Origin of the sequence: Streptomyces sp. NRRL WC-3618 (assembly GCF_001280005.1) — a bacterium.
Classification (GTDB): Bacteria; Actinomycetota; Actinomycetes; order Streptomycetales; family Streptomycetaceae; genus Streptomyces.
The window spans coordinates 1-53,116 of the sequence record NZ_LGDW01000446.1 but is presented as its reverse complement, the minus strand read 5'-3'; the positions used below and the strand labels follow the sequence as shown (position 1 = coordinate 53,116).

The 53,116-nt window shown below is 71.4% G+C and carries 46 protein-coding genes and 2 pseudogenes; 22 read left to right on the top strand and 26 right to left on the bottom strand.

The features are described from left to right. The 4 genes and pseudogenes from ADL01_RS29965 to ADL01_RS29950 form a co-directional block, all read right to left on the bottom strand. Positions 1-886, bottom strand: a pseudogene (locus ADL01_RS29965) (hydrolase); the annotation flags it as partial. Positions 887-1,170: 284 nt separating this feature from the next. Then, positions 1,171-1,548: a toxin Doc gene (locus ADL01_RS29960; RefSeq protein ID WP_053745133.1), complete on the bottom strand. Its 378-nt coding sequence runs from the start codon at positions 1,546-1,548 to the stop codon at positions 1,171-1,173. Positions 1,549-1,551: 3 nt separating this feature from the next. Next, positions 1,552-1,800: a hypothetical protein gene (locus tag ADL01_RS29955; RefSeq protein WP_053745132.1), complete on the bottom strand. Its 249-nt coding sequence runs from the start codon at positions 1,798-1,800 to the stop codon at positions 1,552-1,554. Between the two features lie 99 nt (positions 1,801-1,899). Beyond that, the gene (locus tag ADL01_RS29950; RefSeq protein ID WP_053745131.1) at positions 1,900-4,143 is read right to left on the bottom strand and encodes a glycoside hydrolase family 9 protein; all 2,244 of its coding nucleotides are present in this window, start codon (positions 4,141-4,143) and stop codon (positions 1,900-1,902) included. A gap of 435 nt (positions 4,144-4,578) precedes the next feature. On the opposite strand from ADL01_RS29950, the gene ADL01_RS29945 reads away from it, so the two are divergent. The 3 genes from ADL01_RS29945 to ADL01_RS29935 all read left to right on the top strand — a co-directional run bounded on the left by ADL01_RS29945 (position 4,579) and on the right by ADL01_RS29935 (position 8,973). Next, the gene (locus ADL01_RS29945; protein WP_053745130.1) at positions 4,579-6,963 is read left to right on the top strand and encodes a SpoIIE family protein phosphatase; all 2,385 of its coding nucleotides are present in this window, start codon (positions 4,579-4,581) and stop codon (positions 6,961-6,963) included. A gap of 90 nt (positions 6,964-7,053) precedes the next feature. Beyond that, positions 7,054-7,623, top strand: coding sequence for a DUF4232 domain-containing protein (locus tag ADL01_RS29940; RefSeq protein ID WP_053745129.1), 570 nt, complete (start codon positions 7,054-7,056; stop codon positions 7,621-7,623). Between the two features lie 75 nt (positions 7,624-7,698). Next, a complete protein-coding gene (locus ADL01_RS29935; protein WP_107091026.1) occupies positions 7,699-8,973 on the top strand; it encodes an arsenic transporter in 1,275 nt (424 codons plus the stop codon). A 21-nt stretch (positions 8,974-8,994) separates the two neighbouring features. On the opposite strand, the gene ADL01_RS29930 is transcribed toward ADL01_RS29935, so the two are convergent. Beyond that, positions 8,995-10,938: a ricin-type beta-trefoil lectin domain protein gene (locus tag ADL01_RS29930; RefSeq protein ID WP_053745127.1), complete on the bottom strand. Its 1,944-nt coding sequence runs from the start codon at positions 10,936-10,938 to the stop codon at positions 8,995-8,997. Between the two features lie 495 nt (positions 10,939-11,433). After that, positions 11,434-12,453: a helix-turn-helix domain-containing protein gene (locus tag ADL01_RS29925; RefSeq protein WP_053745126.1), complete on the bottom strand. Its 1,020-nt coding sequence runs from the start codon at positions 12,451-12,453 to the stop codon at positions 11,434-11,436. 62 nt (positions 12,454-12,515) lie between these two features. On the opposite strand from ADL01_RS29925, the gene ADL01_RS29920 reads away from it, so the two are divergent. Then, positions 12,516-13,355 (top strand): phytanoyl-CoA dioxygenase family protein, encoded by an 840-nt coding sequence (locus tag ADL01_RS29920; protein ID WP_053745125.1) that lies wholly within the window; start codon positions 12,516-12,518, stop codon positions 13,353-13,355. A gap of 29 nt (positions 13,356-13,384) precedes the next feature. On the opposite strand, the pseudogene ADL01_RS47935 reads toward ADL01_RS29920, so the two are convergent. The 3 genes and pseudogenes from ADL01_RS47935 to ADL01_RS29910 form a co-directional block, all read right to left on the bottom strand. Next, positions 13,385-13,717, bottom strand: a pseudogene (locus ADL01_RS47935) (helix-turn-helix domain-containing protein); the annotation flags it as partial. Further along, positions 13,605-14,522 carry a hypothetical protein gene (locus ADL01_RS46770; protein WP_053745124.1) on the bottom strand — a complete coding sequence of 306 codons (918 nt, stop codon included), beginning with the start codon at positions 14,520-14,522 and terminating at the stop codon, positions 13,605-13,607. The pseudogene ADL01_RS47935 and the gene ADL01_RS46770, both read right to left, overlap by 113 nt. A gap of 202 nt (positions 14,523-14,724) precedes the next feature. Beyond that, the gene (locus ADL01_RS29910) at positions 14,725-15,336 is read right to left on the bottom strand and encodes an NADPH-dependent F420 reductase (protein WP_053745123.1); all 612 of its coding nucleotides are present in this window, start codon (positions 15,334-15,336) and stop codon (positions 14,725-14,727) included. A gap of 236 nt (positions 15,337-15,572) precedes the next feature. Between ADL01_RS29910 and ADL01_RS29905 the strand changes: the two genes are divergently transcribed. Then, complete coding sequence (locus ADL01_RS29905) at positions 15,573-16,448, top strand: endo alpha-1,4 polygalactosaminidase (RefSeq protein ID WP_053745122.1); 876 nt, start codon at positions 15,573-15,575, stop codon at positions 16,446-16,448. Between the two features lie 44 nt (positions 16,449-16,492). Here the strand turns inward: ADL01_RS29905 and ADL01_RS29900 are convergent, their stop codons facing one another. Further along, positions 16,493-17,032 carry a flavoprotein gene (locus ADL01_RS29900; protein ID WP_053745121.1) on the bottom strand — a complete coding sequence of 180 codons (540 nt, stop codon included), beginning with the start codon at positions 17,030-17,032 and terminating at the stop codon, positions 16,493-16,495. A gap of 158 nt (positions 17,033-17,190) precedes the next feature. On the opposite strand from ADL01_RS29900, the gene ADL01_RS29895 reads away from it, so the two are divergent. Next, positions 17,191-17,823 carry a LysE family transporter gene (locus ADL01_RS29895; protein WP_053745120.1) on the top strand — a complete coding sequence of 211 codons (633 nt, stop codon included), beginning with the start codon at positions 17,191-17,193 and terminating at the stop codon, positions 17,821-17,823. A gap of 95 nt (positions 17,824-17,918) precedes the next feature. Further along, positions 17,919-18,368, top strand: a complete 450-nt coding sequence (locus tag ADL01_RS29890) for a nitroreductase family deazaflavin-dependent oxidoreductase (RefSeq protein WP_053745119.1) — start codon at positions 17,919-17,921, stop codon at positions 18,366-18,368. 67 nt (positions 18,369-18,435) lie between these two features. Here ADL01_RS29890 and ADL01_RS29885 read toward each other — a convergent pair whose 3' ends face one another. The 3 genes from ADL01_RS29885 to ADL01_RS29875 form a co-directional block, all read right to left on the bottom strand. After that, positions 18,436-19,458, bottom strand: coding sequence for a cation diffusion facilitator family transporter (locus ADL01_RS29885; protein ID WP_078960822.1), 1,023 nt, complete (start codon positions 19,456-19,458; stop codon positions 18,436-18,438). Beyond that, positions 19,455-19,847, bottom strand: a complete 393-nt coding sequence (locus tag ADL01_RS29880; protein WP_053745118.1) for a VOC family protein — start codon at positions 19,845-19,847, stop codon at positions 19,455-19,457. The genes ADL01_RS29885 and ADL01_RS29880 overlap by 4 nt, the downstream gene beginning before the upstream one ends. Before the next feature lie 76 nt (positions 19,848-19,923). Next, positions 19,924-20,652 (bottom strand): TetR/AcrR family transcriptional regulator, encoded by a 729-nt coding sequence (locus tag ADL01_RS29875; protein ID WP_053745117.1) that lies wholly within the window; start codon positions 20,650-20,652, stop codon positions 19,924-19,926. Between the two features lie 129 nt (positions 20,653-20,781). On the opposite strand from ADL01_RS29875, the gene ADL01_RS29870 reads away from it, so the two are divergent. Together ADL01_RS29870 and ADL01_RS29865 are read left to right on the top strand one after the other, a co-directional pair. Then, the gene (locus ADL01_RS29870; RefSeq protein WP_053745116.1) at positions 20,782-21,252 is read left to right on the top strand and encodes a hypothetical protein; all 471 of its coding nucleotides are present in this window, start codon (positions 20,782-20,784) and stop codon (positions 21,250-21,252) included. Between the two features lie 34 nt (positions 21,253-21,286). Then, positions 21,287-22,918, top strand: a complete 1,632-nt coding sequence (locus tag ADL01_RS29865; RefSeq protein ID WP_053745115.1) for an amidohydrolase — start codon at positions 21,287-21,289, stop codon at positions 22,916-22,918. A gap of 16 nt (positions 22,919-22,934) precedes the next feature. On the opposite strand, the gene ADL01_RS29860 is transcribed toward ADL01_RS29865, so the two are convergent. Then, the gene (locus tag ADL01_RS29860) at positions 22,935-23,435 is read right to left on the bottom strand and encodes a GNAT family N-acetyltransferase (RefSeq protein WP_053745114.1); all 501 of its coding nucleotides are present in this window, start codon (positions 23,433-23,435) and stop codon (positions 22,935-22,937) included. A 138-nt stretch (positions 23,436-23,573) separates the two neighbouring features. On the opposite strand from ADL01_RS29860, the gene ADL01_RS29855 reads away from it, so the two are divergent. Both ADL01_RS29855 and ADL01_RS29850 read left to right on the top strand, forming a co-directional pair. After that, the gene (locus ADL01_RS29855; RefSeq protein WP_053745113.1) at positions 23,574-23,936 is read left to right on the top strand and encodes a DUF1304 domain-containing protein; all 363 of its coding nucleotides are present in this window, start codon (positions 23,574-23,576) and stop codon (positions 23,934-23,936) included. After that, positions 23,933-24,496, top strand: coding sequence for a TetR/AcrR family transcriptional regulator (locus tag ADL01_RS29850; protein WP_053745112.1), 564 nt, complete (start codon positions 23,933-23,935; stop codon positions 24,494-24,496). Before ADL01_RS29855 ends, ADL01_RS29850 begins: the two co-directional genes overlap by 4 nt. Positions 24,497-24,719: 223 nt before the next feature. On the opposite strand, the gene ADL01_RS29845 is transcribed toward ADL01_RS29850, so the two are convergent. Both ADL01_RS29845 and ADL01_RS29840 read right to left on the bottom strand, forming a co-directional pair. After that, entirely contained in the window at positions 24,720-25,832 is a 1,113-nt protein-coding gene (locus ADL01_RS29845; protein ID WP_053745111.1) for an NAD(P)-dependent alcohol dehydrogenase, read from the bottom strand. A gap of 65 nt (positions 25,833-25,897) precedes the next feature. Further along, the gene (locus tag ADL01_RS29840) at positions 25,898-27,352 is read right to left on the bottom strand and encodes an aldehyde dehydrogenase family protein (RefSeq protein WP_053745110.1); all 1,455 of its coding nucleotides are present in this window, start codon (positions 27,350-27,352) and stop codon (positions 25,898-25,900) included. A 103-nt stretch (positions 27,353-27,455) separates the two neighbouring features. Here ADL01_RS29840 and ADL01_RS29835 point away from each other — a divergent pair, with 103 nt between their 5' ends. From ADL01_RS29835 to ADL01_RS29815, 5 genes are all read left to right on the top strand, one after another. Continuing rightward, the gene (locus tag ADL01_RS29835) at positions 27,456-27,884 is read left to right on the top strand and encodes a MarR family winged helix-turn-helix transcriptional regulator (protein WP_053745109.1); all 429 of its coding nucleotides are present in this window, start codon (positions 27,456-27,458) and stop codon (positions 27,882-27,884) included. Positions 27,885-28,059: 175 nt separating this feature from the next. Next, positions 28,060-28,440 (top strand): anti-sigma factor antagonist, encoded by a 381-nt coding sequence (locus ADL01_RS29830; protein ID WP_053745108.1) that lies wholly within the window; start codon positions 28,060-28,062, stop codon positions 28,438-28,440. Between the two features lie 189 nt (positions 28,441-28,629). Further along, positions 28,630-30,507, top strand: coding sequence for a tetracycline resistance ribosomal protection protein Otr(A) (gene otr(A), locus ADL01_RS29825; RefSeq protein WP_053745107.1), 1,878 nt, complete (start codon positions 28,630-28,632; stop codon positions 30,505-30,507). 112 nt (positions 30,508-30,619) lie between these two features. After that, complete coding sequence (locus ADL01_RS29820) at positions 30,620-31,279, top strand: DUF4230 domain-containing protein (protein ID WP_053745106.1); 660 nt, start codon at positions 30,620-30,622, stop codon at positions 31,277-31,279. Positions 31,280-31,673: 394 nt separating this feature from the next. Next, positions 31,674-32,108, top strand: a complete 435-nt coding sequence (locus ADL01_RS29815; protein ID WP_405777726.1) for a VanZ family protein — start codon at positions 31,674-31,676, stop codon at positions 32,106-32,108. Here the strand turns inward: ADL01_RS29815 and ADL01_RS29810 are convergent. Then, entirely contained in the window at positions 32,092-32,325 is a 234-nt protein-coding gene (locus tag ADL01_RS29810) for a hypothetical protein (RefSeq protein WP_053745104.1), read from the bottom strand. The two genes, ADL01_RS29815 and ADL01_RS29810, sit on opposite strands and share 17 nt — an antisense overlap. A 130-nt stretch (positions 32,326-32,455) precedes the next feature. Between ADL01_RS29810 and ADL01_RS29805 the strand changes: the two genes are divergently transcribed. Together ADL01_RS29805 and ADL01_RS29800 are read left to right on the top strand one after the other, a co-directional pair. Next, entirely contained in the window at positions 32,456-33,556 is a 1,101-nt protein-coding gene (locus tag ADL01_RS29805) for a PHP domain-containing protein (protein ID WP_053745136.1), read from the top strand. Between the two features lie 34 nt (positions 33,557-33,590). After that, positions 33,591-34,553, top strand: coding sequence for an SDR family NAD(P)-dependent oxidoreductase (locus ADL01_RS29800; RefSeq protein WP_053745103.1), 963 nt, complete (start codon positions 33,591-33,593; stop codon positions 34,551-34,553). Between the two features lie 25 nt (positions 34,554-34,578). Here the strand turns inward: ADL01_RS29800 and ADL01_RS29795 are convergent, their stop codons facing one another. Further along, positions 34,579-35,481, bottom strand: a complete 903-nt coding sequence (locus ADL01_RS29795) for a DUF3626 domain-containing protein (RefSeq protein WP_420719748.1) — start codon at positions 35,479-35,481, stop codon at positions 34,579-34,581. Positions 35,482-35,662: 181 nt separating this feature from the next. Between ADL01_RS29795 and ADL01_RS29790 the strand changes: the two genes are divergently transcribed. The 3 genes from ADL01_RS29790 (at position 35,663) to ADL01_RS29780 (ending at position 39,351) form a co-directional block, all read left to right on the top strand. Then, positions 35,663-36,928, top strand: coding sequence for an FUSC family protein (locus tag ADL01_RS29790; RefSeq protein WP_053745102.1), 1,266 nt, complete (start codon positions 35,663-35,665; stop codon positions 36,926-36,928). A 61-nt stretch (positions 36,929-36,989) separates the two neighbouring features. Continuing rightward, positions 36,990-38,024 (top strand): hypothetical protein, encoded by a 1,035-nt coding sequence (locus ADL01_RS29785; RefSeq protein WP_053745101.1) that lies wholly within the window; start codon positions 36,990-36,992, stop codon positions 38,022-38,024. 145 nt (positions 38,025-38,169) lie between these two features. Then, positions 38,170-39,351, top strand: coding sequence for a lactonase family protein (locus tag ADL01_RS29780; protein ID WP_053745100.1), 1,182 nt, complete (start codon positions 38,170-38,172; stop codon positions 39,349-39,351). Here the strand turns inward: ADL01_RS29780 and ADL01_RS29775 are convergent. Continuing rightward, the gene (locus ADL01_RS29775; protein ID WP_053745099.1) at positions 39,319-40,053 is read right to left on the bottom strand and encodes a DUF2470 domain-containing protein; all 735 of its coding nucleotides are present in this window, start codon (positions 40,051-40,053) and stop codon (positions 39,319-39,321) included. The genes ADL01_RS29780 and ADL01_RS29775 overlap by 33 nt on opposite strands. 108 nt (positions 40,054-40,161) lie before the next feature. Beyond that, complete coding sequence (locus ADL01_RS29770) at positions 40,162-40,770, bottom strand: TetR/AcrR family transcriptional regulator (RefSeq protein ID WP_053745098.1); 609 nt, start codon at positions 40,768-40,770, stop codon at positions 40,162-40,164. Between the two features lie 107 nt (positions 40,771-40,877). On the opposite strand from ADL01_RS29770, the gene ADL01_RS29765 reads away from it, so the two are divergent. Further along, on the top strand, positions 40,878-42,347 hold the full coding sequence (locus tag ADL01_RS29765; RefSeq protein ID WP_053745097.1) for a cytochrome P450: 1,470 nt from the start codon (positions 40,878-40,880) through the stop codon (positions 42,345-42,347). 174 nt (positions 42,348-42,521) lie between these two features. Here ADL01_RS29765 and ADL01_RS29760 read toward each other — a convergent pair whose 3' ends face one another. The 6 genes from ADL01_RS29760 to ADL01_RS29735 all read right to left on the bottom strand — a co-directional run bounded on the left by ADL01_RS29760 (position 42,522) and on the right by ADL01_RS29735 (position 53,066). After that, positions 42,522-43,862: a ricin-type beta-trefoil lectin domain protein gene (locus tag ADL01_RS29760; protein WP_053745096.1), complete on the bottom strand. Its 1,341-nt coding sequence runs from the start codon at positions 43,860-43,862 to the stop codon at positions 42,522-42,524. A gap of 77 nt (positions 43,863-43,939) precedes the next feature. Next, positions 43,940-45,922 carry an alpha-L-fucosidase gene (locus ADL01_RS29755; protein WP_053745095.1) on the bottom strand — a complete coding sequence of 661 codons (1,983 nt, stop codon included), beginning with the start codon at positions 45,920-45,922 and terminating at the stop codon, positions 43,940-43,942. 51 nt (positions 45,923-45,973) lie between these two features. Next, the gene (locus ADL01_RS29750) at positions 45,974-48,379 is read right to left on the bottom strand and encodes a ricin-type beta-trefoil lectin domain protein (protein WP_053745094.1); all 2,406 of its coding nucleotides are present in this window, start codon (positions 48,377-48,379) and stop codon (positions 45,974-45,976) included. 46 nt (positions 48,380-48,425) lie between these two features. After that, positions 48,426-50,267 (bottom strand): RICIN domain-containing protein, encoded by a 1,842-nt coding sequence (locus ADL01_RS29745; RefSeq protein ID WP_053745093.1) that lies wholly within the window; start codon positions 50,265-50,267, stop codon positions 48,426-48,428. A 199-nt stretch (positions 50,268-50,466) separates the two neighbouring features. Next, positions 50,467-51,897 carry an arabinofuranosidase catalytic domain-containing protein gene (locus ADL01_RS29740; protein WP_199834965.1) on the bottom strand — a complete coding sequence of 477 codons (1,431 nt, stop codon included), beginning with the start codon at positions 51,895-51,897 and terminating at the stop codon, positions 50,467-50,469. Positions 51,898-52,283: 386 nt separating this feature from the next. Further along, a complete protein-coding gene (locus ADL01_RS29735; RefSeq protein WP_324614644.1) occupies positions 52,284-53,066 on the bottom strand; it encodes an SGNH/GDSL hydrolase family protein in 783 nt (260 codons plus the stop codon). Positions 53,067-53,116 lie beyond the last annotated feature (50 nt).

Genomic DNA, 53,116 nt, shown 5'->3' with positions numbered 1-53,116 from the left:
CGCCCCCGCCGTGCCGGGCATGGCCCCGCGCCCGCGTGGCGCCCTGGGCGCGCCCCCGGCGGGAGTCGACGTAGCGACCGGCGCCCCATCCGAGCACCGCCTCCGCGAGCATCGTGCCCAGGCCGCCGCCCTCGACATGGCTCAACTGCTCGGCGGCGTCACGGCAGTAGCGGCACTCCACCAGATGCTGCTGCACATCGGGCAGCAGAGTCCCGCCGCGCCGGATCGGGACGTCGAGGAGACGGTTGTTGAACCGGCATTCCTTGGACGGCGCGAGTTCCCGGTGGGCGCGTACACAGCCCTGGCGGAATTGGTCGCGGGCCTGTTCCAGCGACGCCGACGCCGTAACCGTGTCCATGCCAAGAAGCTCGGCGGGAACACTTATCGGCTCGGCTTCCACCTCGGTGTGCCAGAGCAGGCACTGGGCGAGTCCCGGAAGGGCCTGGAACGAACGCTCCGCGAGTTTTCGGTTGTCCGGCGTCATGGACTGCGCCGCGCGCATTCCGCGGCCGCCGACCGGTTTCATCAGTTCCGGCAGCACATCGGACACACGGTCGTCGGCGGCCCAGTCCCTGACCGTGTCCCGTACGGCGACAAGGAACCGGGGACGCAGCGCGACGGCCGACTCGGCCCGCATCACCCGCTCCAGGACCTGGTGGAAGGCGGCGGCGGTGACCATGGAGGCGGTCTGGGCCGAAGTGGCGAGGCAGATGACCGCGTACTCGTGGGTCGCCTGCCAGTGCCGCGCCGTCAGCAGAGCCACGGCGGGGCCGGTCTCGCCCTCCGGTCTGCCTCTGAGCTGCACGGCGAGACTCTCGTCCGACTCCCCCGGGACCCCACCGGAGTACGGCGGGGAGTACGGACGAGGGGGGTGGGGGTGGGGCACTGAGCGGTTTCCTTCCCACGCACGGGTAACTCACAGAGGTTCCCGGCTGTGTTCCCCGCCCCGACAGTGGCGCTGGTTCCTCACCGAATCACCAGAATCACCACCGGCGAGTCGAACCCGGCCATTCCCCCCTGCACAAGTAGTTCACCCTTGCACAAGTTGCTCCTGACCAACAAGGCGGTTGGGGTACACCATTCACTGGAGAAAAGTCAGCAACAGGAGAAACTCTCGACACTCGCACCAGCATTCGGATTCCTGGCCGCGCCCCGCGTGAACCGCGCCGCTCAGATCTGCCAGGAGCGCAGCCGGTCGGCCGCGCCGTAGACGTCCGTCTTGCCGGAGATCAGGTCACGGGCGAGGTCGACGAGGGCGCCGTAGGGCGGGTCTATGCCGACGTCGCTCACGAACATGTACGCCACAGCGGTGGCACAGGCGAAGCGGGCGTTGGCCGACGGCAGCGGCTTGAGCAGCGCGAGGGTGTGCAGCAGCGCGGCGGCCCGCCAGGCGGGGTCGGAGTCCACGCCCAGGCGCGGCGGGTCGACCCGGTGGCGGGCAACGGCGGCCACCAGGGCGGAGAAGTCGTTGACCGTGGGCTGGTCCGGCAGGACCTCTTCGTGGCGCTGGAGCAGCCACGGCACGTCGATATGGATGACGGGAGCCATCGGTCAGGCGACCTGTCCCTGACGGCCCGGGGCGACCGGTTCGTCCTCGGGGAACGCGGCGGCGAATTCGTCGGCGTGGGCCGCGAAGAACCGCCGGAATTCCTCCGCGCCCTCCTGCAGGGCGCGGTGCCGGGCGATGTCGGCCGCCGCCGCCTCGCGCACGAGTGCCTTCATCGACGTACCGCGTTCCTTGGCGATCTGTCGCAGGTCCTCTAGTTCGCGGTCACTGAACTCCACATTCAGAGCAGGCATGCCCCCACGGTACCTCGCCGGTACTTACCCGTAAATACCACCAGGTCAGGCCGGTAAGGAAGAGGTACCGAGGGGGCGAGGGAGCGAGAGGCGACTCGGTTATCCCTGGTCGGCCACGAAGGACGCCATCCGGGCGAGGGCCGCGTTCCAGTTGATCGCGTGCTCGTTCGTCGACCAGGACTGGATGTCGTCGATGTAGCAGAACTGGCCGACGCAGCCCTGGAGTTTGCTCTGTGCGTAGGGGTCCTGGATGCTCGAGTTGGCGCCGCCGGCCAGCGTGCCCGGCGGCGGGCTCGGCATGTTCGGGTCGAGCTGGTGGGCGTACCAACGGCTGTGCTGCTGATGGGAGTTGACCTCGCCGTAGCCCGTCACGTACGACATGTTCAGCGCGTTGCGGCCGAGGAGGTAGTCCATGCTCTGGAGCGCGCCGTCCCGGTACTTCGAGGCGCCGCTGACGTCGTACGCGGTGGCGATGACGACGGCGTTGTTGAGGACCTGGGCGTTGGAGCCCCAGTCGTACACGTTGGCGTCGGGGGCGTAGGGCATGCCGTACGGCTGCGCCGCCAGTGTGGCCAGATAGCGGTCGGCGCCCTTGAGGACGGACTGGCGGATCCTGTCCCGGCCGGGGAGTTTGCTCGGCACGGTCGCGAGGTCGAGGCGGGCGGCCGCGGCGGTCCGGGCCCAGTCGAAGCCGAGCGGGAGGAAGATGTCGGCCGTGTTGACCGGCGAGTTCAGGATGTGCTGCTCGAACGCCTTCTCACCGGTGCTGAGGTACAGCTCGGTGGCTGCCCAGTAGAACTCGTCCTGTGCGTCGGTGTCGTTGTAGGCACCGCCACCGGTCGCGTCGTTCGGGTCGGCGTGGAGGGCCGGGTGAGCCAGGGCCGCCGTCCACGCCTTGCGCGCCACCGCGAGGGCGCGCGCGGCGAACGGGCGGTCGTAGGGCCGGTACAGCCGGGCCGCCTGCGCCGCCGTGGCCGCCAGGTTCAGGGTGGCCTCGGTGGTCGGCGGGTGCAGTTCGCGCTTCTGCGGGTCGTCGCTCGGCAGCAGCGGCAGCCCGGTCCACTTCTCGTCGTGGATCTTGTGGTGGGCCATGCCGGCCAGCGGCTGCCCGGCGGGCACCTGCATCTTCAGCATGAACTCCAGTTCCCAGCGGGCTTCGTCCAGGATGTCCGGCACCTTGTTGCCGCTCTCCGGGATGGCGAGCGTGCCGTCACCGAGCTGGTCCCGCTGCCCGGTACGGGCGTGCAGGGCGCGCTCGTACGTGCTCAGCAGCTCCCAGGTGGAGATGCCCCCGTTGACGACGTACTTGCCGTGGTCGCCGGCGTCGTACCAGCCGCCGGTGACGTCGAGGGTGTAGTCGCACACGCCCGGCTGGCACGGCACTTTGGAGTCGCCCTGGTTGGGCGCCACGTCGACGTGGCCGGCGGGGCGGGCGTAGCCCGGGCGCAGGTCGCCGCGGATCGCGATGCCGCTGCGCTGCGTGTAGTAGTACTTCAGCGAGTCCCGCCGCAGCCGGTCGTAGGCGCTCGCGCCGATGTCGAACGGGCGACTCGTCTCCCCGTCGGCGACCAGTGTGAGGCCGGTGCCGCCCTTGCGGTAGGAGCCGAAGTCGATCGAGTGGACGTTCTGCCCGGAGGAGACGTCCGTGCCGCGCGGCACGGTCCTGCCGTGGGCGACCGTCTTTCCGCCGGCGTTCTTCAGCTGCCAGGGCAGCGGCTGCGTGGAGTCGGTGACCAGCGTGGCGTTCTTCGGGCCCGCGGGCAGATAGGCGACCTGGTTGACCCGTACCCGGGGTCCGGTGTCGGGTTCGTACACCTCGGGCGGTACCCCGCCCACCAGCGACACGTCGTCCATGCAGAACCGGAAGGGGTCGGCGCTGCCGCCGAGCTGGAAGCCGACCTGGGCCTGGGTGGTGTCGGCGTTGGCGGTGAAGGTGTACGTGTAGGCGTCGCCGGACACGCTCAGCTGCGGGCTCACCTCGAAGTAGGTGTCGTACGGGGACACCGACAGGCCGACGATCGCCCGGACGACATGTCCCGCGGGCGTGCCGGTGGCCTTGAAGGAGAACCGGTACGACTCGCCCTTGACGAGGGTGATGTCGTTCTGGCCGACGGCGGCGTCCCAGCGGTTGGTGGTGCCGCCGGGTACGTCGGCGCAGAGGCCGCCGCCGGAGAGGCCTGCGGTGACGTTGGTGGTCGTCCACCAGGGGGCGGTGACAGTGTCGAAGGTGCCGTTCTTGACCTGCTCGACCTCGTCTGCGCCGGCCGGGCCGGCGGGGAGTGCGGTGAGGGCTGCGGTGAGGAGGGCGATCACGGAGAGCAGGGTGGTTCTGCGTCGTTTCACGTCTCTGGGCTCCTCGGGGGGAGGGTGGGGGCGCGGTGGCGAGAAGAGCGGCGCGTGCGTGGGAGCGCTCCCAGATGCGGACGTGGCCCATGCTGTGCGAGGCGCCGCGTCTCGTCAACGGTCCGGACGCGAATGGGCTCACGGAGGTGTTTTCGCCCCCGCCGCCCTTACCCGTCCCATCCCTGGGGGCGGCGCCCCCAGATCCCCGCTTTCGGCCCTGAACGGGCCTCGTCCTCAAACGCCGGACGGGCTGAGGGTGCGGGCCTGGGCTGGACAGAAGCGGCAAATGGGTGGGCGGGCGCGAAACACGACCTGGGCTGTGGAAGCGGGCCCGGGGACCGCGGTGTTCCTCACCGTGTGGGAGCGTGACGCACTAGTGTGGAGCACCAGTGATGTCCCCTGCTCACTGTGAGTGTTCGCGATGGAGTGGCGCCGATGAGTCCGGTGTACCCGTTCGACGATTCCGCCACGGCGCGGGCCGTCGTCGACGCCCGGGGCATACTGACCGGCTGGAACGAGGGCGCCCGTCGGCTGCTGGGCTGGTCGGCGGCCGAAACGCTGGGCCGTCCCGCCACCTCACTGCTGGCCGACGAGAGTGCGGACGCGCTCGGACGGCCGCAGGGGGACGTCTGGCACGGCACGGTCGCGCTGCGTCACCGCGAGGGCCGTACGGTGTCCAGCTGGCTGCTCGCCCATCATCGGCCGTCTCCTGATGGCGACGGGGGCGACTGGCTCGTCGTCACCCCCTTGGAGAACCGTGCCCGGCCCGCCGAGGACCCGCTGATGCGAGCCGCGTTGGCTCAGGCGCCCTGCGCGACGGCCGTCTACGACGACCGGCTCCGGCTGCACGGTGTCAACGACGCCATGGCCGCTGTGATCGGGCTGCCGGTGGAGCGCATCCGTGGGCTGCGCATCGCCGAGATAGGGGGTAGGGAGCGCAGCGCGGAGCTGGAACAGAACATGCTCGACGTACTGAAGAGCGGCGTGGCGAAGGACGTGCAGACCTATCTGCGCACCGGCGGCGAGGACCACGCGCACGCCTGGCTGGCCCGGCTGGCACCGCTCAGGGACGCCGAGGGGCAGGTGCGGGGGGTCTGTTTCGCGGCCCACGACTTCACCGAGCAGTACCTCGCCAGGGAGCGGCTCCAGCTGGTCAACGAGGCGAGCGTACGCATCGGCACGACTCTCGACGTCACCCGGACGGCGCAGGAGCTGGCGGACGTCTGTGTCCCGGCGCTCGCCGATTTCGTCAGCGTCGATCTGCTGGACCCGCCGCAGCACGGCGGCGACCACCATCCGGCCGAGCTGACGGCGCCGCTCGGCCTGCGCCGGGCCGCCCACCGGTCGATCGTCCCGGGCAGCCCCGAAGCCGTGGCCAAGGCGGGACAGCTGGACCAGTACCCGGCCTCCTCGCCCCACGCCGAGTCCCTCCTGACGGGGCGCACCATTGTGGCCTCGGTGCCCTCCGGCGACCTCGAACAGTGGCTGGCCTGGGACAAGCCACGCTTCAGCCGGGTCCAGGAGTTCGGGATCCACGCCATGATGTCCGTGCCGATCACGGCGCGCGGTACGACCCTCGGCGTCGCGTTCCTGACCCGGTACCGCCGCCCCGACCCGTTCACGGCCGACGACGCGCTGCTCGCCGAGGAGGTGACCGCCCGGGCCGCCGTCTGCATCGACAACGCCCGCCGGTTCTCCCGCGAACGCGAGACCGCCCTCGCCCTGCAACGCAGCCTGCTCCCCCGTACCCTGCCGCCCACGGCCGCCCTCGAAGCCGCTTCCCGCTATCTGCCCGCGGCGCGGGCCGGGGTGGGCGGTGACTGGTTCGATGTGATCCCGTTGTCCGGGATGCGGGTCGCGATGGTCGTCGGAGACGTCGTCGGCCATGGCGTCCAGGCCTCCGCCACCATGGGCCGGCTGCGCACCGCCGTGCGCACGCTCGCCGACATCGACCTCGCCCCGGACGAGCTGCTCACCCACCTCGACGACCTCGTCGTACGGCTGTCGGCCGAGGCCGGCAGCGAGGGTGGCCCGGGTGAGGTCGGCGCCACGTGTCTGTACGCGGTGTACGACCCGGTGTCGCGGCGCTGCACCATGGCCCGCGCCGGGCATCCACCGCCGGTCATGCTCACGCCGGGCGGGACGCCCCGGCAGGTGCGGCTGCCCGCGGGTCCGCCGCTGGGCCTGGGGGGGCTGCCGTTCGAGTCCATGGAACTGGAGCTGCCGGAGGGCACGGTCCTCGCCTTCTACACCGACGGGCTGATCGAGAGCCGCGAGCGGGACATCGACGCCGGTCACCGCATGCTGTGTGACGCGCTGGCGGCGTACGCGGACTCGCTCGACGAGACGTGCGACCGCATCCTGCAGACCCTCCTCCCACCGGGCGGCGCGGCCGACGACGTGGCCCTGCTGCTGGCCCGCACCCAGGGTCTGCCCGCCTCCCGGGTCACGACGTGGGACATCCCGGCCGACCCGGCGCTCGTCGGGCCGATCCGCAAGCAGGTCGGGGAGCAGCTCGACGTCTGGGAGCTGAGCGAGGCCACGTTCACCACCGAGCTGGTGGTGAGCGAGCTGGTCACCAACGCCATCCGCTACGGCTCGCATCCCATCCGGCTGCGCCTCGTCCATGACGCGTCGACCCTGATCTGCGAGGTTTCCGACGCCAGCCACACCGCCCCGCATCTGCGGCGCGCCAGGACCTTCGACGAGGGTGGCCGCGGTCTGCTGCTGGTCGCGCAGCTCACCGAGCGGTGGGGCAGCCGGCACACGCCCGACGGGAAGACCATCTGGGCGGAGCTGTCGCTGACGGGCGACGGGTGAATCCCGGAGACTCCCACGGTGCCTGAGAGTGCATGAGACGCGCCGCTCGGACCACTCGGTCTGTTCGGAGCGACTTCCAGGAGGTGGGACATGCCGATCTTCCGTACGCCCAGGCCGGGTCGCCGGGCCGCGCTGCTCACGAGCGCGATCGCGTTACCGCTGGTGCTCGGGGCCTGCGACGACGGCGGCCGGACCGTCTCGTCGAGGACCCTCCCGTCGGCGACCAGCCCGACGACGGGCGACACCCGCTGCCGCGCCACCGAGCTGCGTGCCTCGGTCGGCCGGCTCGATCCGGGCGCCGGACAGAAGAACTTCCCCGTCGTCCTGACCAACCACTCGGACCGTACCTGCACCCTGCGCGGCTACCCGGGTACCGCCTTCGTGGACGCGTCCGGCGAGCGCCTGGGCCCCGCCCCGAAGCGCTCCGAGGCATCGCCGACGAGGGTCGAGCTGGCGCCGGGTGACAGTGCCTGGGCGGGCCTGAGCTTCGCGAACCCGGAGCTCAGCGACGCCCGGACGGCGACTCCGGCCGAGCTGCTGGTGACCCCGCCCGACGAGCGGGACCAGCTCCAGGTGGCGTGGAAGGCGGGGGCGGTGCCCGTCGGGGGGAACAAGTCGTCGGTGTTCCTGACGGTCTTCGCTCCGGGCGCCGGACCCTGACCCGGTATCCGGGGCAATGAGCGGTACCTGCTTTCATGGAGCGGCACCCGTGTTCCTGTCCCGGAGGACCGAACTCTGAACGCCGCGTCCGCCGAGGCCCTGTCCATCGTCCTGCTCATCGCCGTCCTGGCCTGCGCCGTCGTACGCCCGTTCGGACTGCCGGAGGCGGTGGTGGCGGTGCCCGCAGCCGTACTCGTGGTCGCCACCGGCGCCATCTCGCCGGAGCACGCGTGGGAGGAGGCCGAGCGGCTCGGGCCGGTGATCGGTTTCCTCGCCGCCGTGCTGGTGCTGGCCCACTTCTGCGATGTCGAAGGGCTCTTCAGGGCCTGCGGGGCGTGGATGGCCCGGTGGGCCGCGAACCGGCCCGGGCGGCTGCTGACCTCGGTCTTCGTGCTCGCCTCGGCGATCACGGCCGTACTGAGCCTGGACGCGACCATCGTGCTGCTCACGCCGGTGGTGTTCGCCACGGCCGCCCGGACGGGGGTCCGGCCCAAGCCGCACACCTATGCCTGCGCGCATCTGTCGAACACGGCGTCGTTGCTGCTGCCGGTCTCCAACCTCACCAACCTGCTGGCGTTCAGCGCGAGCGGGCTGAGTTTCACCCGGTTCGCCGCGCTGATGACGCTGCCCTGGCTGGTCGCGATCGGCGCCGAGTACCTGGTGTTCCGGCGGTTCTTCGCCGACGACCTGGCCGCACCGGCGTCGCCCGAGGCGGCCGGCAAGGACGCGCCCGACACGGACGCGCCCGAGTTTCCCCTGTTCGCCCTCGTCACCGTGGCCTGCACGCTCGCCGGGTTCGTCGTGGCCTCCGCGCTGGGCGTCGATCCCGCGTGGGCCGCGCTCGCGGGGGCGCTCGTCCTCGCCGGACGCGCGCTGGTGCGCCGGCACGCGACCCCGGTGGTGGTGTGGCGGGCCACGGCGCCCGGGTTCCTCGCGTTCGTGCTGGCGCTGGGCATCGTCGTCCGCGCGGTCGTCGACAACGGGCTCGCCGACGCGCTCGGCCTGGTGCTGCCCGACGGGACCGGACTGGTCGCGCTGCTCGGGATCGCCGCGCTGGCCGCCGTACTCGCCAATCTGATCAACAACCTGCCCGCGGTGCTCGTGCTGCTCCCGCTCACCGCCACGGCCGGTCCGGGTGCGGTGCTCGCCGTGCTGCTCGGGGTGAACATCGGTCCGAACCTGACGTACGCGGGATCACTGGCGACCCTGCTGTGGCGGCGCATCGTGCACCGGTACGAACACGAGGTCGGGATCGGGGAGTTCACCCGGCTCGGGATGATCTCCGTGCCGGCCGCGCTGATCCCGGCGGTGGTGGCGCTGTGGGGCTCGCTGGCCGTCCTCGGAGGCTGAGGAGCGGGCGGGCCCGGGCGGTCAGCCGCCTCCCCAGCCGCCGTACGGGCCGGAGCCATACCCATAGCCGTAGCCGTAGCCGTAGCCGTAGGGGGATCCGTAACCGCCGCCGTAGCCGCTGCCGTTGTTGCCCTGCTGGCCGTTCCCTGCGCAGTAGGGGGAACCGAAAGAGCAGGGGCCGGTCGTCGGGTGCGAGGCGGAGGGGGTCGGCCTGGCCGTCGTCGGGGTCGGGGTGGGCCTGGGCGGTGTGGGTGTCGGGGTGGCCGAAGGCTTGGGGCTCTTCTTGACGACCGGGGGTCTCGACTCGGTGACCGCGTTCCAGTTGACGGCCTCCATCTGGAGGTCGGGCGCCGAGGAGTCGAAGACCCAGTGCTGGCCGGCTTGCTCCTCGCGCTCCTTCAGGACGAGCGGTGTCCTGCCCTGGGAGTCGGCGGGGGTCAGCGCCAGGTTCTGGTCCCAGCGCGGGACCAGGGTGCCTTGGAGCGTGAAGTCGTAGCGCACGTTCTTGGTGCCGGGCTGGGACGTGCCCGTGCACGGGGCGAGCTGGACCGAGTAGCCGAGGTGGGAGTCGAGGCAGAGGTCCGGGGCGGCGACGTCGCGCAGCAGGCCGTCGGTCTCGTACGACCACTCCTGGGCGCCCGCCGACGAGCAGCTGGTCAGCTCGACCTCCGCGCCCTTGACGGGCTTTCCGCCGACGGCGCCGAGGCACAGTCCGGACTCGACGTTGTGCAGCCGGCCGCGCAGGGCGCCCTTGGTGGTCTCCCCCGAGCCGACCCAGGAGGGGTCGGTGTCGGCTCTGGCGGAGCCGTTGGTGGCGGTGTCCGAGGGGCTGGTCTCGGCGGTCGGGCCGTCGTCGTCGCCCTGGTGCAGGGCGGACCACAGGACCAGCGGCACGAGGACCAGCGCGCTCACGGTGGCGACAGCCAGGGTGCGGTTGCGTCGGCGGACCGCGCGTCGGGCGGCCTTGTGCGCCGAGCGGGGGGATCCCGGGCGGACGGCGAGGCCGGTGGAGGGTGCGGTCGTGGGCATGGGCGGGGCCTGGGCCAGTAGACGCGGGACCGGGAGCACGCTCTCGGCCGTGGCGATCTCGATGACCGGGGCCTGTTCGACCTCCACGATGGCGCTCTCGGCGGCGCGTCCCGGGCGGGACTCCAGATAGGCGCGGGCGCCCCAGCCGAGCACGCCCTCGGCCAGCGCGAGGGCGAGGTCTCCGTTGAACTGGTTCAGCTGGTCGGCGGCGTACCGGCAGGACTTGCAGTCGGCGAGGTGCTTGGCGAGATCGGGGTCGAGGTCGAAGCTGCGACGCCGGCAGGTGACGTCGATCAGCCGGATGTAGCGGCGGCACTCCTCCTGAGGCACGACCTCACGGTGGACGTGCAGGCATTCCTCGCGCAGACGGCCGCGGGCCCGGCCGAGTTCCACGGCGGCGTCGGCCACATTGAGGCCCAGCAGGCCGGCGGGTATCTCCAGCGGTTCGGCCTCGACCTCGGCGTGCCACAGCAGGCAGCGCGCGGACTGCGGGAGGTTCTGGAACGCCCTGGAGAGCAGCCGCCGGTCGGGCGCGGGCAGCAGCCGGGCGGCGACGCGGCTTTCGCCACCGGGCCTGGTCCGCAGTTCGGGGTGGAGCATCTCGTGCCGGTGGTCGCCCTCCCACTCCGCCGCCAGCCGGCGCACGGTGACCAGGAGATGGGGCCGCCAGGCGGAGGTGGGGCCGCTCTGTCGCAGGGATTCCCCGAAGATACGCGTGAACGCTGCCGTGGTGAGCATTCCGGCCGGGCGGGCGCCGCTGGTGCACAGACGCGCATAGGCGAAGGCTGCTTCCCAGTGCCGGTCGAGCAGTTCACCGACAGGATGAAGCGCGGGCGTCGTCCCCGTCCAGTTCTTCAACTCCGCGCTGAGTTCGACATCTGAGGCGTCGTACGCGGAAGTCGGGGTTGGGGAATTCGACAGGCCTGCGTCTTTCACGTCTGTATTCCTCCACGGACAACGCGGGTTCTAGTCCATACCTGCTGGTATGCGACCCTGCCGACGAAACGACAGGATCCGACCAAACGGGGAATCGGCTCGCCAACGCCCGCAGCGGACAGCTCTTTTGGAGCGGGGGATCCAGCGGGGACGTCGCGTACGTGCAGGGGAAAAAGATTGTCCGCACGCCGACGTGCACACCTTTGCACAGCTCAGCGAGCCGTAACAAGAGATCACGCCGTTTTCCGCATTCCAGCGGGGCTGAATGCGGTTGACGAAGTGTCAATGGGGTACGCCTTTGGGGATTGCCACTGTATCAACATCCTCATTGCAAACGGTATTCACTTCGCTCGGGCGGCCATTCCCAACCATTGACGGGCAACCTCTCCCGGTGGCGCGAAACCGCCCGTCCGCCGTGTCCTGTCACTGCCCCTTGCGCGTTTCCGCAGCTCACGTTCACGGGCACGCGGTCCGGCGCCGCAACACACGAGGCCGTCACAGGAGTTGACCGGTTCCTTCACTTCCGTGTCCGAAACCCGCCGTGCAACCAATAGCGGGCGCTGTTTCCGCGGCCGGGCCACGCCTGCACAGCGCCCGGTACGCGCCCGGCGGCATCCCGTGGCGCTCGCGGAAGACCCGGTTGAAGTGGAACGGGCTGGCGAAGCCGGAGGCGACGGCCACGCGTTCCACCGGCAGGTCGGTGGCCTCCAGCAGCCTGGCCGCATGCCGCAGTCGGGCCTCGCGCAGCGCCCGCATCGGGGACTGGCCGAGCTGCTCGGTGAACAGGTGCGCGAACCGCGAGGGCGAGAGCGCGACCCCCTCGGCGAGCGACCGCACGGTGTGCGCGGCGGCGGGGTCGGCGGCGATGAGGGCTTCCGCCCGGCTCACCCGGGCGTCCACTCCCGGCCGTTGCGGAAGGGGTCGGGCGGCCGCCGAGGCGAGCAGGACGATTTCCTCCAGAGAACAGAGGGCGAGCTCCTGGGCGGCGGCACCGTGCGCCACGGCGATCGGGCCGTCGGGCGCAGGCGGGGGCGGGGGCGGGGAAACGGAATCGGGAGAGGAATCGGGCGGCCGCGCGCCGCTGCCCGGCCAGCGGGCGTCCGACAGCATGCGGGCGAACGCCGTGGCCATCCGGTCGTGCAGCACGGCCGGGACCGGGGCGACGACGTACATGCCGTCGCCGACGGCGTAGGGGCTCAGCCAGGCCGTCCAGGAGGGGCGGGCCTGGCAGTGCGCCCACCAGAACCGCCAGTGCCGGGCGCCCGGCCGGACCTGATAGCGGTGGGGCACCCCGGGGCCGAGGACCACCAGGTCCCCGGCGCCGGGGTGCGCCCCGGCCGCGCCCTGGGTCAGCGAGCCGTGGCCGTCCGTCGTCCAGGTGAACAGCCAGCTGTCCGCGCCCCTCGGCCGGCTGACGGCGTATCCGGGTCCCTCGTCGTAGCGTCCGACGGTCACCAGTCCGGGCGGCGGTGCGGGAGTGGCGGTCTCGGGCAATCCGTCAGCGTTCACGGGCATCGTCTCCCAGGTGCGTCCGCCCTAGTGTGGCAGCCGAGGACAGCGGACCGAGGGAGTGGACGATGACAGTCACGGACATCGGCGCCGACGGCGCTTCCAGCCTGCCGGAGGAGGAGCGCCGACGGTTCGAGGAGGACGGATTCACCGTCGTACGGGGACTTTTCGGGGACGAGGAGATCGCCGCGCTGCGCGCCGAGTTCACGGCGCTGCACGCGGCCGGTCCCGTGCCGGGGCATTTCGAGCCGCGCCCGTCGGGGCAGGACGGGCGCCCGGCGGACCCGCTGGACGCGTATCCGCGTGTGATGCAGCCGCACGAGTTCCACGAGCCGTCGCTCGGCTGGCTCCTCGACCCCCGGCTGCGCGCCGTCCTGGAGACGCTGCTCGGTGAGGAGGTCCTGGCCGCGCAGAGCATGTTCTATTTCAAGCCGCCGGGCGCCCGGGGGCAGGCGCTGCACCAGGACAACTTCTATCTGCGGGTCGAACCGGGCACCTGTGTGGCCGCGTGGATCGCCTGCGAGGCGATCGACCGGGACAACGGCGGTCTGGAGGTCGTACCGGGCACCCACCGGATGGACCTGTTCTGCCCCGAGGAGGCGGACGCCGGTGTGTCCTTCGCCCGGGAGTACGTGGCCCCGCCGCCCGGTCTGACCACGGTGCCGGTCGACATGGCCCCGGGTGACGTCCTGTTCTTCAACGGCAGCCTGGTGCACGGTTCGCAGCCCAACCGCAGCGCCGACCGGTTCCGCCGCTCCTTCATCGGGCACTACGTGGGCCGCTCGACCGAGCGCATCGGCCGCTTCTACCGCACGATCTCCATGAGCGGCGACCGGGTCCCGCTGCGCGCGAGCGAGGGCGGGGGGCCGTGCGGTACGGAGTTCGGGCGGGACTCCGCACCGCACTGACGCCCTCCCGCTCGCCGGTCCTCACGTGATCACGGGGCCGGGGTGCCGTCCAGTGACTGAGGCGACCCCGGCAGCGCGTCGCGCAGTTGGGCGCGGCCGGTGATGCCGAGTTTGGGGAAGACGCGGTAGAGGTGGAAGCCGACCGTGCGGGGCGACAGGAAGATGCGTTCGCCGATTTCGCGGTTGGTGAGGCCCGCCGCGGCCAGGCGGGCTATCTGGAGCTGCTGCGGGGTGAGTTCGGCGAGGACGTCACGCTGTGCGGCGCTGGCGGGCGTGACGCCGCTGGCCCGCAGTTCGGCGCGGGCGCGTTCGGTCCAGGGGCGGGCTCCGACCCGCTCGAAGGCGTCGAGCGCGGCGTTGAGACGTACGTACGTGCAGACTGCGCGAGGCGGGCAGGTCGAGGCCGTGGACGGCGCGCTGCACGGCGGTGCGGGCCGCCTCGGTGTCGCCGCGCAGGGCGAGGATGGTGGCGCCGACGACGGGTGAGCCGACCGCCACGATCTCCATGCCCGCCTCGGCGGCCGTCCGGTACGACTCGTCGAAGACCGTGCGGGCCTGGGTCCAGGAACCGCTCTCGTACAGGGCGAGGCCGAGGGCGTCGGCGACGGTGGCGTTCGCACCGGCCGTCGGGGAACGCCGCAGCTGGTCCAGGGCGACGCCGAGCAGACGGACGGCCTCGGCGGTCTCGTCCAGGACCCAGGCGGCGGCGCCGACGACGATCAGCCGGGACAGTCTGCGGTCCCGGGCGGACCCGGCCGGGTGCTCGGGCAGGTCCTCGGTCCAGTCGGTGCCCCTGAGCAGCGCGAGGGCCTGCTCGCGATGGCGTACGGGGTCGCAGCCGGCCAGTACCCACGCCCGTGCCGCCTCGTCGTCCTGGGGCGGTACGCGTTCGGTGATTCGCAGGATCCGCTCGCGGAACGAGGGGTCCCCGGAATGGTAGGCGGGGGTGGTGGCCGTACTGGGGGCGTCGAGGGCGAGGGCGGGTTCGGTGTCCACGGCGGCCTCGGCGACCGGCAGCAGGAAACCGAGCGCGTCCTCGAAGCGGGTGGTCACGGCGAGCGCCCAGCCGGCCCGGAGCGAGGCCTCGGCGAGCACCGCCGGGTCGTCGGTGAGGGTGAGCACGCGGGTGGCCAACTCGCTGACCCAGCGCGGGTGTCCGGCGAACATCGCCATGGTCGCGGCCCGGACCAGGCGTCTGGAGCGGACGTCGGCGTCGGGGCTGAGCCGGGCGGCCCGTTCGAGGGCGGCGGCCGCGGCCGCGTAGCCGCCTCGGCGCTGCGCGCGGCCCGCGCTGTCCTCCAGGCCCTGGGCGGCCTCCTCGTCGACGCCCGAGACGGCGGCGGCCAGGTGCCAGGCGCGCCGGTCGGGGTCACCGGCGAGGACGTCGGCCAGGGCGGCGTGGGCGGCGTGGCGCTCCGCCCGGGAACTGCTGCAGGCGGCCCCCGGCCAGTGGGCCCAGGTCGACGGCCGCCCAGCCGGCGCGTTCGACGAGCGCGGCGACCCGGTCGTTGGCGCCCGGGTGGTTGCCGGAGAGAAAGATCACCCGGCGTCCGGCGGGCGTGCGCGGATCGGCGGCGAGAACGGCGGGCGCCAGGGTGTTGAACGCCTTCACCAGGCGGGCCCCTGGCACCAGACCTGCGACGACCTCGCTGGACGGGCGCCCCTGGAGGTCGGCGACCTGGCAGCCGGGCGGCCCGAGCGGGTTGGTGGTGTCGATGACGATCCGTTCCTGCCAGTCGTACGCGCCGGCCGCCGTGACCGCCTCGGGCAACTGCCGCCAGGGCACGGCGAGCACGACGATCTCCTCACCGGCCGCCTCTGTCACGGTCGCCGGGACCAGCCTCGGCCCGATCGAGTCGGCCAGCTCTCGCGGCGACCGGGGGCACCGGCTGTCGCTGAGCAGAACCTCCTCACCGGCGGCCACGAAACGGACCGCGAGGGCCCGCCCGAGGGCTCCGGCGCCGATGATGCCGATGCGCATGACGTGCCTTCCTGACTCGGCGGAACGAGGGTACGGAGGGGCTACCTGATCATGGCCGGGAGGCCGGCGCGCGGGCTTCTGTCACGTGACTGGCTCTGCCCGAACGACCCCGTGCCGGTGCCCATTTGACTGCGGGCGCCGCGGACGCTTTGATCCTGACCGTGCCGGGCCGCGTGCCCGGTGCGCAGAGGTACGCACATTCGGCAGTGGCCGTACCCGCGATCGATGGAGCGGACATGCCCGCCGAGGGTTCACCTCGCGTAGGAGGTCTCCGGAAAGCGGCGGTCGTGCTGACGACCGTCTGCGCGGCCGGGTGGGGCCTGACCGCGTGCGGCGGCTCGCCGCCGGAGACGAAGAACGCGGCCGAATCCGCTGCGACGTCCTCGCTCAGCGCGTCAGCCGAGGTCGAACTGCCGCCGCGGCACGCCGGTTTCGACTACCAGATCGGCGGCGCCTACCCGCCCCCGGCAGGCGTGCGCATCGTTGCCCGCGACCGTACGGCGCCTCCCGCGCCCGGCCTTTACAACATCTGCTACGTCAACGCCTTCCAGGCGCAGCCCGGCGACGAGAAGACGTGGCCCGCCGATCTGCTGCTCCGGGACGCGAACGGCGAGACCGTCATCGACAAGGACTGGGACGAGGCCCTCCTCGACATCGGGACGGCGGCGAAGCGCGAGCGGATCGCGGCGCGGGTGAACAAGTGGATCGACGGCTGCGCGGACAAGGGCTTCGACGCGGTCGAGCCCGACAACTACGACAGCTACACCCGTTCCGACGACCTCCTCACCGCCGACGACGCCACCGCCTTCATCACCCTTCTCTCCCGGCACGCGCACACGCGCGGTCTGGCCATCGGCCAGAAGAACACCGTGGACCTGGCCGGGCTCAGGAAGAGCACGGGACTGGATTTCGCGGTCGCGGAGGAGTGCGGCGAGTACGACGAGTGCGGCAAGTACGCGGCGGCGTTCGACGACCGGGTGGTGGTGATCGAGTACACCGACAGCGGGCTGCGCAAGGCCCGCGCGGGCTTCGGCAACCGGCTGAGCATCGTCCGCAGGGACGTCGACGTGTCGACGCCGGACAGCGCCGGGTACGTCCGCAGGACGCGCTGACCGGCCGGGATCGCGAGGATTCCGACCGGCCGGCCCGGTGTGCGTCACCGGGTGGCGAGCAGCTCCAGTCCCCGTTCCCACCCGAACTCCGGCCGCCCGTCGCCCTCTTGCCCGTCCGGGGCGTACGGATCCGCGAACCGCACGCCCATCCCGCGCAGCCGTTCCAGACTGGCCCGGTACGCGGGATGGGCGGCCAACGCCTCGCCCACGCACGGCAGTACGGCTATCGGCACCCCGAGTCCGTACACCTCGCACAGCGTGCCCAGGGCGAGCGTGTCGGCGATACCGGCCGCCCATTTGTTGAGGGTGTTGAAGGTGGCGGGCGCGACGAGCACGGCGTCGGGGGCGGGAAAGGGGCGCGGATCTCCGGGCCTGCGCCATGCGGACCGGATCGGGCGCCCGGTCTGGGTCTCGACGGCCTCCGGGTCGAAGAACCCCATGGCGAGCGGCGTCGCGATGACCCCGACCTCCCAGTCCCGTTCCCGCGCCGCGGTGATCAACTTGCCGACGTCGGATGCGACTTGGGCAGCGCAGACGACGACGTACAGGAAGGGCCTGGGGGGCTGTGCGGACGTCTCGGTCATCCGGAAACACTAAATGAGTTGCAGGTGAGCGGCCCCCTCCCCCAGGATCACGCCATGTTCACGAACGAAGCCCTCCTGTCGCTGTCCCGCACCGCCGCTCGTCCGGTGCGTGGCCAGCAGCAGCCCGGCCGTCCCTGGAGGCCCGTGCTTCCGCGGTCATGACGGCCGCGCTCGTCGCGGGGCTTCTCGCCGGGTACGGCATCGCCGTTCCCGTCGGAGCCGTCACGACCTATCTCGTTTCCCTCACCGCGCGTACGTCCCTGCGGACCGGTGTCTGCGCGGCGCTCGGTATCGCCACCGCCGACGGTCTCTATGCCCTGCTGGCCGCGCTCGGCGGCACCGCCCTGGCCGGCGCGCTGCAACCGGTGCTGGTGCCGCTGCGCTGGGCCTCCGCCCTGGTGCTGGCCGCCCTCGCGGTCCGGGGCGGGGCCGGCGCCCTGCGGCAGTACCGCGACGGCACGCTCTCCACCCGCGCCGACACCACGCCGCCGACGCCTGTCCGGGCGTTTCTCATGCTGGTCGGCGTCACCCTGCTCAACCCCACCACGGTGATCTACTTCGCGGCGCTGGTCCTCGGCAACCGGGCCTCGGACGCCGTATCCCCCTGGGAGCAGGGGGTGTTCGTCCTCGCGGCCTTCCTCGCCTCGGCCAGTTGGCAGTTGCTGGTCGCCTCCGGCGGCGCACTGCTCGGGCGGGCGCTGACGGGCCGGCGCGGGCGACTGGTGACGGCGCTCGTGTCCAGCGCGGTGATCATGGCGCTGGCGGTGCGGATGGTGGTGGCACCGGCGTGAGGCGGCTTCCCCAGGCCCCCCGGATGAATCCGCAGGGAGCCGGTGTTTCACCGCACAGCAACAGTCATACGCGACGAGACGATGGGACCAACTCCATGCCTCTTGAGGGCGAGTACGAAGCCAGTCCGACCCAGTGGGTGCGTGAGCAGGTCGAGCTGTACGAAAGCTCGGGTGGCACCAAGGGAACGACACTCATGGACACCGGCCTGCCGGTCATCCTGCTCACCACCCGGGGTGCCCGCAGCGGCAAGATCCGCAGGACGCCACTCATGCGGGTGGAGCACGAGGGTCGGTACGCGGCGGTCGCCTCACTGGGCGGCGCTCCCAAGCACCCGGTCTGGTACTTCAACGTCCTCGCCGATCCGCACGTCGACCTCCAGGACGGGCCGGTGCGCCAGGACATGGTGGCCCGTGAGGTGACCGGCGAGGAGAAGGCCGTGTGGTGGGAGCGGGCGGTCGCCGCGTTCCCCCCGTACGCCGAATACCAGAAGAAGACCGACCGCGAGATACCCGTGTTCGTCCTCGAACCGGCCGCCGGGAACTGATCCCGCGGCCCGGAAAGAAATTCCGGCGACGGGAGGAATGAACGCCTCCCCGCCGGGCACCCGAGCTTCAGGCCCCGCCGCGCTCCCCCGTCGCGGCGGGGCTCCGCTCTGCCTCCTTCGCGGCCGCGTCGGTCACGTCGAGGAAGATCTCGCCGATCTCGGGGACCGCCTGGACGACCGAGCGTTTGATGCGTACGGCGACCTCCTCGACCCGTTCGCTGTCGAGACCGGGGACGAGGTCGATCCGGGCGGCCACCAGCGTGGAGTCCAGCCCCAGTTTCATCGTGAACAGCGCCTCCACGCTGTCGATCTCGGGCTGCTGCGCGAGCAGGGCGTAGACCTCGCGGCTCAGCTCCGGGTCGGCGGCCTCGCCGATGAGCTGGTCGCGTGCGTCCCGGCCCAGCCAGAAGGCGACGCAGACGAGGAGCACCCCGATGGCGAGGGAGGCGGACGCCTCCCACACGACCTGCCCGGTGACCATGTGCAGGGCCATGCCCACGAGGGCGAGCGTCACGCCGAGCACGGCGGTGCCGTCCTCGGCGATCACCGTACGCAGAGCGGGGTCGCGCAGAGCGCCCCTGGAGCCCGTCGCCGTGCCCTTCCCCCTCTCGCCGCGCGCCTGGTGGACCGCCCGCGCCAGTGAGGCGCCCTCCGCGAGCAGCGCCACCCCCAGCACGATCAGGCCGGCCACATAGCCGCCGAAGGACTCCTCGGTGTCGCTCCTCAAGGCCTCGACACCCTGGAAGAAGGAGAAGCAGCCGCCCATGACGAAGATGCCGACGGCCGCGAGCAGCGACCAGAAGAAGCGTTCCTTGCCGTAGCCGAAGGGATGCCGCCGGTCGGCGGGGCGACGGCTGCGGCGCAGGGCGGCGAGCAGGAAGACCTCGTTGAAGCTGTCGGCCACGGAGTGCGCGGCCTCGGACAGCAGCGCGGGCGACCCTGTGACAAGGCCACCCACGGCCTTGGCGACGGCGATCAGCAGATTGGCGCCCAGGGCCACCAGCACGGTCACCCGGGTCTTCCGGTCCGACGACGACGTACCGCCCGCCTCCTTCCTGTTCCCGTCCCTCCTGTTCCGGCCGACCGTCAATGCTGCTTGGGGGCCGTCGGCACGACCCTGAGGAGCGTGAAGGAGTGCCCGGCCGGGTCGGCGTACCCCCGCTCCTCGTACGGCCCGCCGGCGTCCTTCGTCTCCAGCGGGCGCCCGCCGAGCCCGATCACCCTGCGTTCGGTCTCGTCGAGGTCCTCCACCCGGAAGTCGAGGTGGACCTGGAGGGAGTTCTCCGGGCGCGGCCAGCTCGGCGGGGTGGCGTTCACGTCGCGGCGGAACGCCATCCGGGTTCCGTCGGCGCCCCTGATCTCGATGCGGTTGGCGGTCGCGTGGGTCTCCTCGGCCGCCAGCAGTTCCTTGTAGAAGGCGGCGAGCTTCTCGGGTTCGGCGCAGTCCAGCACCACGACGCCCGCTGTCACCAAGGCCATTCTTCCTCCGTACGGGGATCCGGGGCGGCCCTGTGTGCCGCAGCCCGCTCCGGTACGGGTACCCCGCCCGCCGAAATCACACGGGCCGTGCGTCGCCGGGCCCGGTGAGCTGCGCGAGTCGGGTCGCCGCCGCCGACAGGAAGAGGTCGAGGGCGGCGGGGTAGGAGCTGTGGCGCATGTCCCTCACGAGATGGCGGGCGGTCGCGTTGATGTGCGGGTGGGTGTCGGCGGGCAGCCGGGCGTAGGTCGCCCGCCACACGGCCGTCTCCGCCTCGCGGGCCGCCCTGGGCAGCGCCGCGTTCGCCGAGTCGAGGGCTCCGAAGGCGAGCGCCTGGTCGACGAACGCGTGGTGGATCCGTACCGCCTCGATGTCCGGGAACCCGGCGCCGCGCAGTACCCCGAGGACGGTTTCGACCGCCTGGATCTCGTACGCCCGTCCGGTCACCCGGTACGAGCTGAGTACCGCCGCCTGCGGCTGGGCGAGCGCTCCGGCGTGCATGCGCAGGCCAAGGTCGCGCAGGTCGGCGCGCCAGTCCCCGCTGGGGCGCCAGGCGCGCAGCGTACGGCCGATCAGTTCGTCGGCGATGGCGAGCATCAGCTCGTCGGTGTCCCGGAAATAGCGGTACAGGGCGCTCGGGTCGGCGCCGAGGGCGCGGCCGAGACGGCGCACGGAGAGGGCTTCGGCGCCGTGTTCCCCGAGCAGCCGCAGCGCCGTCTCGACGATCAGTTCCTCGGAGAGGACGACGCCCGTCTTGGTGGGACGCCTGCGCCGCCGGGCGGCGGGTGGCACGACACGATCACTCACGGGCTTCCTCCTGCGCGGGGGCCGGTACCGGCACCTTATGACAACGCTGTTGACCTGTTAAGCCCTCCGGCAGTTTCATGTCCGTTCACCGGGGTCGTCCAGGGCCCCCAGGTATGAGCGGAGATCGCCATGACCGACACGCTGATGATCGGCGCGCTGGCGGCGGCCGTCGCCGCGCTCGCCCTGATCATCCCGCGCTTCGCCGACATGATCCTGGCGGCGGTCAACGCGATCGGCATGGTCGTCGCCCTGTCGTACCGCCAGTTCTCGCGCAGCAGACCCCGGAAGCGCGCGGCGGCGGCGAGTGCGGTGAGCGGGGACGGGATACGGGCGGTGGTGCTGCCCGTGCTGAGCGCCGCCACGCTGCTGGGGCTCGGCGGCTATCTCGGCTGGTCCTTCTACACCTCCGCCGACCATCTCGAACTCAGCCCGAACAACGGCTGGTTCCTCCTTCTCGTACCGTCCCTGATCGTCGCGTCGGGCTTCCTGGCCGCCGCCTGGGCGAAGTGGGGACGCAGGTCCCCGTACTTCCACACGGGCCGCGGCACCGACGCCGACGCGCCCCAACTGTTCGCCGTACAGCAGCCGTCGGCGCGATAGCCGCCGACTCCCCCACCCCCCAAGGAACCGCATCATGCACGCTGACCTGCTCTTCACCGGCGGCCCGGTCTTCGCCCCCGGGAGCCCCACGGCCGTCGCGGTCACCGCCGACCGGATCACCGCCGTGGGCCGGGCCGAGGTGCACGACCTGATCGGGCCGGGGACCGAGGTCGTCGATCTCGCCGGACGGCTGCTCCTGCCCGGCTTCCAGGACGCCCACGTCCATCCGATGCCGGCCGGCCTCGAGCTGACCCAGTGCGATCTGACCGGCATGAAGACCGCCGAGGACACGGTGGCCGTCGTCCGCGCGTACGCTCTCGCGCACCCCGGGCGGGAGTGGATCACGGGCGGCGGCTGGTCCATGGAGGCCTTCGAAGGGGGCACGCCCACCCGGGAGCTGCTGGACGCGGTGGTCCCGGACCGGCCGGTGTACCTGCCCAACCGGGACCATCACGGCGCCTGGGTGAACAGCCGCGCCCTGGAACTCGCGGGCGTCACCCGGGACACCCCGGACCCGGCGGACGGCCGCTTCGAGCGGGACGCCTCCGGCGAGCCGACCGGCATGCTCCAGGAAGGAGCCATGGAGTACGTGGGCCGGCTGACCCCGCCGGTCACGGCGGCGGAGCGGCTGGCGGCCCTGCTGTCCGCGCAGCGCCGGCTGCACTCGCTCGGTGTCACGGCCTGGCAGGACGCGCTGGTCGGCTCGTTCCTCGGGATGGTGGACCCCTCCGAGACCTATCTCGCCGCCGTCCGGGACGGTTCGCTGACCGCGCGGGTGGTCGGCGCGCTGTGGTGGGACCGGGAGCGGGGTGCCGAGCAGATCCCCGAACTCGTCGAGCGGCGGGCCGCGTTGAGCGGGGGCAGGTTCCGGGCGGGCAGTGTGAAGCTGATGCTGGACGGGGTCGCCGAGACGGGCACGGCCGCGCTGCTCGACCCGTACCTCGACAAGTGCGGCTGCGCCACGGCCAACCGTGGCACCAGTTTCGTGGACCCGGCCGAACTGCCCAAGTACGTCACGCAGTTGGACGCCCTCGGTTTCCAGTGCCACTTCCACGCGCTGGGCGACCGGGCCGTACGCGACGCTTTGGACGCCGTCGAGGCCGCGCGCGCGGCGAACGGGCCGAGCGACACCCGGCCGCATCTGGCGCACCTCCAAGTGGTGCACCCGGACGACGTGCCCCGCTTCGCGCGGCTCGGCGCGGTCGCGAACATCCAGGCGCTGTGGGCCATGCACGAGCCCCAGATGGACGATCTGACGATCCCCTTCCTCGGGCCCGAACGGGCCGCGTGGCAGTACCCGTTCGGCGCGCTGCTGCGCTCCGGGGCCACCCTGGCGGCGGGCAGCGACTGGCCGGTCAGCAGCCCCGACCCACTCCAGGCGATCCACGTCGCCGTCAACCGCACGGCCCCTGGCTCTCCCTCCTCCCCCGTGTTCCTGCCCGCCGAACGCATCGGCCTGACGGACGCGCTCACGGCGTACACCGCGGGCTCGGCGTACGCCAACCACCTGGACGACACGGGCAGCGTGCGCGCCGGGGCGCTGGCCGACCTGACGATCCTGGACCGCGATCCGTACGCCGGACCGCCGGAGGCGATCGGCCGGACGAAGGTGGCGCTGACGTATGTGGGCGGCGAGAGGGTGTACGCGGCCGAGGGTGCCGCCTGACTTCCACCCCGGGCGGCTACAGCCCGAGGCGCAGTGTCACCGTCTGCGGTGCGAAGCCGCCGCGCTCGTAGAAACGTATCGCGTCGGGGTTGGCCGCGTAGGCGGTCACCTCGGCGTGCGCGGCGCCCTGCTCGGCCGCCCACTGGACGAAGGTCTCCACCAGACGGGCCCCGGCCCCCGAACTGCGGTGGGCGGGGCGGACGTACACACTGTTCAGCGTGGCGGTCTTCACCGGCTGCCTGGCAGTGGGTTCGGTGAGCGAGCCCATCAGATGCCCGACCACCGCGCCGGCGCACTCGACCGCCAGCACCAGGCGCGCGGGGTCGTCCAGCGCCGCGGTGAACGACGCGGCGGCGTGCTCGCGCGGCCAGTCGGCGTCGATGCTCGGATCACGGGTGCCGGCGTCCTCGGCGAAGAGGGCGGTACTGGAGGCGACGAGGCCGGGCAGGTCGTCGGGGTGGGCGGGGCGGACGGTGGGCGTGGGGGCTTGGGCCGGGTGGTGGGTGTGCTGGGTCATGTTGCTGACGCTATCGGGAGGGTCTGACAACGGGGTCTGCTTACTGGACGCCTGTCCATGTATGCTGGACGTCTGTCCATCTTGGACATCTGTCCAAGAAATTGCTTTCAGAGGCCTGACGTAGGAGTTTTCCGAAACATGGAGATCGTCGCGAACGTGCTGGTCGGCCTGGTGGCCGCGCTGCACCTGTACATCCTGGTGATGGAGATGTTCCTGTGGCAGCGCAAGCAGGGGCTCAAGTTTCACGGCTTCGACCCGGAGATGGCCCGCGCGACCGCCGCGATGGCCGCCAACCAGGGTCTCTACAACGGGTTTCTCGCGGCGGGCCTGGTCTGGGGGCTGATCGCCGCCGACCCGACCGGGTTCCGCGCGCAGGTCTTCTTCCTCTCCTGCGTGATCGTGGCGGGCGTCTACGGGGCCGCGACCGCGAACCGGCGCATCCTCTTCGCCCAGGCGCTGCCCGGCGCCATCGCCCTGGCCGCCGTCCTCGTCGCACAGTGACGCGCGGCGCGCCCGAGGACCCGCGGGCCGTCCGCACCCGGGCGAAACTCCGCGAGGCCCTCCTCGCGGAGTGCGCCGAACACCCGCTCGCGGAGATCGGCGTCGCCGCGTTGGTGCGCCGGGCGGGGGTCGGACGGGCCACCTTCTACGTCCACTACCCCGACCTGGAGGCGCTGGCCGTCGACGCCTGCGCCGATGTCGTACGGGAGGCGGTGGACGCGCTGCACGCCTGGCGCGGGCGGCCCGATCCGGTGATCGCGCCGGCCGCGCTGGTGGAGTTCTTCGCGGCCCTCACCCCGCACGCGGCGCTGTACCGCGTCCTGCTGAGCCCCGGTGGTGGGGGGCCGCTGGGACAGGTGCTGCATCGGGATCTGCGCGCGCGGAGTCTCGCGGAGCGTGAACTCGCGGGTGCGGCGGATGCTCCGCTGGTTGCCTCGGCGGTGGCCTCGACGTTCGCGGGGGTCCTGGCGGACTGGCTGCACGGGCGGATCGAGGCGACGTCGGAGGAGATCGCGCACCAGGTGTGGCAGTTGCTGGTGGCGCTGCATCGGAGTCGGTAGGGGTTTGTTTTCGCCCCCGCCGCCCCTACCCGTCCCGTCCCGTCCTGTCCTGTCCCTGGGGGCTGCGCCCCCAGACCCCCCTTCGGCCCTGAACGGGCCTCGTCCTCAAACGCCGGACGGGCTGAGGGTGCCCGGACCTGGGCTGGACAGATACGGCGCACAGGCGGGTGGGCGGGAAATTCGACCTCGGCTGGAGGAGCCTCGTTCTCAAGCGCCGGACCGGCTACGAGCCGAAGGTCAGGACCGGCTTGATCGTCTTGCCGGCGCCCATGTCCCGTACCGCATGGTCGATGTCCGCGAAGGGGTACGTGCTGATCAGGCGGTCCAGCGGGAGCCTGCCCGTCTTGACCAGGTCGACCAGGGCCGGGATGAAGCTCTGCGTCTCGGCGTCACCCAGGGTGAGGCCCACGACGCGCTTGCCGGGGAGCAACCCGTTGACGTCCAGGGCGACTTCGGTGCCGAACGGCGGGGCGCCGACCACGACGAGCGTGCCGCGCTGGGCGAGTACGTCGACGCCCTGGCGCAGGACGGCGACGTTGCCGGTGGTCTCGACGATTCCGTCGGCGCCCTGGCCGTCGGTGATCTTCTCGATGGCCTCACCGAGGTCGGCCTCGGCCGCGTTGACGGTGTGGGTGGCGCCCAACTCCTTGGCCAGCGAGAGGCGTTCGCCGACCCTGTCCACGGCGATGATCCGGGTCGCGGGGGTGAGCGCGGCCGCCATGACCGCCGAGAGACCCACGGCTCCGGCACCGAGGACGAGGACGGTGCTGCCCAGGCCCGGCTTCAGTACGTTCCAGACGGCGCCGACACCCGTCTGGACGCCGCAGCCCAGCGGGGCGATCGACTCCAGAGGTACGTCCGGGTCGACCTTGACCAGGCTCCGCTGGTCGACCAACGCCCGCTCCGCGAACGAGGACTGGCCGAAGAAGTGGCCGCCCAGGTCCGCGCCGTCACGGCTGATCGTGGCGGTGCCGTCGGCCCGTCGGCCGCCGAGGAGGTTCAGCGGCAGCCACGCCGCGCAGTACGCGGGGTGCCCGGCACGGCAGTTGCGGCAGCCACCGCAGGAGGTGAAGGACAGGACGACGTGGTCGCCGGGCTCGATACTGGTGACGGCGGAGCCGACCGCCTCGACGACGCCCGCGCCCTCGTGCCCCAGAACTCCCGGGAGGGGGAAGGGCAGTCCGCCACTCGCCACGCCGAGGTCCGTGTGGCACAGGCCGGCCGCGACCAGCCGTACGAGCGCCTCGGTGGGCGCCGGCTCGGCCAGTTCGACGTCGGAGAGAGTGAAGGGCGCACCGCCGGACTCGACGACAGCGGCGCGGGTGGTGATGGACATCGTGAACTCCCTTTACGGGCTGACACAGTGGACAAGAGGACGCGAGGATGGGTGGAACGGGCCGATCAGTCCAGCGAGACGACCACGGACTTCACCTTCGTGTACGAGGCCAGCGCCTCGGGACCGTACTCGCGGCCGAAGCCCGAGTCCTTCACGCCGCCGAAGGGGATCGCGGGGTCGAGCATCGCCCAGTCGTTGATCCAGACGATGCCCGCCTGGAGACGGTCGGCGACCCGGTGTGCGCGGGCCAGGTTGGTGGTCTGGACGCCCGAAGCCAGGCCGTACGGCGTGGAGTTGGCGAGCTGGACCGCCTCGTCCTCGGAGTCGAAGGGCTGGACGGTGAGGACCGGGCCGAAGATCTCCTCCTGGACGACGCGGGAGTCGTTGGCCAGGTCGGCGATCACCGTCGGCTTGTAGTAGTAGCCGCCGTCCAGGTCGAGCCGCTCACCGCCGCAGACGATCCGCGCGCCCTCCTTGCGGGCCAGCGCCACGAACTCCTCGACCTTGCGCAGATGCTTCTCGCCCGCCATCGGTCCGACCACGGTCTCGGGCCGCCGCGGGTCGCCGACCGGCACCCCGGGCACCGCCTCCGCGAGGATGCCGAGCAGGGTCTCGTACACCGGGCGCGCGACCAGCAGTCGCGGGCCGCCCATGCAGAACTGGCCGGTGTTGAAGACGAAGCCCTTGATGACGGCGCCGACCGCCTTCTCGACGTCGGCGTCCTCGAAGACGATGTGCGCCGCGTTGCCGCCCAGTTCCATGGTGACCGGCTTGAGGGCCTCGCCCGCGGCGCTCGCCACATGGCGGCCGATGGCGGTGGAGCCGGTAAAGGCGATCTTGTCGACGCCGCTGTGCCGCAACAGCGCCTCGCCGGCCACCGGACCGGAGCCGGTGACGACGTTGACGACGCCGTCCGGGACACCCGCCTTCTGGAGCAGCCCGGCCATGTAGAGGGCGCTGAGCGGGGTCTCGTCGGCGGGCTTGTGCACCACCGTGTTGCCCGCGGCGAGCGCCGGGCCCAGCTTCGAGCCGGCCAGGATCAGCGGGAAGTTGAACGGCGTGATCGCGGCGACGACACCGATGGCCTCGCGCTTGGTGTAGGCGAGGGCGTTGTGGCCCGTCTCGCGGGTCGCACCGTCGAGGGAGAACGCGAGGGCGGCGTAGTACTCGTAGTCGTTGGCCGCGTTGGTCACGTCGACGGCGTGGCACAGGCTGATCGGCTTGCCCACGTCGAGGCTCTCCAGCCTCGCGATGTCGTCCGCGTTCTCCCGGATCAACTGGGCGACACGGTTGAGGATCCGGCCGCGGTCGCGTCCCGTCGTCGCGGCCCACGGACCGCTCTCGAAGGCCTCCCGCGCGGCGCGTACGGCCGCGTCCACGTCGGCGGCGGACGCTTCCGCGACAGTCGTGACGACCGCGCCCCGGGACGGGTCGACCACCTCGGTACGCGCGCCGTCCGCCGCCTCACGCCACTGTCCTGCGATGAACAGTCGCCCGGGTTCGATCTCGAAGGTGGTCATCACCACTCCTCAGCCTCATTGCCAAGATGTCAATTAACAGGATTCCTGTTGGTCCGCAGTCTGATTACAGACAGGTTTCCTGTCAATGCTCTAGTCTCGATCCATGGTCAGCACCAAGGCACCCCCCTCACTGCTCTACATGGTCAAGCAGGTGGAGCTCGTCGTGCGCTCCCATCTGGACGAGCTGGTCAGGCCGGCTGGAATCACCGCACTCCAGTACACCTCTCTCACCGTCCTCGAGCGACACGACGGCCTCTCGGCGGCCCAGCTGGCCCGCGACTCGTTCGTGACCGCGCAGTCCATCGCCGATCTCGTCCGGAGCCTGGAGAACCGCGGACTCGTGCGCCGGGAGCGCAATCCGCGCAATCGCAGAGAGCTGCTGATCCTGCTGACCGACGACGGCCGCGAGCTGCTCGACCACTTCACCGAGCCCGTGCGGGAGCTGGAGGAACGGATGATCCGCGACCTCACGTCACACCAGGCGGAGCAGTTCCGCCAGTCGCTCTCGAAGGCCTGGCACGCCCTGTCGTAGGTCCGCCGCGCGGAGAGCGGGAAGACACGTACGAGACACCTGTCGATTTCGAAGACATATGTCAATCGAACATGCTCAAATTCACTCCAACGAGGGTAACTTGCAGTGCGAGGACGTCAGTTGGGCCCAACTGCGGGTCCCGTCACCACAGCAGCCGGTTGGAGGAGATGTCGTCGTGCAGCAGGATTCCGCACCGCCCACCCGGCATCTGCGGGTCCATGAGGACCGCGGCCACACGGTGCTGGAGTTCCACGGTGAGATCGACATCGCGGCGGCCGTCGAGATCATCCCGCACCTCGACGCGGCGACCGGGACGCCGGGCGCCCGGATCGTGGTCGACCTGACGAACGTCGAGTTCTTCGACTGCTCGGGGCTGCGCCTGATCTACCGGGCCCGGCACCGGGTACTCGCCCACGACGGCAGCCTCCTGCTGGTCTGCACGCACCCGCTCACCCTGCGCGTCCTCAAGGTCACCGGTCTGACCCGGGTCCTGCCGCCGCTGGCGTCGCTGGACGCGGCCCTGGGGCTGCCGGAGGCCACGTCGGGCACGTCGTGACTCCCGGCGTGGCTCCCGTCCTGATCCCCGGGCCCGACCCCTGGCCCGGAAATTCGGTTGCGGCCGGCCTCCAGGGGCGCGCCATGATGGCGGCGGTCCCATCCCCTCGATCTCAGGAGCACGGAATGCGCCGTTTCCTCGGAACTCTCCGCCCATGCCGGACCACAGTTCTCGAGGACTCGACCACCCATGCACCCCTCGCACATCTCGCACACCCTGAACATCGGGATCCTGGCCCACGTCGACGCCGGTAAGACCAGCCTCACCGAGCGACTTCTGTTCGACTCGGGGGCGATCGACCGGCTCGGCAGCGTCGACGCCGGTGACACCCGGACGGACGACGGCGCGATCGAGCGGCAGCGCGGGATCACCATCCGTTCGGCGGTCGCCGCGTTCACCGCCGGCGGCATCCAGATCAACCTCATCGACACCCCGGGGCACGCCGACTTCATCGCCGAGGTCGAACGCGCCCTGGCGGTCCTGGACGGCGCGGTCCTGCTCCTGTCCGCCGTGGAGGGCGTCCAGGCGCAGACGCGCGTGCTGATGAGGACGCTGCGGCGGCTGCGGCTGCCCACGCTGGTCTTCGTCAACAAGATCGACCGGCCGGGCGCCCGGTCCGAGGACCTGCTCGCGGACATCCGCCGCCGGCTGACCCCGTACGTCGTCCCGCTCACCGACGTCGAGGGCGTCGGCACTCCGGCCGCCCGCCCGCGGCCCCGCCCACTCACGGCGCCGGGCACGGCGGAGGCGATCGCCGAGGTCGACCCCGGGATCCTCGCGGCGCTCGTCGACGGCCCCGCACCGACCCCGGCGGAGCTGGACAAGGCCCTGGCCGCCCGCACCGCCGACGGCTCGCTCCACCCGCTCCTCTTCGGCTCCGCGCTGGGCGGCCAGGGCGTACCCGACCTCGTCGAGGCCCTGACCCGGTTGGTCCCCCGGCCCGCCCCGAGCGCCGTGGACGCGCCCCCACGCGGCACGGTGTTCGCCGTACGCCCGGCACCGGACGGCGGCCGGACGGCGTATCTGCGGCTGTACGAGGGGGAAGTGGCAGAGCGTCAGCGGCTGACGTTCCTGCGGCGCGCCGTCGACGGCCGGACCACCGAGGTCCCCGGCCGGGTCACCGGCCTCGAGGTGATCGGCCGCCGAGGCTCCCTCACCGCCGGGAACATCGCCGCCCTGACCGGCCTCGGCGCCGTCCGCGTCGGCGACCGACTCGGCGAACTCACCGATCGCGCCCCGCAGTTCGCGCCCCCGACCCTGGAGACCCTGGTCCGGGCCCGGCGTCCGGAGCAGTCGGCGCGCCTTCGCTCGGCCCTGCTGACCCTGGCCGACCAGGACCCGCTGACCCACGCCCGGCCCGCGGCCGACGGAAGCACCGCGCTGCTGCTCTACGGCGAGGTGCAGAAGGAGGTCCTCGCCGCCACCCTCGCCCAGGACTTCGGTGTCGACGCCGAGTTCGAGCCGAGCCGCGTCCGCTTTCTGGAGCGGCCCGCGGGCACCGGTGAGGCGTACGAGGAGAACCCGTGGATCGACCGCACCCGCTGTTTCGCGACGGTCGGGCTGCGCGTCGAGCCGGGGGCGCCCGGTTCGGGCGCTGTGTTCACGTACGAGACCGAACTCGGCGCGCTCCCCCGGGCGTTCCATCAGGCTATCGAGGACACGGTGCACGCGAGTCTGCCGGCCGGCCCGCACAACTGGCCGGTAACGGACTGCCGAGTCGTCCTCGTGCGGTCCGGGTTCATCGGGCCGCTCAGCACCGCGGCGCACTTCCGGGCGCTCACGCCGGTGGTGCTGCGCCGCGCCCTGGAGCGGGCGGGGACCCGGGTGTACGAGCCGTACCACGCCTTCGAGTTGGAGATCCCGGCGGCGGCGCTGGCGCCGGTGACCGGTCTGCTCGCGTCCCTCGGCGCGGAGTTCGGCCGGACCACGGGCGGTGGAAGCACCTGGCACCTCACCGGCGAACTGGCGGCCCGGCGGGTGCGCGAGGCCGAGCTGCGGCTGCCGGGGCTGACACACGGCGAGGGCGTGTGGTGGTCGCGTGTGTCGGGCGACCGCGCGCTCCGGTAGGCCCCTGCTCCGACAGGCCCCCGGCAATTGTTGCGATCCGTCAACAGGACGGTCTGGCAAGGCATCCGGCGGGCATTGGGTTCAGTACATAGGAAGAAGGAGGTCCCTCGTCATGACGACGTCCATCAAGGCCGTGCGACGCATGCCTCTCTGGGCCAAGGTGCTCGGTGCCGTGGTGCTGGTGTTCGTGCTGTTGCTGGCCGGGCTCCGGTTGGCGGTGATTCCGGCGCTGGGGGACATCTTCGGCGAGGAGACACACGACCGTTCGGGTCCCGCACTTCTCGAATCCATCCAGGACATGAGCCGTTACGACGCGGCGTCCGGCAACTTCCAGGTCGTCGTGGACCTGGAGAAGGACACCAAATACCTGCCCGACGCGATCAAGGGCACCCGGGTGCTCTATGTGGGGGCCGGCACGGTCGACGCCTATGTCGATCTCGGCAAGGTCGCGAAGAGCGACGTGACGGTCGACAAGGACCGCACCTCGGCGACGCTCCGGCTGCCGCACGCGGCACTCGGAAAGCCCGCGCTGGACCCCGACCGTTCCTATGCCGTCTCCAAGCAGCGCGGTCTCTTCGACCGGATCACCGACCTCTTCTCCGGTAACCCGAACGACGAGCAGGCCGTCCAGAAACTGGCGGCCCGGCACATCGGCGACGCGGCGAAGGAGAGCGAACTGACCGCGCGCGCCGAGCAGAACACGACCGCCATGCTCAAGGGCCTGCTCGGCTCCCTCGGCTTCACGGAGGTGAACGTGACCTACGGCGCCTGAGGGAGGCGGACGGGTCCGGGTCCCCTGATCCGGACCCGTCCGCGGTGGAGTCCCCGGTCGGATCGGGGGTACCGCCTTTTCACGGGGTTCAGTTGAAGACCGGAGGATGTTGATGGCCCGATCAGCTCCACGCCCCCTCGCCGCGCTGCGACTGCGTCCCGCGAAGAGCGAGGGGAAGCCGCCGGAGAAGCCGCAGGAGAACCCACCGAAGTCCCTGTCGAAGCCCAAACCGAAACGCGCGTGGAAGCCGTCCTGGAAACCCGCGTCCTCCGCGAAGACACGGAAGACCCCGAAACCCACAGCGAAACCCACGGCGAAAGCCCCGGCGAAGCCCCCACAGGAGGCCGCGCCGAAGCGCCGCCCGTTCGCCTTCCTGGCCCGGGTACTGACGGTCATGTGCGCCTTCGTGTTCATGGTGGCGTTCGCCGTGATCCTGGCCCGGCTGACCCTCGAGCCGTCCCCGGCCTCCACAGCGCTGACGCACACCAACTTCCATCCGGGCAGCTCACTGCGGGCCTACCTCGACCAGCCCGAAATGCGGGACGCCATCCGGCAGATCGGCGGAAACCTGCTGCTCGGCGTGCCCTTCGGCATCCTGGTGCCCGTCGTCGCACCCCGGACCCGGGGAGTCCTTCGGGTGCTCTTCCTGACCGCGACCGTCATGCTCATGGTCGAGGTGGCCCAAGGCGCGCTGATCACCGGACGCGCCTTCGACATCGACGACGTCATCCTCAACACCACGGGCGCGCTGGTCGGTTACCTGCTCCTCGGCCGCCGGATCAGCCGCGCGGTGTACGCACCCAGGCGGCGGGCTACCTCGTCCAAGTGAGTTTGTCGCCGCCGACCCAGCGGACCGTGTCCGGATCGTCGAGGTCATGGACCGTGATGCCGGCCGCGGCGGCGACCGTCAGCACATCGGTGAGCGCCCGCGCCGCACCGACCACCTCACCGTCGATCTCCACGATCCGGAACGGCGGCATGCCCGGCTGCACCCCGAGCACCATGATCCGTGGATGGGAGATGTACGGGCTCGATATTTCGGTCATGCATCGAGCGTAGAGCGAATCCGGCCATCGTGTATCAGCCACGGACAGTCCCGGAACCCTCACCTCCGCCTCCTCCGTGGTGCGGGCCCGCCGAGCTCGCGCGACGCTGGAGGCGGAGGTGACGATGTCGATGGATCCCGTCGAGGCGCTGGACCGGATCGCCTTCCTGCTGGAGCGCTCCCTGGCCCCCACGTATCGCGTACGCGCGTTCCGTACCGCGATCGACGTGCTGGCGGAGCTGTCCCCGGACGAGATACGGCAGCGGGCCGGCGCCGGCACGCTGGAGTCCCTCAAGGGCATCGGCCCGAAGACCGCGCAGGTCGTGCGGGAGGCGCTCGACGGGCAGGTGCCCGGTTACCTGGAGAAACTGGAGCGCGAGCAGGGGGTGACCCCGCCGCTGCGGGACGGGGAGCGGCTGCGGGCGCTGCTGCGCGGGGACTGTCATCTGCACTCCGACTGGTCGGACGGCGGCAGCCCTGTCGAGGAGATGGGCCGTACGGCGGCGCGCCTCGGGCACGAGTGGGCCGTGCTCACCGATCACTCACCGCATCTCACGGTGGCGCACGGCCTGTCCCCCGAGCGGCTGCGCGAGCAGTTGGCCCTGGTCGAGGAACTCAACGCGACGTGGGCCCCGTTCCGGCTGCTCACCGGCATCGAGTGCGACATCCTCGACGACGGCTCGCTGGACCAGGAACCGGAGCTCCTGGAGCTGCTGGACGTCGTGGTGGTGTCCGTGCACTCCAAGCTGCGGATGGACGCGCGTTCGATGACCCGCCGGATGGTCGCCGCCGTACGCAGTCCGCACTCGGACGTGCTCGGGCACTGCACGGGGCGTCTGCTCGTCGGGAAGGAGCCCCGGGGAGGCGGTGGCGGGCGGGGCAAGCGGGGCGGGGGGCGTGCGCGGCCGGAGTCGGAGTTCGACGCGGACGCGGTGTTCGCCGCGTGTGCCGAGACGGGCACGGCCGTGGAGATCAACAGCCGTCCGGAACGGCTCGACCCGCCGCGCCGGCTGCTGCGGCAGGCCGTGGCGGCGGGCGTGCTGTTCTCGGTCGACACCGACGCGCACGCGCCCGGCCAGCTGGACTGGCAGATCCACGGCTGTGCCCGCGCCGAGGAATGTGGCGTACCGGCCGAGCGGGTGGTCACGACCTGGCCGGCGGACGACCTGCTGGCCTGGACGCGGGAGCGCCGGCTGCCGCCGGACGTCTCGGTGAGCGGCGGTGCGGCTTGACTTCGAGCGCACTCCAATCCGTAGCGTGCCGTACATGACCACCGCACAGCACAAGATCGGCTCGGGGTTCGACGCCTCGAGCACCGCCGACGACGTCCTCGCCGGCGTCGACCTCACCGGGAAGCTCGCGCTCGTCACGGGCGGCTACTCGGGCCTCGGCCTGGAGACCACCCGGGCGCTCACCAAGGCGGGCGCGCGGGTCGTCGTTCCCGCCCGCCGCCCCGAGCACGCGCGGCAGGAGCTGGCCGGCCTCGAGGGGGTCGAGGTGGACGCGCTCGATCTCGGCGACCTGGACAGCGTGCGCGCCTTCGCCGACCGCTTCCTCGCCTCCGGGCGCACCCTCGACATCGTGATCGACAACGCCGGCATCATGGCCTGCCCCGAGACCCGGGTCGGCCCCGGCTGGGAGGCGCAGTTCGCGACGAACCACCTCGGACACTTCGCGCTCGTCAACCGGCTGTGGCCGGCCATCGCAGCCGGCGGCGCCCGCGTCGTCTCCGTCTCCTCGCGCGGCCACCACTTCTCCGACATCCGCTGGGACGACGTCAACTGGCAGCACGGCTACGACAAGTGGGCGGCCTACGGCCAGGCGAAGACGGCGAACGTCCTGTTCGCCGTCCACCTGGACAGGCTCGGCCGCGACGCGGGCGTACGGGCCTTCTCCCTCCACCCCGGCGCCATCTTCACCCCGCTGCAGCGGCACATCCCGCTCGCCGAGCAGATCGAGCGCGGCTGGCGGGACGCCGAGGGCAAGGAGCTCGACCCGGAGGGCTTCAAGACGCCCGAGCAGGGCGCGGCCACCCAGGTGTGGGCCGCGACCTCCCCGCAGCTGACCGGAATGGGCGGCCTCTACTGCGAGGACTGCGACATCGCCGAACCCGCCCCGGAGGGCGACCAGCGCAGCGGCGTACGGGACTACGCGGTCGACGCCGACCAGGCGGCCCGCCTGTGGGAGCTGTCGGCGCGACTGACCGGGGTGAACGCGTTCGCGGTCTAGCCAGTGGGCCACCGCGCGCCCCGAACTAACCCGTGAGCTCAGCGGCCCCCGCCCCCGCCTCCCTGGACGAGACGGAACGGGCGGTCCCCGCGCCCTCGGGAGCACCGAACCGGGCGAGGCAGTGCCACACCATCTTCAGGTCCTGGAGTTCATGACGGCCGCCACGGGCCGCGTCGCCGATGATCCGGGGGTCGAGCCGACCGTCCTCGGCGATCCGGACGCCGAGACCGACGGACGCGGCTCCCCGGTAGTCGGCGTGGCGGCGCAACTCCGGTACGGAGAGCTCGTATCCGGGATGCCATTCGAGCGGTACGGGCAGGGCGCGGGCCGCTTCCTCCACCGGTGTGCCGCGATAGCTCGCGTCGAGGACCAGCGCCTCGATGTCCCGGTCGAGGGCGACTGGGCCGTGCACCTGTGCCTCGATGTAGTCGTTGAGCGCGTCCTGGGTGTCCGCCTCGGCAAGGGCGACGAGGGACATGCCGGCGGCGACTCCGAAGTGGCCGGGTTCGGCCGCGCTGTCCGGGTAGCAGAAGGTGGCCCGGGTGAGGACGGCTCCGGACAGCCGGAAGTATGAGGAGCCGAACCTCGGGGCGGCGCCCACGACTTGGCGGCGGAAGTTCAACGCCCCGTACACCGGGCGCTGGTGGGCGGGCGCGCTGTCGTACGCCTCGGCGAACATCCGGCTCTCCCAGCGCCAGCGGTCGCCGCCGGGACGGGCGGTGAGCCCGCCGTTGCTGATGCCGGTGACGAACTGGGAGCGGTAGAAACCGTCCTGCGCCATCGCCCTCAGCAGCGGCAGTCCGCCGGCCGTCCGGTCGGGGTGGAAGTTCAGGGTCACCCGGAGGTCCGGGGGGACGGCCGGGCCTACGGAGAGGGCGGTGACATGGCGCAGGGCCTTTGTGTGCGCGGAATCGGGGTCGTCCATCATGCGCACCAGGGGACCATCCGGCGGTCCCCGAGATCCACAGCTTTCCGGTCGGCGGGGAAACAGGCAGAACATCCAGAAACATCCCTGATCACGTGAGGAATACCTCCTTCCGCATCACGCGCACTTTCGCACTTCGGTGACTACGCTCGGTCCGTTTGTGGGAAAGGAGGCGTGCGCGCGCATGCGAATGGCACTTGGTGAAGGGACGGCGGCTGTCGTCCGGTTTTTCGGAAAGCACCGCGATCCCGTGGTCGTCCAGTCGCTGCGGTCGGCGGCCGCCGCGACGATCGCGTACGTCGTCGCGCTCCGTCTCAGTCCCGAGGCCGCGCCGCTCACCGCTCCGCTGACCGCGCTCCTGGTCGTTCAGGTCACCCTCTACGCCACGATCACCACCGGCATCCGCCGGGTGAACTCCGTGGTCGCCGGGGTCGTCATCGCGATCGGCTTCAGTGTGCTGGTGGGGCTGACCTGGTGGAGCCTGGGGCTGATCATCCTGGCCTCACTGGCGGTGGGGCATCTGGTGCGGGTCAGCGAGTTCGTGCCCGAGGTGGCGATCAGCGCGATGCTGGTGCTGGGGGTCACCCGGGTCGGGGACACCGCCTGGGCGCGGGTGCTGGAGACGGTGATCGGCGCTGCCGTCGGGCTCGCCATCAACCTGCTGTTCGCTCCCCCGGTGTGGGTGGACGAGGCCAGTGAGTCCATCGAGGGCCTGGCGCGGCGGGTACGGCAGTTGATGCTGCGTATGGGTGAGGAGGCCGCCGGCCGTACTCCCGTTGACCACGCGACCGCCCGTCTGCACGAGGCCCGCCGGATCGACCACGACATCGTCGAGGTGGACGCGGCCCTGAAGCAGGCCGAGGACAGCCTGCGGCTCAATCCGCGTGTCCGGGAGGGCCTGCTGCACCGGGTGGTGCTGCGCACCGGACTGGACACGCTGGAGATCTGCACGGTCGTCCTGCGCGTCCTCGCCCGCAGCCTCACCGACCTGGCCAAGGAAAGGGACCCCGAGCCCCTGTTCGCGCCGGAGACGGGCGCCGCGCTGGAGCGGCTGCTGTCCGAGATCGCCGACGCCGTGGTCAGTCTCGCGGTCCTCGTCACCACCGACGTCAGTGTCAGCGCCGAGTCGGCGGAGGCCCGGCTCGCCACCGAACTCCGGGGCGCGACAGCCACCCGCGACAAGCTGGCCCAGCTGCTGTTGGAGGAGATCCAGCAGGATGCCGGGCAGTGGCAGCTGCACGGTGCCGTCCTGACCGAAGTCAACCGCATACTCGACGAGCTGGACACCGAGCACCGCTCCCGGCGGCTGCTGGAGGAGCTGGACCGCTGCACCCGCGAGGAACGGGAGCGGATGCCCTGGGTGATCCGGCTGCGGAAATACCTGCGGTACGCGAAGCGGGTGCGCGTGCCGGGCCGGAACCGTGAGGCGGTGTCGCGTCGTTCTATGTGACGAAGTCACATAGATAGATCGTCACGTAGAGCGCGACGACTGATATTGGGGGGGGCTGCGCATGGGTGACTCCGGTGTGCGGATCGACGGGAACACACTGCGGCTGCCGGGCGGTGTGGCCGTACGGTTCATCCGCACTCTCCGGCTGCCGGAGACCGGCACGCACGCGCTGCCGCCAGGGCTCGGTGAGTTCCCGGTCCGGCGGGTCGCCGACTATGCCGACACGGTGCCCGAGGCCTGGCGGGCGCGCGGTGGGGTGCTGCTGCCGGTGTATCTGCGCGAGGCGATGTGGCTGAGTTTCGGGGGCACGGCGCAGCCCGCCGCGCTGCAGGTGGGCGTGGGCAAGGTGTGCGCGGTCTCGGGCGAACCGTGGCGCGACCGGCTGTCGCGGAAGCCGCAGAACTACGTGGTGCTGCCGCGTCAGCCCTGGCTGGACGGCATCAACTCGGGCAAGGGCACGGTCCGCCAGTTCGTGGCGGTGCCGCTCGGTCTGGGCGCGACCGTGGAGGGCCAGGTCTCGGGCGAGGAGGTGTGGGGCGGCGTACAGCTCCAGACGTTCCCGCCGACCGACGCGGAACTGGCCAGGTGGCGCGAGGAGGAGCGCCAGCGGGCGGAGCGGGCCCGGGCGGCTGCCGCTTCGACAGGGGGCTACGGAGCGGCCGTACCCCTGGCGATGGCCGCACCGGCGGCGCCCGGCTCGGCGGCGGCTCCGCAGCGGTCGGGGGCGGCCATGGGGCTGGGCGTCGGCGGTGCGATGCGCCAGGAGGTGTACCGGGACGAGCGGCCGCTGTCGGCGTGGGCCGAGCGTCCCGCCGGACGGGTGTTCGTGCATCTCGTGACGCCGCCCGAGTGGCGTCGCATCACCGGGGAGGCCCCACCCCCGTCACCCGTGGACCGCGCGGCCTACACACGCGCCGGTCTGCCCTGGTTCGACTACTTCGACCAGGACGCCGAGGATCTCGCCCCCACGGACCCCTTGGCGGCCGTGCGGCCGGTCGGGGACTGGCTCGGCGACGATCACGAGCCGTGGCAGGCTCCCGCGCCCGGACAGGTGAAGCCGCTGACGGGGAAGCCGGTGGAGGACGGGGACTGGTAAGCCGTACCGGCGTTGCGGCATACGCAACGCCCGTTGCCGCTCTTGCCCTTGGCGGGGGATCCGGCCAGAGTTGATGTCACGGCTGATCAACTCTGATCACGACCGATCACGGGGCCGACGCGACCGAGAAAACCGGGGTGCAGGTATGAGCGGCTGGAGCAGGCGCCGGTTCGTGGGCGCGGCGGCGGGCACGGCAGCGGCGGCTTCCGTCCCGGCGAGAGCCACGGCGGCCGGGGCGATGGAGGAGCCCGAGGCCGCACCGGCGTCACCGGCCCCTCGGCCGGCCGCTCCCCGCCCCCTCTTCCTCGGCACCTACACCTCCGTCCAGGGCGGCGGCACCGGCATCGGCCTCGCCACCTACGACCCGGCCTCGGGCCATGTCACCGGCGCCGGAGTGATCAAGGGTGTGGGTGACCCGTCCTACCTCGCCGTACACCCGGACGGCCGCACCCTGTACGCCGTGAACGAGCGCCAGGACGGCGGCGTGACCGCGATCCGGCTCGGCGGCGAGGGCGAACAGCACCAGGTGCTCGGCACACGCGAGACCGGCGGGGCGGGACCGTGCCATCTGTCCGTGCATCCCAGCGGGCGCTGGCTGCTCAGCGCCAACTACGGCTCCGGCAGCGTGGCGGTGCACCCCGTCGACGCGTCGGGCGCGCTCGGCGAGCGCACCGACCTGGTCACGCACTCCAGCCCGGCGCCCGGCCCGGGTCAGCAGGGCCCGCACGCGCACCAGTGCCTCACCAGCCCCGACGGCGGCCATGTCCTCGCGGTCGATCTGGGGACGGACACGGTCTACACGTACCGCCTGGACGCCGTACAGGGCACGCTCTCCGAGGTCTCGCGGGCGCGGACCCGTCCGGGCGCGGGGCCACGCCATCTCACCTTCCACCCGGGCGGGCGATACGCGTATCTCGCCGACGAGCTGGACAACACGGTGGCTGTCTGCGGCTACTCCCCCGCCACCGGGCGCCTGGACATCGGGGAGGCGCAGCCCACGGGGACGCGGGCGGGCGCGAGTTATCCGGCCCAGCTCGTGGTGACCGAGGACGGGCGGTACGCGTATCTGGCGAACCGCGGCGACAACAGTCTGACGCGGTACGCGGTGGAAGCCGACGGTGCGCGTCTGCGGCTTCTCGACACGGTGCCGGTCGCGGGTGACTTCCCGCGCCACATCGCCCTGGCGCCGGGCGGGAACCTGCTGTTCGCGGCGAACCAGCGGTCGGGCACGGTCAGCGTCTTCCGTGTCGACCGCGCGAGCGGTGAACTGCGGCTCGCGGGCGAGCCGTTCGCGTCACCCGTCGCCGTCTGCGCGCTGCCGCTGTAGCGCGCAGGGACAGGCAGCGCCGGCCTGGGTGAGCAGGGTGTGCATGCGTTCGGTGAGCTGGGACACGGTGTCGGCGGGCTGATGGAACGCCAGTCGTACGTCGCCGTGGGCGCGGGACCGCTCGATACGCAGGGTGAGTCCGTGCCGGTCGACGGCGACGGGCTGGACCCGGACGGCGCCGTGCAGGCTGTCCGGCTCGACCAGACGGGTGAGGCGCTCGACGGCGTCGCCGTGACAGTCGGCGAGGTGGGTCAGCAGTCCGGCCTCGGCTGTGGCGAGCGGGTCCGGCGCGGCGGCCGTGAACGCGTCGAGGTCGACGACAGTGGCACCGGAGGTCTGGCGCAGCACCACGCGGGTCGGACGGAACGCGAGCCGCTCACCCTCACCCGCGTCCTCGACGGAGAACCAGCCGGCCATCCACAGCCGGGCGCGGATCCGGTGGCGGACGGGGACGGGCGAGACGTCGGCGAACTCCAGTACGGCCGAGGGTTCGCCGCGCGGGGCGCAGACGGCGGCGGCGAGCAGCGTGCTGTCCGCCGGTACGTCCAGGACCACCCGGCCGTCCTCGCCGACGGTGTGCGCGCCGACGAACTCCTCGCGCCCGCCGTCCGCGGTCACCGCGCAGGACCACGCTGCGGCGAGCACCGAGCGCGCGCGTTCGGCCGCGGCGGGCGCGGCCGTGCAGGTCGGACTGTCACCCATCGTCATCTCCTTAGGTAAGCCTTGCCTAACCTATCGGAGATCCGGGCGCACGCCAACCACCCCCGTTCCTGTGGGATTCCGTGCCGAAAGACGCGCCGCCGTCCGGCGTCAGGGCGCGAGGGTGCCGAGCAGCGACCGCGCGCACAGATCCCGTACCTGCTCGCGGGACAGGTCCGAGCCGCGCAGCCACTCCAGGCACACCGCGGTCGTGAACGCCAGCCAGCCCCGGACGGCGAGCCGCAGTTCCGGCCGCTCCTCGGACAGCCGCCCGAACTCCGGGTCGGCCGCGAGCGCCACGAGGATCTGCCGCTCCTGCGCGGCCAGCGCCCGCTGATAGACCTTCCGTACGGCCTGGTCTCCGGAGGCGTCGGCGCGATGGAAGGCGCGATAGCCGTGGGCGTGCTCCTCCACGTACGCGAGGAAGGCGTCGAGGTTCGCGGCCAGCTGCTCGCGTGCGGGAACGCCCGGCACGGCCGCCGTCATCCGCAGCATGCGCTCGCTCTCGCGCTCCACGACCGCCGCGAAGAAGTCCCGCTTGTTCGGGAAGTAGTGGTAGAGCAGCCCTCGCGAGACGCCGGCGATCTCGGCGACCTGTTCGATCCACACGTCGTCGTACGGACTCTCCGAGAACAGTCGCGCGCCGACCGACAGAAGCTGCTCCCGGCGCTCACCGGTACTGAGCCGCCGACGCGTGCGTTCCCCCTCTTTCGCGGCCATGCCCGCACCTTACTTGACGTCGGTTCAACAGCGGGATCAGACTGGGCGCGCTATTGAATCCACGTACAACAGGATCAACACGCCCCTGCACCGAGGGAGATGTCGTCATGACCGAGACGGTGACCCGGACCGCTCCGTCCGAGGGATTCCGCAGCGCCGAGCTGGATTGGCCCGAGCTGCACCGGATCCCGCATCCGCCGCACCGGATTCCGCTGCTCGGCGACCTGGTCGGCGTCAGTGCCCGCACGCCCCTCCAGGACTCGATGCGCTTCGGGCGGCGCCTCGGGCCGATCTTCCGGCGCAGGGCGTTCGGCAAGGAGATCGTGTTCGTGTGGGGCGCGGATCTCGCCGCCGATCTGGCGGACGAGTCACGCTTCGCCAAACATGTGGGCCTCGGCGTGGCCAACCTGCGCCCGGTCGCCGGCGACGGGCTGTTCACGGCGTACAACCACGAGCCCAACTGGCAGCTGGCGCACGATGTCCTCGCCCCCGGTTTCAGCCGCGAGGCGATGGCCGGGTACCACCCGATGATGCTGGCCGTGGCCGGGCGGCTCACCGACCACTGGGACCGGGAACAGGCCGCGGGGCGGGCGGTGGACGTGCCCGGCGACATGACCAAGCTGACCCTCGAGACGATCGCGCGCACCGGCTTCGGACACGACTTCGGCTCCTTCGAACGCGAGCGCCCGCACCCCTTCGTGACCGCGATGGTGGGCACCCTCAACCACGCGCAGTCTCTGAACACCGTCCCCGCGCCGCTCGCCCCGCTGCTGCTGCGGCGGGCCACGCGCCGCAACGAGGCGGCCGTGGCGTACCTGAACCGCACGGTCGACGAGCTGGTGCGGGCCCGCCGGGCGTCGGACGGCGACGGCGGCGGCGACCTGCTCGACCGTATGCTCGACACCGCCCACCCGGAGACCGGCGAGCGCCTGGCGCCCGAGAACGTGCGCCGACAGGTCCTGACCTTCCTCATCGCGGGCCACGAGACGACGTCCGGCGCGCTCTCCTTCGCCCTGCACTACCTCTCCCGGCACCCCGACGTCGCCGCCCGCGCCCGCGCCGAGGTGGACCGCGTCTGGGGCGGGGCCGCCGTCCCCGGCTACGACCAGGTCGCCAGGCTGCGGTACGTGCGCCGGGTGCTCGACGAGTCGCTGCGGCTGTGGCCGACGGCGCCCGGCTTCGCCCGCGAGGCCCGCCACGACACGGTGCTCGGCGGCGAGCATCCGATGCGCGAGGGGGCCTGGACGCTGGTCCTCGCTCCGCTGCTGCACCGCGACCCGGCGGTCTGGGGCGCCGACGCCGACCGGTTCGACCCGGACCGTTTCGACGCGGCGGCCGTGCGCGCCCGTCCCGCCCACGCGTTCAAGCCCTGGGGCACCGGGGCGCGGGCGTGCATCGGCCGCCAGTTCGCCCTGCACGAGGCGACACTCGTCCTCGGCCTGCTGCTGCGCCGCTACGACCTGAAGCCCGACCCCGACTACCGGCTGCGGGTGGCGGAACGCCTGACGGTGATACCGCAGGGCCTGCGACTGCACCTCGAACGCCGGCCCCCGAGCGAGGAGTCGACGGCTGAGTGAAGCGGCCGTCGACAACCGCCGCGCACCACCGCGTCGCGGCACCGGGACACACGACAGCCCCGCCGAGCCGGCGTCTGCGCGGGCGCGGAGGGGCTGTCGTACGGACGTGCGTCGAGGCCTACGAGGCCGGGCCGGCCCTCACCGCACCCGGCCCCGCGAGTCGGGCCCCACCAGTCAGGCCTCCATGCGCCAGTTCTGGTTCGCGCCGCCCGAGCAACTCCACACCTGGAGTTTCGTCCCGTTCGCGGTGCCCTGGCCGGCGGCGTCCAGGCAGAGCCCGGACTGCGCCGCTGTGATCGTGCCGTTGGAATTGACGTTCCACTGCTGGTCAGCCTGATTGGTGCAGTCGAAGATCGCCGCCGCGGTGCCGTTGCCCGCGGACTGGCCGACGCCCAGGCACTTGTTGCCGTAGACGACCAGTTGCTTTCCGGCGTTGTAGGTCCACCGCTGGTTGGTGTTGCCGTGGCAGTCCCACAGCTGTGCCTGCGTCCCGTTGGTCGTCGAGGAGTTGCCGATGTCGACGCAGCGCCCGGACTGCTGACCGACGATCTTCTGGCTGCCGCCCGACGGCGGGTTCGGCGGGTCCGGGGGCGGGTTCGTGCCGAACTGGGAGAAGAACTGCCACACCGCTCCCGACGTCCAGGTACGCCAGCCGTCACCGGTGGAACCGTCGATGGGACCGGGGTCGTGACCCGCGCCGTCGAACGCGGCCCACACGACGGGGTATCCGGACCGGCATCCGGAGTAGGTGGTGATGATGTGCGTCAGGCTTCCGTTGGCCGGCTCGGGCGGGTTCTGCGGGGTGCAGCCGTTCGTCCGGACGAAGGTGTTGCGCAGGTCTCGTCCCGACTGGATGGGCAGCACGTTGTCCCTGAGGCCGTGCAGACCCATGTAGGCGATGGGCTGGTTGCCGCCGCTGCAACCGCTGAGGTTCGCGCCGGAGTAGACGGCGACCGCACGGAACACCGTCGCCCGGGAGCACGCGAGGGCGTACGACATCCCGCCGCCGTAGCTGAAGCCGCCCGCGAACAACTGGGTGGTGTCGACGCACAGACCTGCTTCGAGCTGGTTGACCATGGCGTCGACGAAGGCGATGTCCTGGCCGCCGGGGTTGGCCCAGCCGTTGCCGTTGCCCTGCGGGGCGACGAAGATCGTGCCGTTGTTCGCGCTGTCCGCGAGGCGCCGAAGGCCGTAGTAGGACCAGTTGTAGCCGTCCGTCCCGCCCGAGTCGACGTCGTTGGCCGTACCGCCACGCCAGTGGAAACCGAAGACCAGCCGGTACGGGTGGTTGTTGTCGTAGCCGGCCGGGACCCGCAGGATGTAGTTGCGGTTCTGGCCGCCGCTCTGGATCGTGTGGTTACCGCTCGCCAGCGGGGCCTTCCCGCAACCGGCGGTCGCGTTGGCGGCGGTGAGCGCCCCGGGCGGGTTCATGACGCTGCTGAACGAGGAGCCCGCAGCTGACAGGACGAGAAGCAGCGCGGCCACGATGGACAGCAGTAACGGTTTGCGTTTCATGTACTCCTTCTTCCTTTTCCGTCTTGGTCGAGGGATGGGGCGAGGGATGGACAGGGAACGTCGGTCGCCGGAGTGGTTCAGACGCCGGTGACGGTCCACGCGTTGTTGGTGCTGGAGTTCGGCGTCCACAGCACCGTGGTGGAGCCGGACGTGGTGGAGCCGCTGCCGTCGAGGGCGGTGCCGGTGGCCCGGTTGACGATCTGGAAGCGGTTGTCGCCGAGGCCGACCAGCGACCACTGCTGGTTGTTGCCGCCGGTCCACGCCGACTGCCGGGCGGGCGCGCCGTTGGCGGAGTTGCCCCAGCTGTCGGCGGCCATGCCGCTCGCCCTGTTCATGATCCGGTGGTAGCCGTTGCCGAGGTCGATCAGCTGCCACTGCAGGTTGGGGCTGCCGTCGTAGGTCCACTGCTTGAGGTTGGAGCCGGAGGCGACGTTCCCGCCGCTGTCGAGGGCGAGGCCGCTGGTCACGTTGGCGATCTTCACCCAGGTCGTGGAGCCGCCCGGCGCGTCCAGGACGGGGATCTCACCGGAGAAGGTGAGCTTGACGGTGTACGCCAGGGCGTTGAACGGCGGGTTCGACGAGGGCATGGCCAGGTGCAGGCCCGAGGCGTCCTGGGTCGGTGCGGGCAGGTTGACGTAGGTGCCTGCGGTGTTGTTGAGCAGTTGGGCACTGGTGAGGGTGCTGAGGTTGAACCGGTTGGAGCTCAGCGTGGTGACGTTCAGGGTGCCGCCCTGCCAGCCCAGCGCGGTGACGTAGAGAACCTTGTTGTTCTGGCTGCGGGTGAACCGGACGTCCTGCGGTTTGCCGGCCACGGGTCCGCTGAACGAGCCTCCGCCCATCTTGGTGGGGCCCTCGCCGTAACTGGTCCAGGAGCGGGTGTCGTAGACCGCCTCTCCGAAGCGGCCGAGCCAGTCCCCCATGCCGAGCAGGATCGACTGCTGTCCGGAGGGGATGGTGCCCTCGGCCGTCGGGGCGATGTTCAGCAGCATGGTGCCGCCCTTGCTGACCCGGTCGATCAGCGAGTGCAGCAGTGCCTGCGTCGAGTAGTAGCCGATGCCCACCGTGTAGCACCAGCTGGAGGAGGAGATGCTGTCGTCGGTCAGCCAGTAGGGGGTGAGCAGCCCCGCCGGGCCACCGCGCTCGAAGTCGAAGACCTCGCCCTTGTTGTTGAGGCCGTCCTTGTAGGTCGCGGCCACGTCCTTGTTCCAGGCGACCGCCTTGTTGTAGTAGTGCGCGAGGAACTGGAGCCGGTAGGACTCGTCCACCCGGCCCAGGTTGAAGTCCTGCCAGACCAGGTCGGGCTGGTAGCCGTCGATGACCTCGACCAGCTTGTCGTACCAGAGCTTGTTCTCCGCGGCGGCGCCCAGCTGGCCGTAGAGGATGCGCAGCGTCGGGTCCGACTGGGAGGGCACGTTGTCGTAGTAGCCGGTGAAGTTGTAGGCATGGTGCAGCGAGGCCATGAACTTCATCCCCTGCCCGCGGATGGCCTGCGCGTGCAGGCCCACGAGGTCGAGCCGGGGGCCGTGCTGGACGGAGTTCCAGGGATTGGCGCGGCTGTTCCACATGGAGAAGCCGTCGTGGTGCTCGGCGACCGGGCCCGCGAACCGCGCGCCCGCCGCCTTGAACAGCTGCGCCCAGGCGTTCGGGTCCCAACTGCCGCCCTGGGAGGCGAGCTTGGGGGCGAACTGCACGAACCTGCCCGCCTTGTCACGGGCCCCGTCGATGAAGTTGTGGTACGGCCAGGCCGACGGGTCGCCGTAGGTGGAGATGTGGTGCCGGTTCTCGTTCGAGCCGCCGATGTACATGTTGCGCGGGTACCACTCGTTGCCGAACGCGGGGACGCTGAAGGCGCCCCAGTGGTAGTAGATGCCGAACTTCGCGTCCTTGAACCAGGCCGGGGCCGGGGGATGCTGGTCGACGGAGGACCAGCTCGGGGTGTAACTGGAGGGGCCGTCGGTCGCGGCCGCCCCGGGGGCGAACCGCAGCAGGCCCAGGGCCGTGGCCGCGCCGGTCGCCCCGATCAGCCGGCGCCGGCTGATCGGGAGGGGTGAGGAAGTCATGCGGAGCCTCTCAGCGTCGTTGAGGGGTCGGTCGTCCCGGCTGTCCCGGGGTCAGTCGCGCGTCCACTTCTGGTTGCTCGCGCCGTTGCAGGTCCACAGCTGGAGCAGGGTGCCGTTGGCCGTTCCGGCGCCGGCGGCGTCCAGGCACAGGCCGGACTGGGCTGTGATCGTGCCGTCGGCGCCCAGCGTCCACTTCTGCTTGGCGCTGCCGTCGCAGGTCCAGATGTCGACCTTGGTACCGGGGCTGGTGCCGCCGCCCGAGGCGTCCAGGCAGGCGCTGCCGTAGACGCGCAGTTCACCGGCCGAGGTGCTCGTCCACTGCTGGTTGGCGCCGCCGTTGCAGTCCCACAGCGCCACCTGGGTGCCGGACGTCTGCGACGCTTTCGGTACGTCCACGCACCGGCCGGAGGCGGCCCCGACGATCGTGGCGATCGAGCCGCCGCCGCCTCCGCCGCTGCCGGGGGTGAGGGACAGGTTGTCGAACTGTGCCGTCTCGTTCTGACTGGTCTGGTAGCCGACCTGGCCACCGGCCCAGGTGCGGTCGTTGGCGGAACCGACCGTGGCTCCGTCGATGACGGCGGTGATGGTGCTGCCGGAGAAGGTCAGCGCCAGGGTGTGCCAGCGGTTGGTGCCCAGGGGCGCGGTCGTGCCGCTCGCGAGGGTGGCGACGTTGCCGTTGGTGCGCGAGTTCAGGATCGACCAGGCTCCGGTGTCGCTCACCCGCAGGTGGTAGGCGTTCAGTCCGCCGGTGCTGGAGTAGTCCTGTGCGTTCGCGCGGCCGATGAGCTCGGCGTATCCCGATTGTTCGAGCAGCACGTCGGACGAGACGGTGTAGTTGCTCCAGCTCACGTCACCGAGCAGGGCATGCGGATCGGACAGCGCGTCCCAGGTGATCGGCTTCTGCGGGCTCATCTGGCGCACACACCTGCCGCTGCGGCCGCCGCCACAGCCCGCCACCTCGAAGGCGCCCTGCCAGTCCATGAGGTACTTCGCCTCGTTGCCGGTGGCGTAGCCGTCGAAGGAGTCGCTGTACGGCAGGCTCATCGCGCCCGAGGCGGGGCCGGTGGCGGTGCCCTTGCCCTGGCCGGTCGTGGTGGTCAGGGTGTAGACGCGGTGGGGCTTCACGGTCAGGGAGAAGCCGGCGCCCGTGGGGGTGATGTCGGTGGTGTGCGCGAAGTGGTCGGCCGTGTTGCCGGAGTTGACGTCGGTCGACCAGACGTGGACGGCTCCGGTGGACAGGCCCCCGGTGACGTTGAAGTCCAGCGTCTGGTCGCCGCCCGCGTCCATCGTCTCGATGACCGTGGAGTAGTCGGAGGTGGTCGGCGACTTCAGCGACACGTAGCTGCCGTTGTTCCGGTTGCCGCCGATATAGCCGCTGGAGGCGTCGAGGTACTTCCACCCCGGGGCCGTGAACTGGGTGGTGTGCGCCATCACCCAGGTGTTCTTGCCGATCGAGTAGTGCCCCGACCACGGCTGCGCGGCCAGGGAGAGGCCCATCGTGGGATACGGCAGGTTCGGGGTGAGCGCCGCGACCACCGGCCAGTTGAGGTACGCGGTCATCCGGCCGTCGATGTATCCGCGGTTGATGCCGCGGGCCACGGCCGGTGCTCCCCCGTTGTAGTCGTCCGAGCCGTTCTCGCTGGCCCACAGGGGTTTGCCGCTCGACATGGCGGCCGACGGCACCGAGCAGTTGGACTGGCTGGACCGGTAACCGCAGGGGTAGTGCGTACCGATGACGTTCACGGCGGAGGCGAACGCCGGGTTGGAGTTGACGTCGTTCGCCACGGCCCAGTCCGAGTCGGCCGCGACGATCTTGACGCTGCCGTAGCCGTTGTTGTTGAGCGCGCTACGCAGTTGCTGGTACCAGGAGACGTTGTAGCCCCGCTCGTTCCATCCGCCGAGGTAGTCGATGGTGAGCCCGTGCTGCTTTGCGCAACCCAGCCACGAGAGCAGGTAGTTGGTCATGTCGTTGGACCAGAAGTTCCCGCCGCCGATCCAGCCGGGCGCGCCCCAGGAGAGTCCGTACAGCTTGAGGGCGGGGTTTCGGGCCTTGGCCTGCTCCATCAGCCACCACTCGTAGCCCCGGTCGCAGTTGAGGTCGGAGCGGGTGTGCTGGTGGCTGGGCTCGGCTCCCGAGGTGGAGTTGGTGTCCCCGCCGATCTCGGCCTTGAGGATCTGCAGCGAGGCGCCGTAGCCGGGCCGGAAGAGGTAGTCGAGGATCTGCCCGCGCTGGGGCTCGGGATAGTCGATCAGGAGTCTGCTGTTGCCGCCTCCGCCGCTGATCGCGCCGACGCCGTCGAAGGTCCGCCCGCCGGACGCGCCGTTGATGGTGATGGACGTCGCGGCCTGGGCCGGTACGGCGGTCGTGGCCACGAGGCCGCCCGCTGCCAGGACGAGGCCCGCGAGCACGGCCGTCGAGGCTCGCATGCGCCTGAACAGCCCTCTGAATGCTGACACGGTGGAGATTCCTTTCGCAGGTCGTGGGGTCCGCGTCGGGTGCGGTTCAGCGGACGACGAAGTCCTGGTTGCTGCCCGGCACGTTCTTGCACTGCCACTGGTCCAGTTGCTGTCCCACCGCGCTGCCGCCGCCGTAGACGTCCAGACACAGACCGCTGTTGCGGTTCTGGAACGCGTAGCTGCCGTCGGTCTGGCGCACGGGCAGCCACAGGGCGTTGGGCGCCGCGCCGGGGGCCTGCTGGACGATGTTCAACACGCCCGCCGCAGTGGAGCTGCCGGCGACCGCCACGTCCAGGCCGGAGCTCTGGGCGCGCAGTTCGCCGTAGCCGCCCGAGGCCGGCACGAACTGGAACTGCTGGTTGCCCTGTCCGTTGCAGGACCACTGGTCGATCGCGGCGCCCTCACTGGTGGAGTTGCCGTACACGTCCAGGCACAGGCTGTTGCTGGCGACGACGAGCTGGTGGGAGCCGTCCGGGAAGCCCCCACCGCCCCCACCGCCGGACGAGGCCGGCGTCAGATAGACGGAGAACGCGTCGTGCGAGCCCTGGAACGTGAACGGAACGGTGATCGAGTCGCCCGAGACGCTCACGTTCTGGTCGTACACGGTCTGCGGCGCGGCCAGCGGTGCCTGGTCCGGGATGCGTCGGACAGTGACGTGCACACCGCCGGCGCTCGTCAGCCAGGGCAGGGACGACAGCCCGTTGAAGGCGAGGGACGCGTCCCCGGTGTATCCGTTCGAGTCACCGACGACGGCCACCACGCGTTTCGCGGCGGCGTCCTCGGATGCCGAGACAGCCGTCGAGCCGACCTGGCCGGAGGTGGCGACGAGGGTGCCGGTCAGGTCGGCGTAGTCCCGAAGCGCCCACCAGTTGCCGGTCGGCTGCCAGGTGCCCCCACTCTGGGTGAGCACTCCCGTCAGGTTCGGGACGACGCAGCACACCCAGTTGCCGCGCATCGCGTTGGTGTAGTCGGACTGCGCGAACCGCGCCAGGTACCAGGCGGTCACCCCGGCGGTCTGCCGGTCGGCCGGCTGGTACTCGTTCGAGGACAGCGGCAACGGACCGATGCCCGCCGAACTCAGGGCGGCGCGCAGGCTCTGCCCGACGGTGACGGGGTCGTCGACGTCGCCCTCGTTGTGGTTGGCGATCATGTCCGGCACCGTCCCGGCCGACTTCACGTGCGCGAGCCAGGTGCGCCACTGACCGGGGTTGCCCTGCGGGGTGAACGCGAACGACGGGCCCACGATCTGCGCCCCGGGGGCGAGGCGCCGGATCTCCCGGTAGGCGGTGTCCCACATCTGGAAGTACTGGGCGCTGTTGACGCCCCGGGTCCAGAAGGCGGAGATGTCCGGCTCGTTCCAGATGTCGTAGGAGAACGTGAGTCCCGTGGCTTGCAACGCCCGCACCGTGGAGCCGATGAAGCCGACCCAGTTGGAGCAGTCGCCGTTGTCGCACGGATACCTCGTGTTCGAGGGCTGGCCGCCGTTCGCGCCGTAGATGTCACTCACGAGCACCTGGTACTGCGCGTGATACGGCGGCTGGGTGAGCCGTTTCGCCTGCGCGGTGATCGAGTCGATGTCGGCTCGGGTCGCCGAGCCGTACTGGTAGCCGTCCTTGATCCAGCCGCCTGAGAACCAGCCGCCACCGCGGAACGCGTTGATCCCCAGCGGCTGGAGGAACCGGTCCACGGGCTGGGTGCCGTCCTGGCTGATGCCGTAGAGGAACCCCTCCCCCACGCCGGTCGACGGCCCCCGCGTCGAGGCCAGGTTCACGCTCAGCGACTTGGCCGCGGCGGGCTGACTCGATGCCGTCGACGACAGCGGCAGCACGAGTGCCAGGACCAGCCCGGCCACCGCGGCCAGCCGGCCTGTTGTCCCTCTCGTCCTCATCAGATCCTCCTGAGACGGGGCGCCGCTGCGCTGCGGCGCGCGTGGTGGACAGGGCCTGCTTCCGTACGTGAGTGGTGCACGGCGCGGCGACCTGCCGGGGCGGCGGTGGGCTGCCGCCCCCGGAGCCGAGTGCGGGTGCCCCACCGGGTCGGCGCGGCGACGATCACCGGCGGACGAGCGGCGGAGCGGTGCCGCGCGTTCAGCGATAGCCGGCGGCGGTGATGTCGGCCTGCACCGCGTTGTCGGTCGCGTCCGAGGGGTAGCCGGCGACGATGGCCCCCTCGTAGAAGGTGCCGGCGCTCAGGTTGGCGCCGCCGCCGGGCTTGCAGCAGTCACCGCCGCTGCCCAGGATGATGGCCCCCTGCTTCTTCATGGGGCTGTATCCGCCGGGCAGCCCGCCGTCCCAGAGGGTGGTCAGGTTCCCCGACTGGGCGCTGCCGCCCTTGAGGGCGAGCCTCGAGGTGCCGTTGTTCTTGAGCATCGCGGTGACGAACTTGTCCGTGAAGGCCCGCTGGTTGGGGTTCCAGGACTGGCTGCCGCCGGAGTACAGGCCCCATTCGAGGTCGGCCTGCACCCAGGGCCCCCTTCCCGAACAGCCGCCGAACCAGCACTGGGTGCTGAAGTTGATCGCGTCCATCGCCCCCGCCGCGTCGGCCTTGCGGGTCGTCTCACTGTTGCCGTAGTCGAAGCAGCAGCCGCCGTTGACGTGGGTGCCGCTGGTCACCATGTAGGCACCTTCGGGTGCGGCACCGGTCGGCACGCCCGTCAGGTGGCCGTCGCGCCAGTAGCTGTTCCCCGGGTTGATGTACAGCGAGTACGCCTTGGTGCCCCCGGCGGTCAACGACTCGGAGGTGGCCTTCGCGGGGCTGCTCTGGTTCGAGCCCGGGACCTGGGCGGAGCCCTGGTACCACAGGTCGTTGCCGTGTCCCGACTGGTCGCGGACGACCGTGATCACGCATGAGGTGCCCGCGCAGAACGCGTCCTGCGCCGCCGCGTCGACAAAGCCGCCGGGCGCCAGCAGGCCGATGTCCCGGGTGGTGTTGTCCGAGGCACGCCTGACCTGGTAGAGGGAGCCGTTGTAGGAACCGTAGAGCGCTCGCACGGTGCTGTGCGCGGCCACGCACGGTGTACCGCCGGCGGCGTAGATGCCGCACGGACCCGATCCGCCAGGCACGGGTGGCGGGGAGCTCGGCGAGGTCCATTTCTGGTTGCTCTGGCCGTTGCAGGTCCACAGGATGAGCGCGGTGCCGTTGGCCGTGGCCGCCCCGTTCACGTCCAGACAGAATCCGGAGGCGGTACCGGTGACGGGTCCGTCGGAGGTGTGGCGCCACACCTGGGTCGGCCGTCCGTCGCACGGCCGGATGACCACCGGAGCTCCCGGGGCCGTCCGGGTGTCGTACGCGTCCACGCACCGGGTGCCGTTCATCGCCCTCAGCTCACCCGCCGACGTGAACTCGAACGCCTGGTTGACCTGGTCGTTGCAGTCCCAGATCTGCAGCGCCGTGCCGGACGTGTCGACGTTGCCCTTGACGTCCAGGCACCGTCCCGACGCCGAGCTCACCAGCGCTGCCGCCGACGCCGGCGCGGACCATGTCGGCGCGGATGCCAGCAGCATGGCCAGCAGCGCCAGCACGCATGCGGCGGCGGCCGCCGGTAAGCGGGACGTGCGTGCCGTGGGAGTGGGGGGCGGAGCAGATGGAGGCTGCATTCTGTGTCCTCGGATATGCGGGGGGTGCGGACGGAGAGTGCCGTGCCTGTCCGAAGGGTCCGGAGGAAGGGTTCGGAAGGGGTGTCGATCGGTCCCGGCTGCGTGCCCGTAAGCACGCACAGGGAACACTCAGACATCCCATGCCGTAGTGATCCCACAGGCCCAACTAGCTGTCAATAGCCATGTCTTGGCGATCTGGAAACACGATCCATCCCATGTTTCCGCTGATCAAGCCGCTGCGAGGGCATGCCGGAACCCGCGTCCGGCGACGGCCGTCGTGCCGGACGCGGGTCCTCGTGCCCCTCACCTCATCCGAGGGTCCGCTGGTGGACCCGATCGACCGCCGAAGCCGGCGGTCTGATCCAGCCCGCCGCGTCCGCGGCCCGCACCCCCGCGTTGAAGGCGTCCGCCATCTTGCGGAAGCCGTTGTCATTGGGGTGCAGGGCGTCGGAGAGGTCCGCCCTGTTCAACGCGCCCATGTCCACCAGGCGTACGTGCTTGCCGGCGGCCTGCGCGGCCTGGACGATCCCGGGGATCCTGGCGTTGAACCCGGGCCGGTTGGCCTCCTCGGTGCCGCTGGTGGAGACGATCACGGTGCCGACGAGAACGGTCACGCCGGGGACGTCGCGGGTGATCTGGTCGATGAGCGCACGCAGCCGGTCGGGGGCGGTCGGGATCTGGTAGTTGCCGTTGAGGTCGTTGGTGCCGATCTCCAGGGTGACCACGTTCGGGCGGTAGCGGGCCAGTACGGAGTCGGCGATGCCCGCGATCTGGTCGATGCGCCAGCCGGAGTGACCCTCGTTGTCCGGGTCGGACATGGTGCCGCTGCGGCCCGAGCCGACGAAGTCCACGGCGTGCCCGTCAGCCGACAGCTGGTTGCGCAGAAAGGCGCGGTAGCTGTTGCCGGACGGGCTGCCGACGCCCCAGGTGATCGAGTCACCCAAGGGCATCAGCCGTAGCGCGGCGGGCGCGGTGGCACCTGGGGCAGCGGGTGGCGACCCGGTGCCTGGGGCGGCCACCGCGGGTAACGCGGTGGCGCCGGCCAGCGCCGCCGCCAGAGCGGCGGTCAGGAGTGGCGAGTACTTCCGCATGAGCGTTCCTCACTGGTGCGGGACAGTGGGTGGGGGTGAACGGGTAGGGG

Coding starts and splice junctions, on each gene's coding strand:
- ADL01_RS46770 (WP_053745124.1), bottom strand. CDS start 14,522: ATGTTCGCCGGACACCCGCGCTGGGTCAGCGAGTTGGCCACCCGCGTG.
- ADL01_RS29865 (WP_053745115.1), top strand. CDS start 21,287: ATGCACGCTGACCTGCTCTTCACCGGCGGCCCGGTCTTCGCCCCCGGG.
- ADL01_RS29770 (WP_053745098.1), bottom strand. CDS start 40,770: ATGGCCGCGAAAGAGGGGGAACGCACGCGTCGGCGGCTCAGTACCGGT.
- ADL01_RS29765 (WP_053745097.1), top strand. CDS start 40,878: ATGACCGAGACGGTGACCCGGACCGCTCCGTCCGAGGGATTCCGCAGC.
- ADL01_RS29870 (WP_053745116.1), top strand. CDS start 20,782: ATGACCGACACGCTGATGATCGGCGCGCTGGCGGCGGCCGTCGCCGCG.
- ADL01_RS29785 (WP_053745101.1), top strand. CDS start 36,990: ATGGGTGACTCCGGTGTGCGGATCGACGGGAACACACTGCGGCTGCCG.
- ADL01_RS29820 (WP_053745106.1), top strand. CDS start 30,620: ATGACGACGTCCATCAAGGCCGTGCGACGCATGCCTCTCTGGGCCAAG.
- ADL01_RS29925 (WP_053745126.1), bottom strand. CDS start 12,453: ATGCCCGTGAACGCTGACGGATTGCCCGAGACCGCCACTCCCGCACCG.
- ADL01_RS29940 (WP_053745129.1), top strand. CDS start 7,054: ATGCCGATCTTCCGTACGCCCAGGCCGGGTCGCCGGGCCGCGCTGCTC.
- ADL01_RS29815 (WP_405777726.1), top strand. CDS start 31,674: ATGTGCGCCTTCGTGTTCATGGTGGCGTTCGCCGTGATCCTGGCCCGG.
- ADL01_RS29920 (WP_053745125.1), top strand. CDS start 12,516: ATGACAGTCACGGACATCGGCGCCGACGGCGCTTCCAGCCTGCCGGAG.
- ADL01_RS29955 (WP_053745132.1), bottom strand. CDS start 1,800: ATGCCTGCTCTGAATGTGGAGTTCAGTGACCGCGAACTAGAGGACCTG.
- ADL01_RS29755 (WP_053745095.1), bottom strand. CDS start 45,922: ATGACTTCCTCACCCCTCCCGATCAGCCGGCGCCGGCTGATCGGGGCG.
- ADL01_RS29745 (WP_053745093.1), bottom strand. CDS start 50,267: ATGAGGACGAGAGGGACAACAGGCCGGCTGGCCGCGGTGGCCGGGCTG.
- ADL01_RS29790 (WP_053745102.1), top strand. CDS start 35,663: ATGCGAATGGCACTTGGTGAAGGGACGGCGGCTGTCGTCCGGTTTTTC.
- ADL01_RS29780 (WP_053745100.1), top strand. CDS start 38,170: ATGAGCGGCTGGAGCAGGCGCCGGTTCGTGGGCGCGGCGGCGGGCACG.
- ADL01_RS29845 (WP_053745111.1), bottom strand. CDS start 25,832: ATGTCCATCACCACCCGCGCCGCTGTCGTCGAGTCCGGCGGTGCGCCC.
- ADL01_RS29945 (WP_053745130.1), top strand. CDS start 4,579: ATGAGTCCGGTGTACCCGTTCGACGATTCCGCCACGGCGCGGGCCGTC.
- ADL01_RS29760 (WP_053745096.1), bottom strand. CDS start 43,862: ATGAAACGCAAACCGTTACTGCTGTCCATCGTGGCCGCGCTGCTTCTC.
- ADL01_RS29840 (WP_053745110.1), bottom strand. CDS start 27,352: ATGACCACCTTCGAGATCGAACCCGGGCGACTGTTCATCGCAGGACAG.
- ADL01_RS29960 (WP_053745133.1), bottom strand. CDS start 1,548: ATGGCTCCCGTCATCCATATCGACGTGCCGTGGCTGCTCCAGCGCCAC.
- ADL01_RS29835 (WP_053745109.1), top strand. CDS start 27,456: ATGGTCAGCACCAAGGCACCCCCCTCACTGCTCTACATGGTCAAGCAG.
- ADL01_RS29795 (WP_420719748.1), bottom strand. CDS start 35,481: ATGATGGACGACCCCGATTCCGCGCACACAAAGGCCCTGCGCCATGTC.
- ADL01_RS29890 (WP_053745119.1), top strand. CDS start 17,919: ATGCCTCTTGAGGGCGAGTACGAAGCCAGTCCGACCCAGTGGGTGCGT.
- ADL01_RS29905 (WP_053745122.1), top strand. CDS start 15,573: ATGCCCGCCGAGGGTTCACCTCGCGTAGGAGGTCTCCGGAAAGCGGCG.
- ADL01_RS29735 (WP_324614644.1), bottom strand. CDS start 53,066: ATGCGGAAGTACTCGCCACTCCTGACCGCCGCTCTGGCGGCGGCGCTG.
- ADL01_RS29805 (WP_053745136.1), top strand. CDS start 32,456: ATGGATCCCGTCGAGGCGCTGGACCGGATCGCCTTCCTGCTGGAGCGC.
- ADL01_RS29910 (WP_053745123.1), bottom strand. CDS start 15,336: ATGCGCATCGGCATCATCGGCGCCGGAGCCCTCGGGCGGGCCCTCGCG.
- ADL01_RS29775 (WP_053745099.1), bottom strand. CDS start 40,053: ATGGGTGACAGTCCGACCTGCACGGCCGCGCCCGCCGCGGCCGAACGC.
- ADL01_RS29860 (WP_053745114.1), bottom strand. CDS start 23,435: ATGACCCAGCACACCCACCACCCGGCCCAAGCCCCCACGCCCACCGTC.
- ADL01_RS29855 (WP_053745113.1), top strand. CDS start 23,574: ATGGAGATCGTCGCGAACGTGCTGGTCGGCCTGGTGGCCGCGCTGCAC.
- ADL01_RS29810 (WP_053745104.1), bottom strand. CDS start 32,325: ATGACCGAAATATCGAGCCCGTACATCTCCCATCCACGGATCATGGTG.
- ADL01_RS29900 (WP_053745121.1), bottom strand. CDS start 17,032: ATGACCGAGACGTCCGCACAGCCCCCCAGGCCCTTCCTGTACGTCGTC.
- ADL01_RS29895 (WP_053745120.1), top strand. CDS start 17,191: ATGACGGCCGCGCTCGTCGCGGGGCTTCTCGCCGGGTACGGCATCGCC.
- ADL01_RS29880 (WP_053745118.1), bottom strand. CDS start 19,847: ATGGCCTTGGTGACAGCGGGCGTCGTGGTGCTGGACTGCGCCGAACCC.
- ADL01_RS29800 (WP_053745103.1), top strand. CDS start 33,591: ATGACCACCGCACAGCACAAGATCGGCTCGGGGTTCGACGCCTCGAGC.